The organism is Ureibacillus suwonensis, from assembly GCF_042655065.1.
Lineage (GTDB): Bacteria > Bacillota > Bacilli > Bacillales_A > Planococcaceae > Ureibacillus > Ureibacillus suwonensis.
This window is the reverse complement of record NZ_JBHSNQ010000195.1, coordinates 1-57,671: the sequence shown is the minus strand read 5'-3', so window position 1 is coordinate 57,671 and position 57,671 is coordinate 1. Positions and strand designations below refer to the sequence as shown.

The window sequence follows — 57,671 nt, the reverse complement described above, 5'->3', positions numbered from 1 at the left end:
AGTATTCATCGTTGTCATTTTGTTTGGTATCGGTACGGATTACAATATTCTTCTTTACAATCGGTTCAAAGAAGAGGTCAGCAAAGGCGGCCATATATTAAAAGCGATTACCGAAACTTACCGCACTGCGGGAAAGACGGTCATTTACAGCGGCATTGCCGTGTTTATCGGGTTTATGGCTTTATATTTGGCGGAGTTCCAATTGTATCGGGCGACTTCCGCTGTGGCCATCGGGGTGGCCGTGCTTTTGCTGGTGCTCATTACTTTGAATCCATTTTTCATGGCAGTGCTCGGTTTCAAAATGTTCTGGCCAGCCAAACAGGTAAATGGCCATCCAGAGAACAAACTATGGAAAGTTTTATCGAAATTCTCATTGTACAGACCGCTTTCCGCTATTGCAATTATTGCGGTAATCTGCATACCGTTCATTATCTCCAATTCTGGGGAGCTGAACTATAACGATTTAGTGGAAATTAATGATAAATATGAATCGAAGCAAGCAATTAAAGTCATAGAGGACCATTTCCCAGCCGGTTTTTCGGCTCCCTCCTATTTGATGATTCATTCCGATGAACCTCTTGCGACACAAAAAGCTTTGCAGGATATTGATGAATTGACAGAAGCCATTTCCAAGGTGGAAGGGGTATCGGAAGTATATTCGGTCACACGCCCTGCCGGAGAAAAAATTAAAGAATTATATGTACGGGATCAAGTGAATACATTAACAGAGGGACTTGGTACAGCAGAAGAAGGGATTTCTAAAATTCACGGAGGATTATCCGAAGCGGACCAGGAATTAGGCAAAGTGGACAAAAGCAAATTTGACAGCGTGCAACAGCTGATCGACGGCACGGAAGAAATGGAACAAGGCGTCGGCCAGCTGAATATCGCCTTGAGCCGGGTTTCCCAAGGATTGAAGGATGGGGCGCAAGGAGCGGAGGAAATCAGCAATGGTTTATCCGCTTTAATAGATAATATTCGGGAGTTGCGCCAAGGGGCAACGATGCTAAAAAATAGCTATGAAGAATTGGAGAAAGGATTCGGTTCCTTTGCGGACGTATTTTCAACGATTTCAAAGGCCGTTGAACAAAGTTATAGCAGCTTTTCTGCCATCCAACAATCACTGAAGGCGGCGGTGGCAACAAATCCCGGGCTGAATTCAGACGAAAATATCAAGCAGGCCATCACAATGGCAGAACAAGGAAAAGCCCAGACAGAAGCGTTGTTGGGCCAGCTTAAATCCATTACCCCGAAATATGATCAAGCATTGAAATCTTTCCAGGCAGCCAATGCTTCCATGGCTCAAATTACAAACGGGTTGAAAAAAATGGAAGAAGGCGTTGCGCAATTGCAATCCGGCGCTTCTACCCTTGCCGATGGATTACAATCCGGCGCAAAAGGGACATCCGCGATTGTTGAGAACACAAATCAACTGCAATCCGGCTTGAAGGCTGTAAACGAAGGACAGCGGCAATTGCAGCAAGGATTGACGGCATTACAGGATAAAATGGGCGATTTGCAATCCGGTTTATCCCAAAGTGCGGAAGGTTTATCACAAATCAAAAATGGCCTTGTGGATGCCCAGGATTATTTATCAGAATTGACATCCGCATCCGATGAAGTCTTCTATATCCCTCAAGAAGTGTTGGAGGGGGAAGAATTCCAGCAAAGCTTGGATCTGTATATGTCGGATGATCGCCAAACAACAAAAATCAATATTATTTTGGATGTCAATCCGTACTCAAAAGAAGCGATGTCCATTTTGAAAGATATTGACGAACAAGTAAAAGCGACTGTCAAAGGGTTGAGTTTCAGTGATGCGAAAGTGGCGTTGGGCGGAAAATCCGCTCAAAACGTGGATTTGCAAAATGTCTCAACAGGAGACTTTGCGAGAACCATCACCATCATGTTAATCGGTATTGCTTTTGTATTATTAATCATCACAAGATCTTTCTGGCAGACATTATTGATTATCGCATCCCTTGTCATTGCATATTTCACCGCTTTGGGAGCATCCGAATTCATCAGTGAACATGTGATAGGACAAGACACTTTCAGCTGGAATGTGCCGTTCTTCAGCTTTATCATGATTGTTACCCTTGGGGTCGACTACAGTATTTTCTTGATGATGCGATACTTTGAAAATGCGGATAAAGGTTATGAAGCGATAATTGACGCAGAGAAACAAATTGGAGGGGTTGTCCTATCGGCAGCCATCATTTTAGGCGGCACATTTGCGGCATTGCTTCCTTCAGGCATCGTCACGTTAATCCAAGTGGCGGTCATTGTGATTGTTGGATTGGTAATGTTAAGTTTGGTGATGCTTCCATCATTTATGCCGGCTGTCATGGGATTGACCCATAAAGTGAAGACATTGGCCGTACGGAAAAGGGAGTAAAAATAAAAGGTTATCCAGTTCAAAGGTTGAATCTGGATAACCTTTTTTATTCGGTCGATGGGGTTTGCTTTTTCCAAAATATTGCAATGGTGATGCTGACAACCAGGATAATGGTTGCAAAATAGAAAGGGAAATTAAAATTCATATCAAATAAAATACCGCCGATAATCGGCCCGAAAATATTTCCGATGCTTGTAAACATGGAGTTCATGCCGCCAACAAACCCTTGTTCATCTCCCGCAATTTTTGAAAGGTATGATGTAATTCCGGGACGAATCAAATCAAATCCGACGAAAACAATCCAGCAGGTTAACATGACAGACCAGTAAGAATCGACGATGGTCATCACAAAAACGAGTAATGCGGACAATATTAAGCTTAGACGGACGACCATGATTTCCCCCAATCGTCTCGTCAATTTATCAAACAAAAGAATTTGTGCAACTGCTCCCACTATTCCGCCCCCTGTCACGATGATGGCGATATCCCGAGGGGTAAATCCAAATTTGTGATCGACAAAGAGACTGAATAATGATTCAAAGGAAGACAAACTGAAAGTCGAAAGGAAAATGATGTTGAAAGAGATGAAATACACTGGCATGAAAACACGTTTCCAGCCGACCTTTTGCCCTTTCATAATGTCCGGTTGCTCCCTGCGTTCCGGTTCTTTCAACAGGAAGATGGAAGCAATGGCGACAACCGCTCCTAAAACACCGGCGGCAAAGAATGGAACACGAATGCCGAATTCCGCCAAAAATCCCCCGATACCGGGTCCTATGATAAATCCTGTATTAATGGCGGCAGACATAAAACCAAGGGCTTTTGGGCGTTCGTTCTCTGAAGTGATGTCCGCAATAAATGCCGTAATGGCAGGCATGATGCAAGCGCCGCTGATTCCTCCCAATATCCGAGAAAGGAAAAGGATTTCAAGGGTCTTCCCGATACCAAATAAAAACTCGGAAAAACTAAATAAAAAAAGACCGACTATTATCATGATCTTCCGTCCATACTTATCGGTCCATTTGCCTGTTATAGGAGAGGCTATCAATTGTGCCAACGCAAAGGCGGCAACCATATTTCCCACCACGGTACCGCTTATGGATAATTCGTTCATCAGTGATGGCAGGACAGGGATGACGAGGCCGATGCCGACAAAGGTGATGAATATATTGCTGAGGACCAATGCCAATGCTATTTTTTGTGATTTTGAATTCATAAATATCCCCTTTAGAGTAAATTCTATCGATTTCTTGCAAGATGCTTATATATCAAGGTTTGGCGAAGAGAGTTGAAAAAGGGCTATTCCTATTTAAACCTTAACTAGGGGAAACAGTCAAGAAATTATAAATTCTTTGCATAAAATAGAACTTTCAATAAAAAAACTCAAAAAAAAAGGATGGCGGTTCACCATCCTGACATGATATGGAGTTTGTGGAAGAAAATTTTTCATACGGACCATTCGTCGTCGAAAGGGGTGTTTCAATATTATGGGAATGCGAATTCGGAGAGACTATCCTATTTACAATGGAGGAAACAACATTGAATTTCAAAAAATCAACCATCAGCCAACGATAAGAAGTAACAGTTGAGGATACATTCGCGTCCAGACCATTCCGATTGTGAGGGGGCAGATATGAAACAAATACAGGCTCTTTCAATTGCATGATGAAAAGTGATGTTGACTTATTATCAAAGGCTGTATTTGCTCATATTCACAATGTCGGAAATGGGTATCCTTCTTTGATATTTAAAAGATGTTATTCATATCTGATTTTTTCTGAGAGATTACCGTACAATCTTATACTGATATTTTGTTTTCACCTCCTTTCATTTACATCATATTCACTTAATAGTTTTTTGAAGGGGCAATCAGCCAGATTTTTAATAATTAAAGAAAATTTTTACTAGATTGTTGAGAGATAAAAGTCTATAATTACTAAAATATGAGGGGAAAATGAAAGTGCTAAAGTTACATAAAAAAATACCATTTTTCTAAAATAGAAAAATGGTCGTTTACATTTTATCCGTCACTTCTTTAAATTCGCCTGTGATAATGAGCCTGTATTTATTTGAGTAAATTGGGTGACAAGTAATGAGTGTTACTAAAGATTGATCTTCCACTGGCAATATGACTTCAACGGCTGTAGGTTTCACAATTTGGCTGTTGATGACGTTAAAGGTATATTTTTTTGTTTTAGTCTCAATAATGAATTCATCACCTTTTTCAAGTTCGTCCAAACGGTTGAAGAACTTTCCAAATGTGGCGGTACGATGTCCGGCAATTGCGAAGTTGCTGTTTTTATCTCCCAATGAAGATAACGGGCTGCTATTAGTCAAATGACCGACAGCACTCTCCATATTTTTTTGGCTGGCTCCTTCGACGATGGGGGTTGTCAAGTCGATTTTTGGAATCGTAAGCTTTCCAATCATATCCCCATCATTGAAAGAAGTTGGCTCCGTATTGCCCAAATCATCTTCGGAAGTGGCGAACTCGATCGATGAGAATTCTTTCTCGAGCTTGTGCTGTTCATAATATATTTTTATTTTCGTAAAAGCGACAAATGCAAGAATGGCAAGACCAATCAATAACAATAGGTTTCCGATTTTTCTTTTCATGTTCTCATTCCTTTTTAATTGTAAAAAAGAAGAGGGCGGGGCACCCTCTCAAATTAGATTATTTCGTTGAAACGTTTTCTTAAAGCCAACCCCGATAAGATTAATAGCATTGAAGCGAATAGTAATACTGTTGAGTCAATAGCTGAACCAGTTACTGGTAATGTAGCTGTGTTGTTTGTACCGCCTTTTCCAGAAGGTGTGTTGCCGCCAGTTTTTCCGTTGCCAGATGGAGTAGTTTGGTTTTTATCGTTATTAGATCCACCGCCGTTGTTTCCGCCGTTATTATTGTTGCCGCCGTTGTTATTATTGTTGTTATTGTTGTTGTTATTGTTGTTATTGTTGTTATTGTTGTCTCCGCCGTTGTTATTGTTGTTGTTATTATTGTTGTTATTGTTGTCTCCGCCGTTGTTATTATTGTTGTTACCTTGTTGGTTTTTACTTACGTATTTTTCATCTTCTGCAACGCCTAAATGAACGTCTCCAAGAAGCGGAGTGTTTTTAGTGTCAACAATAACTAAACCGCTGTGAGTATAAATGTATTTATCTGTTTCAACTTCTTCTTTTTCAATTACACCAACGTGTGCATCGCCAAGAGGCGTATTTTTTAGGTTTACATTGGCAACGCCGTTGTAATTGTATTTGTAATCTTTATCAGTTACTTGTTTTGATTGAAGTACGCCGGCATCAATATTTCCAAGGATTGGATTGGAAACTTCGGCTAACACTAATCCGGAATTTTGAGTAGTATTAGTTCCTGATTTAGTTGTTGTGGATTCACCAACTCCAACGTGTGCATTACCTAATAATTTGGAATCTTTAATATCCACTTTTGCAATGCCAGAACTTGTGTAAGATCCGTCTTTGCTTTGCTCGGAACCTAGCACGTCAACTTTCACTTCACCTAACAATCCACCTAACAGATTTCCGCCAAGTCTAACTTTTACAAGCGCATTACTGTCGTCTGTGTCTTGAAGTTTTGTAGGATCTTTTGTCACTGTAGGTGGTAAGTTAGTGTTATTACCTCCTGTGCTGTTATTGTCGCCTTGTTGATTATTTTGTGTTGTATTTGTAGTTGTGTTTGTGTTTGCAGCTGTGTTTGTGTTGGATTTTGTATCTGTATTATTTGCTGTAAGAGAATTAGTTAAAGTTTTAACTAAATCTGTAGCAGTATTTGTAAGAGATCCAACTAAATCATTATTTTTTGTTGCTGTTTGATCTCCCGCTGTTGTTTCTTCAGCGTGAACATTATCAGAGAAAACTACGAAACTTAAAGTCAACACTAAGGCAAACAATGCAGCTCTTAGCGATTTAACAACGATATTGTTTTCCATTCATCATTCTCCTTCTTTTTTATTTTTTTAGATTGAAAAGAAGGAGATTTGAATTGGAGGTTTATCTAACGGTGGTTTCAGCCATTGATCCGATAAGGCTATTTCAAGAGATTTTAATCTTGATCTATCAGCTATTGACTTTAATATATCTTGTGAGATATATCCAACAATTTGAGATTGGCCATCAAATCCATTGGAAGATGAACCGGAGGAATTGCTATTGGAATTCGAATGACTTTGAGTTGGTGCAATTTCTTTTGGTGATGAAAGATTTCCTATTCTCTCTCTTACTTCTCTTTGTGTTTCTGTTGCTCTTTCAATCGCTTGAATGAAATTGCTTGCACCACTAATGATCATTTGTTTTCCGTTATTTAACAACTCATTCAATAGTTGACCAACTGTAGGGTTTGAATTGTCTACAATTTTGTTGTCAACATTAGCGGATGGTTCATTTGCTGTTACGCCATCTTTGTTTGTTGAATCGTTTCCAGGCGTATTTGCAGAACCGTTTCCATCATTAGGGTTCGGAATGTTTCCTGTAGAGTTGCCGGAATCTTTTCCGGAATTTCCTCCAGAATTATTGTTTCCTGGATTGTTAGAAGAATCGTTGTTCCCTCCGTTGGATTGTCCGTCTTTTCCACCTTTTCCATCCTTGCCGGAAGGCGGTTGGATTGTTTTTTGATATTCTCCGATACCAATGTGGGTTTCATCTAATAAGTCGATGCTGACAATCCCACCTGATATGGATTTTGAGTTTTCTGTTTCGGTAATTGTTGTTCCTAGAACATCGAGACGGTTGTTTCCGAGTAATGAGTGAGTGAGATTAGCCGTAACAAGTACGGATTCGGTTTTTGTGAGAGTAGGTGATTGATACTGATTTACTTCCCCAACGCCAAGATGAAGGTCTCCCACGACATTGGATGAATGGTCGACTGCAACAATCCCGGATTGGGAAACCGTTACGTCTCCTTTTGTTTGTTTATTCGTTTCAAGGAGACCAACGTGATTGCTACCTAAAAGATTATTGTTCAAGTCTAATTGAAGAACACCTTTAGATAGCGACGATTCTCCTACCTTCTCTTCACTCTTACTAGAAACAACTCCTACACCTAAATCACCAAGCAGCATAGAGTCTTTCAAGCCTAAACTTAATAATCCTTGGCTGGATTTTTTCGTTTCTCCCTCTTGACTCTCGCTACCTGAAAGAAGACCTAAATTAACGTCTCCGGTGATCGGTTTCAATAACATGGAGTTTTGAATACCGACATTAAGAACGCCACCGGACTTCTGTTGTGCGTCGTTTTTTGCTGAAAGCAGCTTGACGTTTGCATTTCCTAATAATTTTGTATTTAATCCGAGGTCTAATACGCTTCCATCAGTCAATTTTCCTTCTGGTGTCGACTGGCCAGAAAGAAGACCGACTTCCAATAAATCGGATACTCCCAAGGAAAGCAAACCGCTTTTGCCACCCTCAGTCGAAATGCTGATTAGTGAGTTACTGTTCCCGATACTAATGTTTATACCTAACAGATTGACACTAAGCAGCGGTTTATTTGATTTCACTTTCACAACAGAATCGACGCTGTTTTGGTCAGCTTTTATTTGGCTATCAGCTTGGATGCTCGCTTCTTTTTGGCTTGTGGCACTTAAGTTTTCTTTTTCAACGGCAACGGCATTATTTGCATCTACTGTATTTTCGGCGGTTTTAATTTGTTCTTCAACTTTAGTGCCTAAGTCATTTAGAAGCCCTGCATCAGCAGCTGTTTTTTCCTGAGTTGATTCCAGTCCTGAATGGGTATTTACCGAATTATCACTGTTCCCCACATCAGTGTAGGCATATTCAGCAAGTCCTCCGTCAACATTCACTTCGTTTGACGAAACGCTCAATGTATTTGATCCCGCACTCTCATTGTCGGAAATCTCAAGATCTTTTGCAAATGAAATAGAAGGCGATCCTAACACGAGAACAACGGCTGCTATGATTACCGATATTCTTTTCATTTTCTCACCTCCTTTCATAACACAAGTATTACCATAAAAAATCATAATTTCAATACAAAATTTACAAGTTCATAATTTAGAAAAGATTACATTAGTATAGTCCGAAGGGTGTTGTTGGACATTTTTCTTATTTTTATAGTAAAAAATACCCTTTACAACGATATATAAACAATAATTAAAAATGATATATAATATTTTTTAATTGTAAGTGAAAAAACAGAGAAATGTAATTAGGAATATTGGAGTTTTTTTAAATTGGCCGTTTTATGATAAATGTAGTATAAAGCGGGTATTTCATTTCAACGAATTTATAACGATAGAAACATATGTTTATAAAAAAGGGGCAAAACAACGATGAAAATTAATAAAATTATTGTTCGTCACTTGAAAATGCCGATGAAACATCCATTTACAACAAGTTTTGGCACAATCAATGATAAATCATTTTTGTTATTGGAGGTCCATACGGAAGAAGGAATCGTCGGTTTTGGGGAATGCGTCGCTTTTGAGGCGCCCTGGTATACAGAGGAAACCGTAAAAACCTGCTGGCATATGCTGGAGGACTTCCTTATTCCAATTATTTTGCAGAAGGACATCAGCCATCCCAACGATGTAACAAAACTGTTTGAAAGCATCCGGAAAAACAAAATGGCGAAAGCATCAATCGAGGGGGCGGTGTGGGACATTTATGCGATCGCATCCAATCAACCCCTTGCAAAAGTTCTTGGCGGAACCAAAGAAAAAATAGATGTGGGCATCAGCCTGGGGATTCAACCGACGATTGAAAAGCAAATAGAAGTCGTTGGTAAATATATTGCCGAAGGATATAAAAGAATAAAAGTGAAAATAAAACCGGGGTGGGATGTGGAAGTCATCAAAAAACTCCGTGAAACATTTCCGGATGTTCCGATGATGGCAGACGCCAATTCCGCATATACTTTAAAGGACATTGATATATTAAAACAATTGGATGAATTCAATTTAATGATGATTGAACAGCCGTTAGCCTATGATGATATCGTCGATCATGCGACATTGCAAAAACAGTTGCAAACACCCATTTGTTTGGATGAAAGTATATTATCTTTGGAAGATGCACGGAAAGCTATTGAACTGGGCAGCTGTGGCATCATAAACATCAAAATCGGACGGGTTGGGGGGATCTCGGAAGCAATCAAAATCCATGACTATTGCAAATCCAAGGGCATACCGGTATGGTGCGGGGGGATGCTGGAGGCTGGGATCGGCCGGGCACACAACATCGCTTTAACCTCCCTGTCCAACTTTGTTTTGCCCGGAGATACTGCCGGGTCAAGCCACTATTTTGAAGAGGATATCATCCAGCCGGAAGTGGTTGTCGAGGATGGGACAATTCGGGAGGCCCAAACAGTTGGCATCGGTTATGAGCCAAATCGAAAAGCGATTGAAAAATATACGGTCTCTTCAAAAACCTATAATTATATATGAAAGTTTTCCATCTGTTTGAAAAGAAATGGGGGAAATGGTGAGAAATAGTATAAAAATTGGGGGAGCCTTTGTCGGATTAATGATAGGGGGAGGGTTTGCCTCAGGACAAGAAATCATGTATTATTTTCTCTCCCATGGTTGGCACGGACTTTTCGGTGTTGCTGTTGCGAGCGCATTATTTGCATTTTTGGGGATGAGCATTGCAATGCTGGGCCATTCTTTAAAAACCGCATCCCATAAAGAAGTTGTACTTTTTATCGCTGGTCCAACGATTGGATCCATCATCGATTGCCTCATCACAGTGTTTTCGTTTTGCATCACTGTTGCCATGTTTGCGGGGGCGGCAAGCGCTTTTGACGTGCTGTTTGGAATGAATGGTGTCATTGGCGGTCTGCTGATGATGGGGTTTTCAGTAATTACGCTGATGTTCAACGTGGAAAAAATTATTGCTATCCTCGCAATTACTGTACCGTATTTAATCGTCATTATCGCCATCATTGCAATTGCGTCCATTGGTTCCATGGACAGCGGTTTTACAGAACAGATGCAAATGGCGCAATCACCGTCCACAGGGCATTGGTTGATTGGAGCTTTGTTATACGTTTCATACAATTTGGCGGTCGGGCTGCCCATGCTTGCGGTAATGGGCAGCACGGTAAAAAGCAAGAGAGAGGCGGGGATGGGCGGAATCATTGGAGGCTTTTTGCTTGGTGTCCTCATTCTATTAGTTTTTGTTGCATTGCTTTCAAAAATGGATGCAATGATAGGGAAGCCGATGCCGATGCTATGGATTGCGATGGATGTTCATCCCGTCTTTGGCATATTGATGGCCATCACTTTAATAGTAATGATTTATAGCACAGCAGTGGGGGTACTTTATTCTTTTGTTGTGCGCTTTGTGTCTCCAAAATCCAAAAACTATAAACTGTTCGTCATTTTTTCCGCATTGGCCGCATATTTTGCGAGCTTTATAGGATTTACAACCATTGTAGGAACGGTATATTCCATCATGGGCTATTTGGGATTGATCATCATAGCGGTTATTTTATGGACATGGGTGAAAAGAAAAGGGATGTTGCCTGAGTGAAAACTCAAGCTTTTTTCAATAGAAGAACCAATTTGCCGGTATGTACATAACAATAAGTAATGGCATTTTACCTTTTAGGAGGAACAACTATGTTTCCATATCGGCAATATCAGTGGGAAAGCGGCATGTTACAACCTATTCCGCCCGCCTCCCAAACAAATGGCCCCTTTGTTGTCGCTTATCAATTCAGTGATGTAACAGGTGATGGAATTGCTGATGGGATTTTTTTGATAGCCACCAAACTGAATGACAGCCCTTTACTGAACAACATGAGCCTTGTTGTGCAAAATGGTTTTACCCATGAAATATCAGTCTATCATTTAAAAGAAGTGGCGGGTTATAATCCGACTATTTGGACGGGTGATTTGACAGGCGATCGGGTGGACGATATTTTGGTGACCGTTCAATCGGGAGGAAGCGGAGCGATTGTCTATGCTTATGTATTTTCATTTATCAGCGGTAAGTTAGGGAAAATTTTTGATTCAATAAAATTTCATGAAGATCGCCAATATGAAGTGAAGTATGGAAACTTTGCCGAAGTCGTTGTGACAAGCAGAAACCCAAATATGCGGTATATATTAAATATTCAATATAAAGGAAAAGAATATTTAGATGAAATTTACAACGGGAATGGAAAGCTGAAAGAACCGATTGAAGGGTGGGTAGATCCGATCAGCGGAATTTATCCGATTGATTTGGCCGGCGACGGGAAATATTCATTGTTGACGATGGAACAGATTGCAGGAAGATACCATGCGGACAGTTTAGGATTTGTTGAAAATGTATTGAATTGGAACGGTTTGGCATTTGAATCGGTGAGACAACAGGTTGCAATAAACGGAGCAAGTTTTTAAGGTATTTTTGGTTAATCAGTACTTAGGGATATAGTCAATAAAATGATAAAAGGCCGCTTCTCAATGGAGACGGCTTTTTTTGTGTTAAATAAAGTACTGCCAGGTAATCTGTTTTATTTTAAAATGGTAGTAAGCAAAGAATCATTCCTTATAATAACGGCGATAAAGAATAGCTTCTCCCCTGGTTGCAGCCCGGATGAAGAATCAAAGGTTAGGAAGTGGCGCTATGGAACAATTGAAGAGTTACAAAGAACTATTTCCTTTTTTTGAGGGTATCAGTGCAAATGAAATGAAAATAAATTATGTGAAGAAAAAGTTTCCGAAGGGCGAAACGATTTTTCATGAAGGGGACAGTTGTGCAGGTGTCCCATTTGTAACGAAAGGTTGCATAAGGGTTTCGAAGTTTGGAAAAAACGGGAAAGAAATGAGCGTTTATCGGGTAAATGCAGGAGAAACTTGTATTTTAACGGTCTCAAGCATTCTTTCCAATGAACCCTATCCTTTGACAGCCACTGTGGAGAAAGATGCGGAAGCCATCATCCTTCCCTATCAGGATTTCAAATTATTAATGGAAGTAAACCCGCATTTTCAAGAATATATCTATAAAACGATAAGCCTCAGGTTCCTGGAAGTGATAAAAATAATAGATGAAGTGATTTTTCAAAGCATTGATGAGCGACTGGTAAAGCATTTATTAAGATATACAAAAAATGACGGCGATTTGATTGAAACGACCCATGATAAAATTGCGACGGAGATCGGTACAGTGCGGGAAGTGGTCAGCCGTCTATTAAAAGAAATGGAGAGAAAAGGGTGGATCCAACTCTCAAGGGGGAAAGTGACCGTTGTTGAAAGAAGTAAACTGGAAGAGTTGATGAAAGATAAAAAATTGTAAATTTCGTGAAATCGTGATTTTGTCACTGAGAAATCGGCCCCTGTTATTTACTATGAATAAAAATGGAAAAAGGGGGCTATCACATGGGTTCAAATGTTGGTACTGCCGATCGGGTCATCCGTATTATTCTTGGCCTGGCCATCCTGTCGTTACTGTTTATATTGGAGGGAAATCTTAAATATCTCGGATTAATCGGATTGATTCCTCTGATTACGGGACTGGTGAAGTATTGTCCGTTATATTCGCTATTTAAAATTAATACGTGTCAAAAAAAATAAAAGTGGCTGTGAAAGGCCACTTTTTGTATGGCTAAACAACAGGAAGGGAGCGCAATGCTTCCTCTGCACTTGGAAATGAAGGCTTCATCAAAAGCAAACGTTCAATATAGTTTTTCACTTCTTCAGGCAATTGCAATTCTTCTTGCCAGCATCTTTCTCTGCTTTCTGTCGGAGTATAGTCGGAGTATAGTAAAAAGAGCAGGAAATGGCCGAGGAGATATAGGTCACTGCAATGGTTTTCCGCCTTTTTCGGATTCTTGACCATATCGATGGTTTCATTCGGATTCAGATAAGTGGCCAACCCAAAATCAATGATGGAGAGTTTTCCTTGGTGTATTAAGACATTGGGAATCCTTAAATCACGGTGTACGATTCCTTTATTGTGAATTTGGACAACCATTTGAAGAAGCAGTTTTAATATGTGTATGGATTCAGGAAGGGAGTAGACATTGCCTTCCTCGAAAATCGTTTGTTCAAAGGTGCGGCCTTCCATATAATCCATCACGAAGAAAGGGATATTTTCAAGTTCACCAACCACAATCACGGAGGGGACAAAGGGCAAATCCAATTCTTTAAGAATTTGAATTTCCTTTTGAAATCGATGGCGCATTTTTTTGGAATTGCGATGTTTTGTTTTTAAACGTTTCAGGACATATTTTTTTCCGGTATGTTCTTCGATTAATAGATAGGTTATTCCGTAAGCGCCACAACCGAGTACCTTTGAAAAAGAATAATTTGTGTGGTCACTTATATATGTTTGGAACAAACGGTGGTACTTGTTTTCAAGAAAATCCCGAATCATCGTTTAACTGCTGAAGAAACCTCTTGAACTGAAGAAGCTACCGGAACGGAAAAAACCGCTGCTTTTATGTCCCCGTTTATAATAATGATGTCCATAATAATTATGCTTTTTTGTGTATCTTCTATAGTTGGAAGAGGAGTTGCGTTTTTCACTGAAGGATTTGAAAAATTTTTCGATCATGCTCGGCTTCCTCCTTAACACGAACCTTTTATTAATATGTACGAATTAATTGAAAATAAGTTTCGCCATAAGTATGGATTCAAATAAGTTTCAACAATTTTCAAAATGGTTTGCAAAACGCCGAAAAAGCAACCTTTATAAACGGGTATTTTTTTGATATAATACCAATTAAACATATTAATAAACTAGGTATAAACGGTCGGTGTAGGAAATAGGTAATTTTGCATATTTTACAAGATCCATCTTTAAGCAAAATGTGATTTCGAAAAAAGGTTTTTAAAACGGAAAAGCCCCCAATTTTCCATGGACCAGCATAGTTGCCCATGCAGTGATGGTTGTATGGCATACATTGAAAATAGTTTGAAGTAGAGGGGGAAAAAAATGTATCCATACAACAATGATGACTATAATGGGAATTTTTTTAATCAATTTCAAGATGACAATGTAAGTCGTCGAGGTTTTCAGGGAGGGCGACCAGGTGCTCCTGGAGGATCAGGCGGTTTCCCAGGCACACCCGGTGGGTTTCCTGGAATACCAGGCGGATTTCCAGGGGGGCCAGGCGGATTTCCGGGGACACCTGGTGGCTTCCCAGGGACACCAGGAGGGTTTCCGGGAGGTCCAGGCGGATTTCCAGGCACACCCGGTGGATTCCCGGGAACACCAGGCGGATTTCCAGGTTCACCAGGTATGCCGCCTTTTGGAGGTCAAATGACTCCTCCAACAGCCCCGCCACCAAGTTTTACACCTCAATTAAGCTCTTTCCAAGGAACTGCGGAATTTAGTCGCCGAAGCGGTGGCAGAGGAATAGGAAGATGCTTTTTCCGCAATACATTTATTTGGTTGACGAATGGCAATAGTTTCTGGTTTTATCCGGTGTTTGCTTTAGGAAACTCCATTTTCGGTTTCCGTTGGAGAGGAAACCGGGGCTGGGTATACGATGTTCTAAATCGCCAACGCATCGCATTCTTCCAATGCTATTAATCCATAAAAAGGAACCTATGTTTAAAGGGGAAGATTTTATGAATCCCTTTAAACATAGGGAACCCTTCATCATTATTCTACATAGTTCATTTTTTTGACGAATTAATGGGTTCTTTTTTTTATTCTCAAAGAATAATCATTAAAAAGAATGGAGGAGGGAAGACATGATTGAAAAAATACAGAAAGCCCGTGAAAAAGTTTTGAATAGTGTTCGCCACTTGTCTGACGAGCAGTTAAATGAGAAGCCCGGAAAAGGGAAATGGTCCATTGCCCAAGTTTTGGAACATCTGTATCTAATGGAAATGAATACAGTGGACGGAATCATGGAAACGCTATCAAAAAATGAATATAATCCTACCGAAGAAAAACCCATTCATCAAATGCTGGATCGCACAATAAAACGGGTGGCACCGGATGATTTGACGCCTTCTGACAAGTTTCAAACGTTGGATGAACTGGAACGAAAATTAAACAATTCAAGGGAAGCGTTGATAAAGAGCATTGAAGGGGTCAGCGAAGAAGATTTGGAGAATAAGTCCTTTATCCATAGAAGATATGGATTATTGTCCATACGTCAATGGGTTTTGTTAATCGGTTATCATGAAGAGCGGCATTTGCAGCAAATTGAAGAAATTAAAGAAAAATTATTAAAAAAGGTAAATTAAAATAACACCTTCGATTATCACAAGGAATAATCGAAGGTGTTTTGTTGGGCGGTTCTCACATACCGGCAAGGAATTCTCTGATAAGTTCAATAATCCCTGCAGCTTTTCCTTCATTAAGGTATAAGAGAAGATCTTGAACAAATTGCAAAATGTTATCCATCTTTAGACCCCCCATTTCCGAAATATAGTGTCTATTAATTTTTCTACAAGACTAAATTACTACTACTTTCGGATGGAAGTCAAAAGTTATTTTAGTAAAATTTTTGTGAACAAATAAAGTAACTAATAAAAGAAGATGAAATTCGCTTTTTGATCTGTAGAGAAAAAAGGCAGATTCCCCATCTGCGGCATTCATTTCCTCCGCTGTTTGACGTCCTTTTTCCCATGGTAGTCAGCAACAGCCGCTTTTGCCATTGCGAGCAAAAGGTTTTGCTGTTGCCCCCCTGTTATAACCATAATTCTCTAAATTGCGATGGTAAACCAACTCGTTTCAAGTTGATCCTTTCATTGATAGAAAATGAAACTATAGAAGATAGTGTAAATTGATTACATGAACTATTTTTAGCCCAATCCGCCTGAATAGCGATTCTTAAATTCGACTTCCTAAAACGAATCTCACAAACTTGCAAAATTTCGAATAATTTTTCATTGAATTCAATATATATACTATAAAGTTGTGTCTATTTTGTTGCGAAGCAGGTAATTTTTTTTTACAGAACGAATAAGGGGGGGATTGGGGTGGCCATGGCTGCCATTGCTTTGACCGTTTTTGTTATGTTCATTCTCTCGCAGATGGTTTTATATATTCAAATAAAGAGAATGGAGAAAGCAAAAGAATATAAAGAAATAACCCAAGACTATATATTGCCTTATTTAAATGAAATTTTTTTATTTCTGGAGCTGAAATTGGATGTGCGGAAAGAAACGGGTGTCCCGATAATCGATATCAATCCGGAAGAAATTGTAACGAAATTGCAGGAAAAGATCCGTTACGGAAATGCCAGGATTTTGAATGCGCTTTACCGCTATTTCAATTCGGCGGCGTATTTTGAAGGGCGGGGAGAGGCGAAAAACCTGGCAACCTATGATGTGTTTTATCATTTTTTGGATCACGCTTATCACATCATTGAAAAAAGCGGATTCAAAGATGAAGAATTATTGGGTAATATAGAAAAATGGCAAAAAATCTATGGCATGGCATTTGTTTTAACTTCGATATTGGGCAACGATGAAGCGATAAAAATCCTTTCCTTTCGATGGCTATGGAGTCCTGATTTTTTAAATAAAATCCCCTTCCATTTACTGGATGACTTAATCGATAATTATAACCATTCCACTATGGAAGAACATAAGCTGTTGGAGTTTTTGGCAATCCTTAAGAAAGATTTTCAAAAGTCGCCTGAAATTGATCGATTCCAAGAATTGAAGAATTATTTGGAAGAAGCGTTCATGATTGTGGAAAAAAGATGGCTGAATTATAGTAGCTGACTTTGGCTGCTTTTTTATTGTTGAAACTTCTATTTTTGAGAGGTTATTTATATATAATATTATAGGAAATTTTCGGACCAGTATTATTTAGTAGAAAGTAAGGTGAAACGATGAAAGCTTATATCTTAAAACTATCGTTTGAAGGGATAACACCAGAAGTTTGGCGACGGATTATCATACCCGCTGGAGCTACATTCAATCGACTGCATGAAACAATCCAATATGTAACGAATTTTAAAAGCCGCATGGAACCTTACCATGATTTTAGTTTTCCTATGGAGGACGTCATCATCACAAATAATGCGGAACTTATTGAACAGAAAGAAACGGATGGAAAGAAGGTCAAGCAGCCAACTCGCATTAAAATTGATCCATATATTGAGAAATACGGAAAACTGCTTTATCAATACGATTTCGGAGACCAATGGGAAATTTCGGTTATTTTGGAGGACACAGTGGACGATTATTACTTTGGCTACCCGACTTTGTTGGATGGGGGAGGCATGGCGCCGCCTGAAGACGTCGGGGGAGCGGCTGGATATATGGAATTTCTGAAAATTATTCATGATCCCACTCATCCAAAATATACAATAAGCCGTGAATGGGCGGAGAGGGTCGGATATAAGCCGTTAAATATAGAAAGTATCAATCATTCCTTAAAACACGTGAAATTTAAAAAGACCGAATGGGAACAGATTCATCATGAAAATTACGTGGTGTTATCCGATAAATATCGTGGTTCGGAAGTGGTCGATGCGGAAAAAGTGGCAAATAAAGACTTGATTTTAGATTACATTGTCAGTTGCACGAATCTGTATGGCATTATTCCAAATTATAAAGTGATACACATTTACAATTTGCACAACAAGCCGAAAATTACAAGCAAAGATTTGCAAGCCATTACAACAGATGCACATTATAAAAAACTGCTCGAGGAATCCAATGTCGTTGTAAAAATGGATCGGTTTATCCATAAAATCCTTGAAGAAAATAATATTACGGAAAAATTGGAGCAGGTTGTAGTTGGCAAGCCTTATTACATTCCGGATAAGGAGGAATTGCTTTGCTATAAAAATGAACTCTATTATGAAGAAACAAAATATCACCGGGAATTGGGAAATTGGCTTGAAAGGGCGGAAAGCCGGGAAAGCAAATCCGTTCAGGAAATTTTGCGTGAACTCAGTTGGAAAATGAAAGCCATGAATTATAAATTCAACATCACCATGAGGGAATTTTTAAATCAATTTGTGTTTGCAAATATCAATGAAGTGAACGAAGTGACAAGAATGTTATTTTCCGTGGCGAATGTAACAAGAACTTGGGACAATCGGGGATTTACCCCAAAAGAATTGTCGGAGCTTTCCAAACCTAAACCAACAAAAGTGGCAGTGGGCGCGAAAATCGGCCGGAATGATCCTTGCCATTGCGGAAGCGGGAAAAAGTATAAAAAGTGTTGCGGACGATAATAGAAAACCAAGGTGGCCTTACAAGTTCAAGTCTTCCTATGGACTTGCAGGCACCTTGGTTTTTTGATGTCATTTTATTTCGATGGTACCGCTGGATACATCCAAATCGATCCGGTATTTACCGGAACCGTATGTTCCCCGCAAACGGTTATTTCCGCTTTCCTCATTTTTCAGAGGGAAACGATTTTTGATTGTACCGCTTGATATTTCACCATTTAACGTAAAATCGCTATCTTCCGGTAAATCGAGGACGATGCGTCCCGAACTTACTTCCGTTTCGATATTACCGACCAACTTATCCATTTGGACGGATACATTTCCGGATGCGACATCAATATCCAGTTCTCCGGTAAAATGTTTCATATCTATATTCCCTGAAGCCACTTCCAACGAGGCGTTTCCCGCTTTTAATGATTCGATGTCAATATTTCCGGAACCGACTTCCAATTCCAATGATTGCAGTACAGTATCATCCGACAACTTAAAATCAATGTTTCCGGATCCCACTTCCACTTTTAAATCACGGTCGTAGTTTTCAGGAATCGTAACCGTCAATTTTGTTTTTCTTCCAAAATTCAGCAATGAAAACCACTGGCGATGATATTCTATTTCAATTGTATCACCTTTTTTGTTAAGGTTGACATTCCCTTTTCCTTTTAATTCCGCCTCCACATAGTCCTGATTTTTGGAAATGATGGTTGTATCCACACCTTTGATATCCAGCTCGATGGAATCGATTTTGTTTGTTACTTCCGCCCGGTGTTCCTGGGATAAGAACCAATTAGGGACATTGAAAGCCAAACTGATGAGCAGCAATAAAATGACGATGGCTAAAATGATTTTCTTCACAGGAGTTCTCCCTCCTAAATATTGGTTTATGTTTATATTAGACAAAAAAGGGAGGGACAACAACACCCTGCGGCTTTATTTCGCTCTAGGTCTTGAGATGTAGTTTTGTTAAGAGGGGGAACCAAATTTTGAAACTATTGAATAAGAAAAGGATCAGTCATGTTGCTGAACCGGGTGTGTATCTTCTATGACTTTGATCGGGCGCATCATGTCGTGGTCTTCATGTTCAAGCAAGTGACAGTGCCAAATATAGTTGCCTGTATGTTCTTTCCAATGCATGATGACTCTTGTCACCATACCGCTGGGAGCTTTTACTGTATCTTTCCAGCCTTTTTCAAAATCTCGTGGCGGCTCCGGGTCACCGGTAAACTCCAGAATTTTTCCATTGCTTTCTTGGTATAGTTCCAAATTAAATGGCTGACGATCGAGAATCTTGAATTGAACCAAATGAATATGCATTGGATGGGCAATAGGCGTCGCATTAATAAATTCCCAAATTTCGATGCTGTCCATGGACGGTTTTTCTGTACATGGATCGTGGTACATTTTGTTATCCAGCATCATCATGATTCGGCCGTATTTGTCACTGCCGACAGATAGGGGCAATTTTCGGATGACATGGGCATGATGATCATGTAATTCCATCATTTCTGCAAGTTTCGCCGGAATTTCACTCGTATCCTTTCCTTTTAATGGCTTCGTCACACGGAATTGCATAATATCTCTTTTCGGTTGGTCTTCATCAAATAAAGTATTGATCAATTTGATTTTTTCCCCTTTGAATCGGGAGAAATCGACAATGACATCGACCCGTTCTGCCGGCATCAATTCGATGAATGTGACTTCAACCGGCGTTTCCAAGAATCCTCCATCCGTACCGATAAGATACAAAGGCGCCTCGTTTTCGAGCTGAATATTATAAGTGGAGCTGTTGGAGCCATTCAAAATACGGAATCGATATTTTCGGGGTTCCACATCCAAATAAGGCCAAACTTTTCCGTTTACAACCATCAAGTCTCCGTTGAAAAATGGCACTATGGTTGGGATAAATGGAGTCGGAATAGGGAAGGGTGCATCTTCCGGCGGTCTGTCTGGATAAAACAGCGAACCATCTTCATTGAAAGACTTGTCTTGGAGAAGAAGGGGGTATTCATAATCACCCTTTGGCAAATTTAAACGGTCTTCCAATGAATCACGGATGATATAAAAACCGGTCAAACCCGCATATACATTCAATCTTGTCATGGCCATTGTGTGATCGTGATACCAAAGGGTGGTTGCCGGCTGGTGGTTTGTATATTCATGAACTTTTCTTTTGAACTTCGGTCCGGTATATTCATAATTTTGTGTATACCAAGCTTCCGGATGGCCGTCGCTTTCCCAATTAACATTGGCTCCATGGAGATGGACAACGGAACGGACTTCCGGAGAGTCTCCCACGCCGTGCAGTGAGCGGTCGACAGGAAGGAAATGCTTTTTTGGAAGTTTGTTCAAATACTTCACGTAAAGTTTTTTGTCTTTTCTTGCCTCGATTGTGGGGCCTGGGTAGAGCCCGTTATATCCCCAGACTTTTGTTAAAGGGAAATCCCGATGAAATCGATGATATGCTTCCCTCATTGTGATCTCAACATAGGAATTGGCCGGATAGTCAGGATGAGGTGTTGGTTTGGCGACAGGTGGTTTGTGCAAAGGTGTCACAAATTTTGGAACCGTTGCAGGATCTTTCGGATTTACTTTCCTTTTTGACAATTTTCCACACCCTTTAGTCATATTTTATTAACTATCGTATTCATAGGCGGGAGTGAATGTTTCTGGGAAAATCAAAGACGGGTAAGAAAAATCATCAAAAGTTTATAATTCCAATTAATTTTATAGAAATATAAAAATATAGTTGACAATGTGAAGCCTTTTATTTATGATAAATATCAAATTCAATAATAATAATAATAAGCCAACTAAACCAATTAGAGGCTCCTTTATCAATGTGTTGATAAGGGAGCTTTTTGTTTTGATTCGGAGGTGGGGATCATTGAGTGATCAATGCAGTATGGAGTGTTTCATGATCTAGACGAAGATGAAAAGTGAATTACTGGAAATTTTGAATTATAAACAGAGTAAATTGATTGGGATAATTTGTTTTTGGTGGTTGTAAAACGGAAAAGTGCCAACACTTGTACTTATAAAGTTATTATTCTATTTTGGCAAGTCTACTGTTGGGGCTTTTTCTTCAAAAGGAAAATAGCCGGGGATTGGTATACAAATGGATACAATCCTCATAAAAATATCGCATTAAATACAACTAAATTAATAGGAGTGATTAGATATGACAAAAAGACAATTGGCATTAGGCGCATTCGTTAATTTGCCAGGCCATCATGTGGCAAGTTGGAGAGATCCGAAAACAGAGGTAAGAAAAATCACAGATTTATCCTATTTGACGGAAATTGCCCAAATTGCTGAACAAGGCAAGTTTGATAACTTATTTTTTGCGGATGTTTTTGGGCAACCGATTTTGGAGAATGCCCACTCCGGTTTAAAGTTGGACCCCGTTGTGATCATTTCTGCGTTGGCGGCGGTGACGAAACATATCGGTTTAACGGCCACATTGACAACGTCTTATAATGATCCATTCCACGTAGCCCGTAAATTTGCGGCGATTGATCATTTATCAAACGGTCGTGCGGCTTGGAATGTGGTGACATCCGCAAATGAACGGGAAGCATTGTTATTTGGCCGCGATGAGCATTATGCCCATGCAGAGCGTTATGAACGGGCCAATGAATTTGTGGAAGTGGTGAAAAAGCTATGGTTCTCCATTGATCAAGAGGCACTCATTATCGATAAGGAAAGTGGCCGCTATTATGACTTGGATAAAGTGACGGAAGTGAACCATGAAGGAAAATTCTTTAAAGTGAAAGGTACATTGGATGCACCTTCTACACCGCAAGGACATCCGGTCATTGTGCAAGCAGGTTCGTCGGAGGCGGGAAAAGAATTGGCCGCAAAAACGGCGGAAGTAATTTTCACCGCATGGCAGACACTGGAGGATGCGCAAAAGTTTTATCGTGATGTCAAAGGCCGGTTGGCAAAATACGGCCGCGATCCGGAAGACTTAAAAATTATGCCGGGTGCTTTTATTATAGTAGCGAAAACAGAAGAAGAAGCGAAAGCAAAACATGAACAATTGAACAACTATATTACGCCGGATGTAGGATTAGCATATTTATCCAATTATGTTGGATTTGATTTATCGGATTATGACTTTGATGGACCAATTCCGGATTTCGAAGGTCAACAACGTGATCGTACAAATCCAAACATTCGGACGAATATCGTCAAGGGCATTGTCGAAAGAAAAGGGCTAAAAACGTTGCGTGAATTATATAACAATATTGCAGGCGCCCGCGGTCATCGTGAAATTGTGGGGACACCGGAGCAAGTGGCGGATCAATTGCAAGAATGGTTTGAAAACGAAGCGGCGGACGGCTTTAATATCATGCCGCCAACATTCCCGGAAGGCTTTAAAGATATCGTTGAGCTTGTCATTCCGGAATTGCAGCGCCGGGGCATCTTCAAAACGGAATATAAAGGCACAACATTGCGAGAAAATCTTGGCTTGAAACGACCTGTCAATCCGTTTATCCGATCAAAAATTACACAATAGTAACCCCCTCTGAATTCATTGGAGGCTCCTTTATCTTAGGTGATGGGTAGTGGAGCCTTCGGTTTAAAAAAATGTTTATCCTAAATGGTCCAGGTTGCCTTTCGTTGAGGGCATCATTCAACTGCAAATTAATTTGCTGGAAGAACCAAGTAGTCCCTCTTAAGAAACATACAGATCAGTCGATTATGGAGGGACGACCCAGCATTATGCACTATAAATATAGTGAATATATTGATAAATGTTTTTTAAGGAGGTAAGCAATGGATAAAATCAGATTCGAAAAGGTCACGAAAACCTTTTTAATTCGGGATGAAAAGAAAAAAGGCGCACAACGGGAATTTACCGCCATTCGGGATATCGACTTTTCCGTAAAAGAAGGGGAGTTCATAACATTAGTGGGTCCGAGCGGATGCGGGAAGTCCACGTTGCTTGATTTGTTGACTGGTTTAACCCGGCCTACGAAAGGGCGCCTTTTGATTGATGGCCGTGAAATCACGGGTCCAGGGTTGGATAGAGGAATTGTGTTTCAACAATATGCGTTGTTTCCTTGGAAAACCGCGCGGGGCAATATAGAGTTCGGGTTGGAGGCAAAAGGGATTCCAAGAAGTGAATGGAAAGAGCGGTCGGAATATTATTTGGATTTGGTAGGATTAAAAAAGTTTGCCGACCGATATCCCCATGAACTCTCCGGTGGGATGAAACAGCGGATAGCCATTGCACGGAGTTTGGCATTTGACCCGGATGTGCTTTTAATGGATGAACCGTTTGCCGCACTGGATGCCCAAACCCGGGAAACATTGCAAAGTGAGTTGCTGCGGATTTGGCAAAAAACAGGAAAAACAATTATATTTGTTACCCATGGAATTGATGAAGCGGTTTATTTAGGGGAAAGGGTGGTTGTACTGACAGCGAACCCGGGCACGGTGAAAAAGATCGTGGATATTCCGCTAAAACATCGTTTGGAGGATGCGGATATTAAGTCGAATCCGGTATTTGTGGAGAAACGGCATGAGGTATGGAATCTGTTGCATGAGCCGGAATTTATAGGGGCACATATTTAAAAGAAAGGGGTTATGTAAATGGTATCATTTGACAAACCGGTGCAACTGGATGGGAAAGGGAAAATACAAAAGGCGTCAGCCCATTCAACATCATTTTTGGGAAAAGCCTTTAAAAAATCCATTGTACTCATATTATTTGTCTTGTTATGGGAAATTGCGCCGCAGTACGGACTTGTCGAAAAAACATTTTTACCGCCATTTTCGGAGGTGGTACGTGCCTGGTGGGACTTGCTGGTGACGGGAGAATTGTGGAGACACTTTGAAGCAAGCATTTTGCGTTCATTATTCGGTTTTATCCTGCATTAGCAATGGCCATTCCTTTGGGATTATTGATCGGTTGGTATCCGTTGGCGCGGGATTTATTCACACCGATTTTGGAATTGTTCCGCAATACAGCGGCATTGGCATTACTGCCGGTATTTATTTTAATTTTAGGAATCGGTGAAGTGTCCAAAATTGCCATTGTCTTATTTGCTTGTACATGGCCGGTATTATTAAATACGATTTCTGCCGTGAAAAATGTGGATCCATTATTAATTAAATCAGCACGTTCGATGAATATCTCATCTTTTAAATTGTTTTATAAGGTGATTTTACCCGCATCTGTACCGACAATTTTTACAGGAATCCGCATGGCGGGTACAGGAGCGATTTTAGTGTTGATTGCGGCCGAAATGGTGGGTGCAAAAGCTGGACTGGGTTATTTTATTACGTATGCCCAGTACAACTTCCTAATCGCGGAAATGTATGCCGGTATTTTGACAATCTCCTTGTTGGGATTATTAATTAACTATGGACTTTCAAGTGCGGAGCGATATTTTTCCCGTTGGAAACAATAAATTTAATACCAATTAAATTTGTAAATTTAGTTGTGAATAGCGCCATAACTGGAATAGAAAGGTGAGTAAAAGAATGAAAAAGCTTTTGTTATTATTACTGGCTTTAGGATTATCATTAACGATTTTAACAGCATGTGGCAGTGATTCGGAAAAAACAGCGGGAGCAAGCGGTGATGATAAAGGATCAAACGGCCAAGATAAAGTCTTGCAATATACGGGATCACCTGGCACTGTATCATATCCGGAATTGGCGGAAGCATTAGGATATTTAGGGGATCTTAAATTAGACAGGGTCAGTGACTCGACAGGAGGCCCTGAAAACATTCAGTTAACTGCAACGGGTGAAATCGACTTTGGTTCAGCATTTAACGGAGCGATCATTAAGTCTTATGCCCAAGGTGTAAAAATTAAATCTGTCATTGGTTCGTACGGAAGTGATGAAAATACCTTCATGGGTTTTTATACTTTGGAAGATAGTGACATTAAAACAGCAAAAGATTTAATTGGAAAAAAGATTGGCGTTAATACGTTAGGGGCCCATGCGGAATTTGCAATCAAACAGTTTTTGCGTGATAACGGATTAACGGAAGATGAAATCAAAAAAGTTGAATTGGTTGTTGTCCCAATGGCAAGTGCGGAACAAATTTTACGGGCTGGCCAAATTGACGTTGTGCAACTTAGTGGCATTTCAAAAGATAAGGCGCTGGAAAATGGCGGTATTCGCCCTGTTTTAAAAGATATTGATCTATTTGGCGAATTTACAGCAGGAGCTTATTTCTTTACAGAAAAATATATTGAAGAAAATCCGGACACAGTGAAAACTTTTGTGGAAGGTGTGGCAAAGGCGATTGAATGGGCAAGAACAACTCCACAGGAGGAAGTCGTTGCGAAATTGGAAGAAATCGTTTCATCCCGTGAAGGCAATGAACCGACAGAAAATCTGAAATATTGGAAAAGCACAGGGATAGCGGAAAAAGGCGGAGTAATTGCGGAGAAAGAATTCCAAATTTGGATTGATTGGTTAGTGCAAAACGGAGAGTTGAAAGAAGGGCAAGTGAAATTAGAGGATTTATACACAAATGAGTTCAATCCTTTTGCGAAACAATAGAATGAAATATGTACCGGAAAAGAAGAACATGAGAAGTTCGCGATAATCTTTTATCTTTACACTAGATATGAATTTTTCCGATAAACCCCCATTCCAATGTGGGGGTTATTGGAAAAGGGAGTGCGGAAAGTTGGATCAAAAGCTTTGGACAAAGGAATTTATCATTATTTCCTTAGTCAATTTTCTATTGACCATGATGTATTTTTTATTGATGGTCACAATGTCAAATTACGCAGTCGAAACATACGGTGCAAAGGTCAGCACCGCTGGACTGGTAGCAAGTATTTTTGTCCTTGGGTGTCTGGTAGGAAGGTTGGCATTGGGAAAGCTGGTAGAGCGGTTCGGCTTGCTGCAAGTACTCATTTTCGGGTTGCTTGGAATCGTGTTAGTATCGTTGGGCTACTTTCTTGCGTATAGTGTTGCGACATTATTGCTTATCCGTATTTTGCATGGTTTTACAGTGGGAGTTGTCAGTACAACGGCAAGCACCATTTGCGTTCGGATTGTACCTGCCGCCAGGAAGGGAGAAGGAATCAGCTACTTTAGCTTAAGCCATGTTCTCAGTTCAGCGATCGGTCCATTTGTTGGGATGATGTTAAACCATTTAAATAATGGATTTCAATGGATGTTTGCTTTAAATATAGTGACCGTATTGATTTGCATGTTCATTATCAAACTGGCGGGATTACAAGTGCCAAATATGGAGAAAGCGGCAGTGGACGGAAAGCCGAAAATCTGGAATATCTCCAATTACATCGATAAACAGGCAATTCCAATTTCTTTGTTAATCATGATGTTCGGTTTTTGTTTTTCCAGTGTGACTTCCTATTTAATGTTATACGGAAAAGAAACGGGATTAATTAAGGCAGCCAGTTATTTCTTCCTCATCCATTCCTTATGTATCCTTTGTTCAAGACCATTTACAGGAAAAATCATGGACGCACGGGGAACGAATATTGTTGTATACCCCTGTATGTTACTGTTTGCGACCGGGATGTTTATTTACAGCCAATCAACAGCCGATTGGATGATTCTAATAGCGGCTGCTTGTATGGGATTAGGTTTTGGCAACATCAATTCGGCCGCGCAGTTGATTGCAGTGAAAAATGCGGATCCTGACCGTTTGGGTCTGGCGACAGCAACGTACTTTATATTTATGGATTTAGGTTTCGGTTTAGGCCCCTATCTTTTAGGCCATATAATAGAAGGCATCGGCTTCCGGATGTTATATACCATGGCGTCCTGCATTGGACTAATTTGTATACCGATTTACTATAAGATTTATGGAAACAAAGAAATCATTCCTATATTGGAAGATAAATAAAAAAGGTAAAAATAGCCGCATTCAAAGGAGCAGATGCGGTTACATCCCGTGTAAACGGTATGTCACATCAATTAAGGTGTTTTCACCGCCTTAGTTATTGCTTTCATTTTACACCAGCTTACTAGTTAACTAGAGGCTACTATTCCTTCGTAAAAAAGGAATGGTAGCCTTTTAAAATAAATAAAAAAAGGAGAGATTGGAATGAGCAAAAGACAATTAAAATTAGGAGCATTCTTTAATGTACCAGGCCATCATTTCGCAAGCTGGCGTCATCCTTCAACGCAGCCGGAACGTACACTGGATTTGGATTATTTCGTGGAACTGGCGAAAATCGCTGAGCGTGGCAAGTTTGACACCATTTTCTTTGCGGACGGTTTTGGTCAGGAGTTGGAGGAATATTCACCATCAGGCATTAAATTGGATCCAATTATCATCCAATCCGCCTTGGCTGCTGTGACAAAGAAAATCGGTTTAGTGGCGACGGTCACAACATCGTATAATGAGCCATTCCAATTAGCGCGGAAATTTATCGGCTTGGATCATTTGTCAAAAGGGCGCGCTGCATGGAATGTGGTTACATCTAACAGTGAAAGGGAAGCCCCACTTTTCGGAAGAGATAAACATTTGGCTCATGCAGAGCGTTATGAACGTGCGGAAGAGTTCGTAGATGTGGTGAAAAAGCTGTGGTTATCCATTGATAAAGATGCGCTTGTCATTGACAAGGAATCAGGAAGATATCTTGATTTATCGAAAGTTCAACCTGTAAATCACGAAGGCAAGTGGTTCAAAGTGCGGGGAACGCTGGATGCACCGACATCTCCACAAGGGCACCCGGTCATCGTCCAGGCGGGTTCCTCCGAAGCGGGGAAAGAGTTGGCAGCCCGTACAGCGGATGTCGTTTTTACAGCGTGGCAAACGTTAGAAGAAGCACAGGCTTTTTACCGTGATCTGAAAGGACGTCTGGCAAAATACGGACGAAATCCGGAAGAATTGCTAATTATGCCGGGTGTCTATATTACGGTAGCAAAAACGGAAGAAGAAGCGGTTGCAAAACGGAAAGAATTGGATCAATATATTCATCCAAAGGCCGGGTTAAAGTATTTATCCCATTTCTTCGGAGCGGATTTAACACGTTATCATATCGATGATCCACTTCCGGAACATTTCGATGGGGAGGATAAGACAAATCCGCGCATCCGTGCGAACATTGTGCGAAATATCGCCAAACGTGAAAATTTAAAAACCATTCGTGAGCTATACGAATTTATCGCAGGGGCCCGCGGACATCGTGAAATTGTTGGTACACCGGAGCAAATTGCCGATCAATTGCAAGAATGGTTTGAGCAGGGAGCCGCAGATGGATTCAATGTGATGGCGCCGACTTTCCCGGATGGACTTAACGATATTGTTGACTTGGTTATTCCGGAATTGCAACGCAGAGGCTTATTCCGGACTGAATATGAAGGAACAACTTTACGCGAGAATTTAGGATTAAAAAATCCTGCACGTACGGTAATTGAAAACGTGAAAGGTTAATGGATGATTTTCCCTACTAAATGGCTCACTAGGAAACTGGAGGCCATTTTTTTATTGAATGGGGTTTTCTTATTGTTGAAAAATGGGAAGGGAATTTCCTGATTGCCGGATTTGCGGTTTGCATAGTGGATGTGCAATAACAATTATGAATGAGGTTCAGTGACGCTTATGGTATATAAGAAAAAATATCCCACAGAAAGCCATATATTGCTATTCCGTGGGATTGGTTATGTAAAACCTTAAAGAGGTAACCCATCAATAAAGTTTTCAATTTCCTCTTGCGTTTTTCTGTCCCGGCTAACGAAACGGCCAATTTCTTCCCCTTTATTGTAGGCAATGAAACTTGGAATTCCAAAAACGTCCAGTTCGCCGCATAAATCAATAAATTCATCCCGATCTACTTTTACAAAAGTATATTGAGCATATTTTTCTTCGATGGCAGGAAGAAACGGTTTAATAAATACGCAGTCTTTGCACCAATCTGCAGAAAACACAAATATGATGCGCTCTTCGTTTTTCAGTTCATGAAATTGCTCTACGGATTGCAATGATTGCATTTATGACTCCCCCAAATATAAATAGTATGATAAATGGTATCATATCATAATATTTACTACAAAACAAACAGATTTACTCTGAATATATAGGTGGGGAATTCCATTATGCTTAACATGAGTTGTTAAGCGTTTTTTATGTAAAAAAATCTTTGCATTTAATAAAAATTTTTCATCCCATAAAGGACTCATGGTTTGAAAAAAACGGGATATTCTAAGGGGGAAAGGAGGATTGATTTTGGTCCGAAAAATAATTCTCTCCTTGGTTCTTGTGCTTGCATGTTTAACGGCCTTTTCCTCTTTTGCAAACGCGAGCGAACATAAGGAAGATGTGTACAATGAGCGGATGAATTTGTATAAAAGCTATGAAACGCCATTTGTTCCCTGGTATCGTTTGGCGGCTGTCGACCAATATGAACGGAATATTCAGGAAGTGCGAAAGGATATTCCAAAGCGGGAAAGCGCCATCGCCATTCATTTTTCCCATGAATTCTGGGCAGGTGAACTGAATCCTGACACAGATGACACTACGCCGTTTACCATTCAGTATTTTGGCGGCAAGGGCCTTGATGGGAACGGCGATGGCAAAGCCGACCGGAATGATGACCAAGATATTTTATTTACGATGGCCACCTATTTAGGGAAATTTGGCCCATCGGAGGAAGATTTTAAAACGGCTTTATGGGAATATTACAAAGATGAAAAAATCATCAATCAAATTATAACCATTCAAACGCTTTATAAACATTTCAATACAATTCAGCTGGACAAGCATATTTTTCCCCTCCCGGTCCGTGGATACAATTATAGTTATAAAGGGACTTGGGGTGCCAGCAGGGGATGGGGCGGAAGACGAATCCATGAAGGAACGGATATTTTTGCCGGTTATGGCACACCGGTTTTATCTACGTCTTATGGCGTTGTTGAAGTAATGGGTTGGAACCAATTTGGCGGTTGGCGGGTCGGCATCCGGGATCATCATAATACTTATCATTATTATGCTCATTTGGCGTATTTCAATAAAGAGTTGAAGGTGGGCGACATCGTGGAGCCTGGAACCATTCTTGGCGGTGTTGGAAGTTCGGGATATGGGAAGGAAGGAACGAGCGGCAAATTCCCTCCGCATTTGCATTATGGCATGTATAAATTCAACGGGCGGACTGAATGGGCTTTTGACCCGTATCCGCATCTTTTGCAATGGGAAAAGCAGACGAAGCAGGAACGCAAATAATAAGGTTGCTTTAGCGTGCCATTCGCTAGGGCAACTTTTTTGTTGCGAGAACATTTTGATAAAAGCCGCAAGGGATCTGTTGAAAATGCAAGTCCTCCAGCATCTCCTTGGATTTATCCAAAGTCGCAAAGTCTTGAAAAAAATTCCAAATAAATTATCCATTTTATCCTATTGAAATATTTTCTTGCCCATGTCACAATGATTGTAATTTCATAGTGCATTATCCAATCACTAGGGGTGCTAGTTTTAGCTGAGAGAGGCATTGCCTCAACCCTTTGAACCTGCACTAGGTAATGCTAGCGAAGGGAAGTGGTTGCTGGGACTCGTATTGTCTTTTTATGTTTTTTTACAGTTTGCCGATTTCGGGTTTTCAAGCCACTTCTTTCAGGAAGTGGCTTTTTTTCATGAACAAAAAAAGATGGGGGATAGGAATGCAATTCACAGATCGACTTTTTGAAAAGTATCATACCGTTTGGAGAAAAAATCATGAACATCCTTTTGTGAAAGAGTTGGGAGCAGGAACACTGGATCCTGACAAGTTCCGTTTTTACATGATACAAGATTATTTATACTTAATCGATTATTCCAAATTGTTTGCATTAGGTGCTGTGAAAGCGCCAAATCTCGAAGTGATGACGGTGTTTGCCAACCTGCTTTATTACACGATGAATGAGGAAATGGCGTTGCACAGAAAATATGCCAGCCGTTTTGGAATCACGGAAAAAGAGTTGGAAGAGGCAAAACCTTCCCCGGTAACCCTTGCTTACACCCACTACATGTTGGCGGTTGCCCAAAACGGCTCCATCGCCGAATTGGCGGCTGCCCATTTGGCTTGTGCATGGAGCTATTGGGAGATTGGATGTGAATTGGCTGAAATCCCGGGGGCAAAAAATCATGAATTATACGGCGATTGGGTAAAAACGTACAGTTCAGAAGAGTTTGGCCAGTCTGCGCAATGGAATCTCGATTTGCTCAATCAATTGGCGGAAGGGAAGCCGGAATCCGAACTTCAGCGGCTGGAAGAAATCTTTTTAAATACGACCCGATTTGAATACATGTTCTGGGATATGGCTTATCATCAACAAATGTGGCCGATGGATGAACAGGTGACTGCATAATTTTTTGCGAAGGGAAGTCGTTTGGTTGGAACTGCACATAATCACCGATGGGAAAAAGACAAATGAAGAGTTGAAGGAAATCATTACATCGGTTTCTGCTGTTGTGGATTACATTCATATACGCGAAAAAAATAAATCGCCCCATGAGATTGTTGCTCTAGTAGAGGAGTTACTAAAGGCAGGGGTGCCGAAAGAAAAGCTTGTCATCAATGACCGGCTGGATATTGCTCTTGTGACTGGAATTCCGAATGTGCATCTGCCAGGGAAGGGGCTTCCGGTAGAAAAGGTCAAAACGGCATTTCCACATATGAAAGTGGGGGTCAGCATCCATTCCCTTGAAGAAGCGGAAAGAGCGGAAGAAGCAGGAGCTGATTACTGTTTATTCGGCCATGTTTTTGAAACGGACAGCAAAAAGGGATTAATGGGAAGAGGAACGGGTGCCCTTGGTGTAATTGTTGAACATGTAAAGATTCCAGTGATTGCCATCGGCGGAATTACTCCTGAGAATGCCGGAAAAGTGCTGGAGAAAAAAGTGCGCGGCATTGCAGTGATGTCTTACATTTTCTCATCGAAACACCCAAAAGAAGCGGCAACCCGTTTAAAACAAGTGTCAAAGGGGAAGGGGGATGACGTTGCAACTTTATATCAATGGACAGAAGACGGAAGTGGATAACAATGTGAAAAATGTGGCAGATTTGCTGAAGTCTTTTCAATTGCAAGGACGGATTGTCGTTGTTGAACAGAATGGAAAAATTATACTGAAAGAGCAATATGACAAACAGCCGGTAAATGATGGCGACAAAATCGAAATCGTCCATTTTGTTGGAGGGGGATAAACATGTTAAAAATTGCAGATAAAGTATTCCAATCAAGATTATTGCTAGGTACAGGGAAGTTCCCGAATTTTGAGGTCCAAAAGGAAGCGGTGGAAGCATCCGGAGCGGAAATTTTGACTTTTGCCGTAAGAAGAATGAATATTTATGAACCGTCACAGCCGAATTTTCTGGAAATGCTCGATCTTTCAAAATACACCCTCCTGCCGAATACTGCCGGGGCAAAAACGGCGGAAGAAGCGGTGAGGATTGCAAGACTCGCCAAAGCATCAGGACTGTGCGACATGGTGAAAGTGGAAGTCATTGGGGATGATAAAACCCTTCTTCCGGATCCGGTTGAAACACTAAAAGCTTCAGAAATGTTATTGGAAGAAGGTTTCATTGTCCTTCCTTATACTTCCGATGATGTAGTCTTAGCGAAGAGACTCGAAGAATTGGGGGTGCATGCCATCATGCCGGGCGCTTCACCCATTGGTTCAGGGCAAGGGATTGTGAATCCGCTGAATCTCTCCCTCATCATTGAGCAGGCGGGTATTCCGGTCATAGTGGATGCGGGAATCGGCTCGCCTGCGGATTGTGCCATTGCGATGGAGTTGGGGGCAGATGGCATCTTATTGAATTCAGCGGTGTCCGGGGCAAAAGATCCGGTGAAAATGGCAAAGGCCATGAAGCTGGCCATCGAAGCGGGAAGACTTGGATATGAAGCTGGCAGAATTCCGAAAAAACGGTATGCTGTTGCCTCCAGTCCAATAGAAGGGATGCTTCTTTCCTAATGGAACGGTATTCCCGGCAACGGTTGTTTTCCCCTATTGGTGAGGAAGGACAGAAGAAATTATTGGAAAGCCATGTGCTAATTGTCGGGGCAGGAGCGTTAGGTTGTGCCAATGCGGAGATGTTGGCACGGGCGGGCATCGGGAAAATCACCATTATCGACCGGGATTACGTTGATTGGACGAATCTCGGTCGGCAGCAACTTTATACGGAAGAGGATGCAAAACGGAACATCCCAAAGGCCATTGCGGCACAAAACCATTTACAAGTAATCAATTCAACGATTGATATTAAAGGGATTGTTGGAGACTTCTATATTGATTCAGAAGAAATAGTGAAAGATGCCGATCTCATCATGGATGGGACAGATAATTTTGAAACGAGATTTGTCATCAATGATATGGCAATGAAACATGGCATTCCCTGGATTCACGGGGCAGTGGTAAGAAGTTATGGAATGACCGTTTCCATTGTGCCAAAACAAACACCATGTTATCATTGTTTGCTCCAAACGCTTCCTTCCGAGGGTTTAACTTGCGATACCGTCGGGGTGATCAGTCCGGCAGTGCAAATGGTTGCATCCTATCAAACGGCAGAGGCTTTGAAATATCTGGTGAGCGGAGAAGTGTCCAAAGAATTGGTTTCCTTTGATATATGGAAAAGGGAACACTCGATCATCGATGTATCATCATTAAAGAGGGCGGATTGCCCTTCGTGCGGGGAAAATCCCTCATTCCCATATTTGAGGAAGGGGACGGGTTTGAAAACAGCGGTGTTGTGCGGCAGAAATACGGTGCAGATTCGTCCGCAGCAAACGCAGCAATTTTCATTAGAAAGGATTTCAAAAAGGCTCCATACAATCGTTAAAAACTTAAAAGTGACCCCTTACTTAATGTCCTTCCAGGTGGAAGATGTCCAAATGGTTCTTTTTCAAGATGGCAGGGCATTGATCCATGGAACGAAAGAGGAAGAAAAGGCGAAAAGGATTTATCAACGGTATGTGGGGGCATGAAAGACCGTTGAATGCCAAAATAAAAAAGCTCTCCTGAACAGAGAGCTTTTTTACAAACCATTGTTTTACCAATGTTTGCAGTGAAAGCCGCCTTGCCGTAATATTAATAGAAAGTTTTAAAACCACGACTCCACCAGGTGGGTGTTCGCAGAAGATTTCCTGTCTATCGTCATTCACCGCAGTGTGACGCCCGCCATTCCATCTTCGATCTAAAACTCCCTTTTACAGTTCAAAGGTTAAAACTTAATATGTGTACGTACAACGCAGCTTTAATGTAATAGTAATGGAATATGTAGCTTGCCGCAAGTAAGTATCTTTTAATAAAAAAGTCAATTATTTAATATAAAAAGCGTTGGAGGTATTTTTTGCAAGCAAAAATAAAAGCCTCATTCGATTTAACCAAATTAATCCTGAGGCTTTATTTTGTCCAATATTTCATTGGTCAATTTGGCGACGTCAATTTGCGTATCTTCTTTCATGACGTCCTTCAAAATTTCATTCCTGAAATAACGGACACTTACTTTCAAAGGCATTTGAAGAAGTTTCGTTAATGCTTGTTGATACATAATGATAAATTCTTTATCTGTATTGCCCCGCTTCAGCTCGGCAAAGGATTCATAAAATTGATCGAGCTTATCCGCAAATTCCAGCAGACGGCCTTCCAATGTCCCATCTTTTCCTTCCTTCATCCGCTCGAAGAAAATTTCTTGAAATTCAGCTGGAATCTCTTCTTTTATAAATTTTTCCATCATTTTTTCTTCCACATGGGCAAGCATCTGTTTCAATTCTTCACTGGCATGTTTGACCGGTGTTTTAATATCTCCAATGAACACTTCGGCAAAGTCGTGATTGATGGTTTTTTCATAAAGGGACTTCCAATTGACTTTTGCCCCGTGCATTTCTTCCAAAGTTCCAAAAAACAAAGCGTATTGGGAAACTTTCCATGAATGGGCGGCCACATTATGTTCTTCGAATTTAAAACGTCCCGGCGCCCGAAAAATACGTTCCAAATCATTTAAACTTGTAAAAAATCTATGAATTCCGATTGTCAACACTCCTATCATGTATTGATGAAATATACACTATTTTATCCAAAGAGTTTTCTTTTAAACAAATGAATTGTCACGAAATCTCAAATAAAAAGTATTTTAAATACATGTTATACTAAGAGTAGCATAAAGGAATGGAAGTGATGAACTTGTTGCATACCGTTTTTTTATATATCCATATTTTAAGCGCAGTGATTTCGATAGGACCTTTAGTAACTTTAATTCCCATCACAAAGAAAATGGAAACAGCTGATGAAAAAGAGATGGTCGGATTTGTGAAGTCGTTTCAACTTGCGATTACGGTGGTAAAACATGCTGGCCACATTCTTGTACTCTCCGGAGCGATTCTTGTGATGATTTCCGGATGGACATGGAAGGATTCGTGGATTGTGCTTACTTTGGCTATTATGTTTTTATCGATTGTGTTTTTGGCGAGAGCTTTTAAACCGACTTTAAATACTTTTGGAACAAATGCGTTTAAAAAAGAAGAATTTATTTCAAAATTGCGGAAAGCTACATGGAAATATATTTTTCTATTGCTCATTATGCTATGGTTAATGGTTTCAAAGCCGATGTTCTGGTAGGCGAATCAAAAGATTGTAATATTATACATATGATAAACTACAAAAAACGGTACTATTTATAGTATGATAAAGGTGTGTACTGACGAAGGGCAATATATGAAAAAAGCGAATGGAGAAAACGCACTGTTTTCCCGTTCGCTTTTTTATTGTTTATACCGAAACATCAATAATATTTCCTTTATATGGATGATTTGCTTCAGGCTGAGGTTGTTCCAACATCTCTACTACACCCGCGGCTCCTAAATTGAGCGCTCTGTCTAAAATACTCAATTGGACTGTTTGTTGTAGTGAGGCAAGTTGGCTTGACATGATTGAATTGATATCCATAAAAAAATCCCTCCTTTCGAATAATATCGGAAAGTTTTTCAAGTTTCCCACCGGTTTTTGAATATTTATCCAATCCCTTGTCGAAACTTTTTTCGAAGGAGGGAAGCTATGTGAAAAAAATGATTTGTTATAGTTTACCATTCAACCTGCTTCTTTTAGGGGGCTGCGGTTTTTTGGGAGCAACAAATGACAATTCTGAACAAATATCAACAAACGCACAAGCCGCTTTAACTGCACAAGCAACAATGATTGATACAGAAGGTAAGGAATTGGGGATTGTGAAATTTACCGAATCAAAAGAAGGTGTTCGAATCCATGTGAAATTGGAAAATGTGCCGGAAGGGGAACATGGTTTCCATATCCATGAAGTTGGAAAGTGTGAAAAGCCGACGTTTGAATCTGCTGGAGCCCATTTTAATCCTGGAGGAAAAGAGCATGGTTTTGAAAATCCAAAGGGCTTCCATGCAGGAGATTTGCCTAATGTTAAGGCGGACGAAAGCGGCGTTGTCGATGTGGAATTTATAGCCAAGCATATTACTTTAGAAAAAGGAAAAGAACATTCATTGTTTGATGAAGATGGCAGTGCTGTCATTTTGCATGAAGTTTCGGATGATTACAAAACCGATCCATCTGGCAATTCCGGCGTGCGTATTGCTTGCGGAGTTATAGAATCAAAATAATTTTATTTTTTAACGGGCTGTCTATAAGGGAAACTTTTTAGTTTTTAGGCAGCCTGTTTTTTGGTTCAAGAGTAACATTTTATTTTTTAAATATAATTTAGAAAAATAATATTATTTAGAAAATTAAAACTTTATTTTGTACTATAACAACGGTTTGATCGCTAAAAACGTTGATACGAAAGCTATAAATTCTATTTTGATATTAATATATACTTTTTTAAACTCTATTATTCTATAAAAAGGATTTGACACAGGCAAATAGTAATAGTTACAATTGAACTGTGCTATTACACATTTGATAGAAGCAAAGAGGAGGGGTTATGTTTGAAAAGTAAAAAGTTTTTATTTTTAACGGTGCTAAGCATTATGCTGGTGATGCTTTTAGCTGCATGTGGTGGAAAAGAAGACGATTCCAGCACAAAAGATAGTTCAACAGAGGGGGATAACAATACATCATCATCAGACATCAAATTCTTAAGTATGGTAACAGGCGGTACACAAGGTACTTACTATGCTTTAGGCGGTACATTTGCAGAGTTGATTACAAAAGAAACAGGTATTAAAACAACTGCGGAAGTGTCGCAAGCATCTGCTGCAAACGTTAATGCTTTAAAAGCAGGAGACGCTGAAATTGCTTTTGTGCAAACAGATATTGCATATTATGCGAAAAATGGTCTTTTAATGTTTGATGGAGAACCAATGGATGATTTAGTGGCAATTGGCGCCCTTTATCCAGAAACAGTTCACTTAGTAACAACAGCGAAATCAGGCATTAAATCATTTGATGATTTAAAAGGTAAAAAAGTTTCTGTTGGTGCTCCTGGTTCCGGTACTTATGCAAACGCTGAACAATTGTTAGAAATACATGGTTTAACAATGAATGACATCCAACCACAAAACCTAGACTTTGGTGAATCTGTAGACGGTTTACAAGCAGGACAAATTGATGCAGCCTTCATTACTGCCGGTTATCCAACTGCTGCTGTGGAATCTTTAAGTGCACAAGAGGATGTAGTAATTGTTCCAGTAGATCCTGAAAAAGCAAAAGCGTTAATTGAAAAATACCCTTATTACAAAGAAGATGTGATTCCAGCAGGTACATATGGCTTAGCGGAAGATGTACCAACTGTATCCGTACTTGCAATGCTTGCAGTGAAAAAAGACTTGCCTGAAGATGTAGCATACGGCATTGCAAAAGCAATCTACGACAATACAGACAAAATTGGACATGCTAAAGCGGAATACATTAAGAAAGAAAGTGCTTTAGACGGCATCGGTATTGATGTGCATCCTGGTGCGAAAAAATATTTTGAAGAATAATGGTTGTTTAACAAAGTGAAGGGCTTGAAGGCTAATGCTTCTTCAGGCCCTTTCTACATGGAGCGGTAATATGAAAAAAAACATGTTTGGCATCGTCATAGTTGCTGTTTTTATTATATTTTTCTTTACCCCTCTTTTTCCTGTTATTTCCTTTTCAGAAGCAAAGGCCGATGAGCCACAAATGTATTTTATAGACATTGATCAGAATACTACATTTCAAATTCGATTTACTCATTCTATTCATCGTACGGATGTTTTGGAAACTTATGAAATAGAAGATCACAAAATTAAACTAGTTTCAATGGAATATGAGGATGTATCTATTGGAATGCCAGCTTATGCAGAAGAGGGACAAATGCTCCTCTACGAAGATGGGAAATATAAACTTTATTCAAATCGGGTTTTGGAAAATTTTGTCCTATATGTTGGGGATATTAATATGGATTTGTTTTTTTATTACGGTGGTAAAGCATATGATTTAAAAAAGAACTTGCAAAGGGGAAATTCCTACACCGTTGAGATAAAAAGCGTCTCCCTTTATGACAAAATGAAAGGAGTACGAATGAAACATGGGAACTGAAATAAAACAGCCGGAGGAATTGAATCAAGAACAGTTGGCGCAAGAATTGTTAGAAAAGTTTGACGCTGAATCAAATTTAAGACAATTAGGTGGAATAGTGAAATGGGTTGTTTACGGTATCCTTATTGCCTTTTCGTTATTCCAATTATATACAGCTATTTTTGGTGCATTTACTGCTTATATACAGCGTAGTATTCACCTTGGATTTGCATTAACCATCATTTTTCTTCTTTTTCCGCCTAGAAAAAAGGGCTTTAAAACGAAAATTGCTTTCTATGACTATTTATTAGCTATTGTTGCAGCTATTTGTGGCATTTATTGGACATTGAATTATGAGAGGCTTGTTACAAGTTTAGGGACGATTAACCAAACAGATTTAATTATTGGGGGTCTCGTCATTCTATTAGTCTTGGAAGCTGCTAGAAGAACGGTAGGATTGCCGATTGTGGTGATTGCGATACTATTTTTGCTATATGCCTTTTTTGGACCATATATGCCGAACTTTTTGGCTCACCGTGGTCAATCGTTGGAACAGATTGTCAATTTGATGTACTTTTCAACTGACGGTATTTTAGGTACACCGATTAGTGTATCAGCCACATACATTTTTGCTTTCCTATTATTTGGCTCCTTTTTAGTGAAAACAGGTGTAGGGGAGTACTTTAATGATTTGGCGATTACCGTTGCCGGAAAACTGGTAGGGGGACCGGCGAAAGTTGCTGTATTCTCTTCTGCCTTACAGGGGACAATTTCCGGAAGTTCCGTTGCCAATGTAGTTACTTCTGGTGTTTATACAATCCCGATGATGAAAAGGCTCGGTTATAAAAGGGAATTTGCCGGGGCAGTTGAAGCGGCTTCTTCTACTGGCGGACAAATCATGCCGCCAATCATGGGGGCAGCAGCTTTCTTAATGGTGGAATTTATCGGACGCGGTGTAACGTATTGGGATATTGCAAAATCCGCAGCTATTCCTGCGATATTGTATTTTGCAGGTATATGGATTATGACTCACTTTGAAGCGAAAAAACTAGGTCTTCGCGGTTTAACGGATGAAGAATTGCCAGATCGTAAGGAAGTATTTAAGAAATTATATTTGCTAACGCCGCTTATTTTAATCATCATTATTATGATGATGGGAGTTCCGGTAATCCACGCAGCGTTATATGGAATTATTGCGTGTATTGTCGTTGGTTTCTTAAATAGAGACATAAAATTTGGTGTGAAAGAAATAATTGATGCTTTAGCTGATGGAGCAAGAACAGCGTTAGGCGTAGCTGCTGCAACAGCCTGCGCAGGTATTATTGTAGGGGTTGTGGTGAAAACAGGTCTTGGGTTAAGCTTGGCAAGCGGATTAGTGGAACTGGCTGGAGGAAATATTTTATTAACATTATTCCTAGTTATGATTGCTTCTTTAATCTTAGGAATGGGTGCTCCGACAACGGCAAACTATATTATTACTTCAACTATTGCAGCTCCGGCAATCGTTACATTGCTTGCACCTGATGTTCCGTACGCAGCTGTGCCTGTTGTAACACTTTTATCTGCCCATTTCTTTGTATTCTATTTTGGAATTATAGCGGATATCACGCCACCTGTTGCATTGGCTGCTTTTTCAGCTACGGCTATTTCTGGCGGGGATCCAATTAAGACGGGAGTTCATTCATCTAAATTGGCGATTGCAGCTTTCATTATTCCGTATATGATTATTTTCTCACCACAATTGCTTATGATTGATGTGTCAGTTTTAGAAGTCATTTGGGTTCTAATTACAGCAATTATGGGGATGATTGCCATTGGTGCAGGGGTCATCGGGTTCTGGTACCGACGCATTATATGGATTGAAAGAATCATCCTAATCGTTGCTGGATTGCTCATGATCTATCCAGAATCACTGTCTGATGTGATTGGATTAATCATCTTTGGCATCATGTTTGCCATTCAAATGTTTACAAAAAGTAAAGGGAACAATAAAATAAAAACAACTTTGGGTTAATGGTTTATATCCGTCTCTATGGGAGGCGGATTTTTTTTAAAATCTAAAAAGGAAGAGACGATGATATAGGTAAAGAAATGTGAAAACCTTTGAATGATTATTGCATGTGTGGAGTATTTGTTAAGGTGTGGGCAAAAGCAATTAATAAATATGGTGACTTTATGTATAATAGAGTAAGCAAAAGTATCGAGGTGCGAAAAAATGGGTCATGTTAAAACCTATGAAGAGGTCATCTTTAGTTGGTTTGATCTTTTTCATAGTTGTCCAGAAGTAAGTTGGAAAGAGTATCAAACGACAAATAAAATTGCCGCTATACTAGATGAGTTAAAAGTTCCGTACAAGCGTTTTACGGATATGACAGGGCTTGTGGCGGAAATAGGCCAAGGGGAAGAAGTGGTCGCTGTAAGAGCCGATATTGATGCTCTCTGGCAAGAAGTGGACGGGGAAATGAGAGCGAATCATTCCTGCGGACACGATGCCAATATATCCATGGTGTTAGGCGCTTTATTAAGAATTAAAGACTACCCTTTAAAGAAACGCGTCCGGTTCATCTTCCAACCCGCTGAAGAAGTTGGGGGAGGAGCCATTGAGATGGTGAAACGGGGGATCATCGATGATGTGTCCTACCTCTTTGGCATTCATTTAAGACCGATTGAAGAACTGCCGTTTGGCAAAGTTTCTCCTGCGGTCCAACACGGTGCGGCATTGTTCCTGCAAGGTGAGGTGCGGGGGGTTGATGCCCACGGAGCAAGACCGCATCAAGGAAAAAATGCCATCGATGTGATTTTTGCCATCCAACAAATGTTGAAAAATATTTATTTAAATCCTTTTGAAGTGCATAGCGTGAAGTTGACAAAAGTGGTGGCGGATGGCGGCAGTGTCAATATCATTCCAGGTAATGCTACCTTTTCAATAGACATTCGGGCGCAAAAAAATCGCGTGATCGATGCGATACAATTCCATGTAGAACATGGACTTCGGAATATCAGCAAAATGTTTGAAACGGAAATAGTTTGGGATTGGTATGACAAAACACCAGGCGCAGAAGTGTCTGAAGAAGCGAAAAAAATTGCGGAAACAGCCATTATGGATACGGTCGGAGAAGGATTTTTGGCAGAGCCGGTTCAAACGCCGGGCAGCGATGATTTCCATTTTTATACGGTTTCCAAACCTGAATTGAAAGCGACGATGATTGGCATTGGTGCAGATCTGAAACCGGGCCTTCATCACCCGCATATGACCTTTAATAAAGATGCGCTCATTATCGGCGCAAAAGTATTGGCAAAAACATTATTTAATGCAACTGAGTATAAATAGAAGGAAGTAGGATTCAATGAACATCAAGAAAATAGAGATTTTTGCGGTAGATTTCCCACTAATAAAACCGTTTATTGTAAGTTACGGCACTTTTCCGACGATGCCGTCAATCATTATAAAACTTACAACGGATGATGGTTACATCGGCTGGGGGGAAAGTGTACCGGATGAACATGTAACTGGGGAAACATTTGAATCCACTTTTCATGTTCTAAAACATTCCTTGGCACCTGCAATGTTGAATGAGGACCCATGTCATTTTGAAAAAATCCATGACAAAATGGATCGTATCGTAAAAGGAGTGCCCAGTGCGAAGGCGGCCATTGATATCGCTTGTTTTGACGCAGTGGGGAAAAAGCTTGGGGTTCCGGTTTATCAGTTAATTGGCGGAAGATTTCATAAAAAATTCCCAATCACCCATGTGTTAAGCATTGATGAACCTGATAAAATGGCAGAAGAAGCGGAACAAAAAGTACAAGAAGGATACCGCTCCTTTAAGATGAAAGTTGGCACAGATGTGGAACGGGATGTAGAAAGGATTAAAGCGGTAAGAAAACGTGTTGGAGAACAAATCGCCATTCGAGTCGATGTCAACCAGGGCTGGGTGAACAGTTCAAATACGCTAAAAGCCATGCGATCTTTGGAATCCCTTGGCATCGATTGGTTGGAACAGCCGGTTCTTGCGGATGATATTGATGCAATGGTGGAAGTGAAGTCCAAATCCAACATTCCGCTCATGATTGACGAAGGTCTTTGCAATATTTTCGATATGCGGGAAATCATTGCAAAAAGGGCGGCAGATAAAATCAACATAAAACTGATGAAATGCGGGGGTATCTACCCTGCGGCGAAACTTGCCACAATGGCGGAAATGGCGGGCATTGATTGCCAAATCGGTTCGATGGTTGAATCTTCCATTGCTTCGGCAGCCGGTTTTCATGTAGCCTTTTCGAAAAAAAACATCAAGAGTGTGGAACTGACAGGCCCTCTTAAATTTAAAACGGATATCGGCGATTTGAAGAAAAGTTATAAAATTCCGTTTATCGAGCTGGGTGACAAGCCGGGGCTAGGCGTGGAAATTGACGAAGAAGTTTTATCCCGATTAACGGTTTATTCTTGCACAGTTAAATCATGAAGTAAGGTGGCTATTATGTGTGAAGTGATCGAAGAAGGCGTTTTAAAAGATATTCCTTATCATGTGAAAAAGTTGAAGGTTGATCATATACCCCAAATTTTGGATCTCCAACAAGCTGTCGTTGATTCGCTCCCCGATAAACAAACATTAGAACCCCTCTCTGATGAGGAATTCCGGTTTATTTTAGAGGGCAATGGATTGATGATCGGAGTATTTATTGAAGATCGCCTCATCGCATTTCGTGCGCTTTTGATTCCGGAAATGGACGACCAGGGTCTGGGGAAAGATATCGGGTTGACGGAAGAAGAGGATTTGAAGCGGGTACTTTACCAGGAAATTTCAAATGTACATCCCGATTTCCGCGGATATGGGCTGCAAAAGAAAATGGCCCAAATTATTATGAAACATATCGATATGTCCAATTTTGACTATGTGTTGGCGACAGTGATGCCTTATAATATCCCGAGCATTAAAGATAAACTGCATCAGGGGATGTATATCGCCGCGTTGAAAGAAAAATACGGCGGAAAATTACGGTATATTTTCTTCAAACCGCTGCACAAAAAACCAAAATTAAAAAAAGAATCCGTCTTCATATCCATGGGGGATATTGAAGGGCAAAAGAACCTGTTACATAATGGGTACATTGGGGTCGCCATCAAAGAGCAAGGCGACGACTGGTTTGTCGAATATAAAAAAGTTTTGGATGAAGGCTTGGTGTAGACCAAGTCTTTTTATTATTTTAGGCACTTTAAGTGTTGAAAATAATATTGTAAAAAAATAAAAAACAACAAAGCCGAAAGACTTGTTGCTTTTTTAAGTTGATTAGTGGATATTTCTTTTCTTGAAATTTCCGCCCCGGACTTCTGCAATTTCGTCAAAGGTAACGAAAGCATCCGGATCTTTTTGTTTGACAATGGATCTTAATTTACTTTCTTCCATTCGGTTGATGACACAATAAATAATTTCGACCGGTTCATTCGTATATCCGCCAACACCATTGATATAAGTCACGCTACGGCCGAGACGGTTGATGATGGCTTGACCGATTTCCCTTGAATTTTTGCTGATAATGGTAACGGATTTCGCATCTTCCAGACCTGTTTCAATGATGCTGATGACTTTTGAAGCGATATAGTAGGCGATTGCCGAAGAAAGGGCTCCTTCAATGCCGAATACAAAGCCGACAAAAATGAAGATGAATACATTGATGACTAAGATGATTTCACCTGTTGAAAAGGGTACTTTTCTGCTGATTAATACGGCCAGCATATCCGTGCCATCCAAGGCGCCGCCGTTACGTAAAGCTAAGCCCATACCTATACCAAGCAAAATACCGCCTGAAATGGTAACTAATAGTGAATCGCCATTGATAATCGTTGGTATATGATGCATCAAGGAAGTGGCGATGGATAATGTGGCAATTCCAATGATGGAGTTGATCGCAAAGGTTTTTCCGACCATTTTGTAACCTAGAAATATAAAAGGGATATTTAAAATCGCTAAGAAAAGACCCAATGGAAGAGGGGTGAGTGTGGACAGCATAATGGAAATACCGGTGATTCCACCGTCAGAAACGCTGTTTGGAATTAGCACAGCTTCCAATCCGTAAGCGGCGATAAATGCTCCGATGACAATAAAGATGATGCTTGTTATTCTGCTCAATAAAGCGGGTTCATGATTTTCATGCATTGCATTTGCGTTCATTTGATTCACTTCATTCATATGTATGGAATCCAATCCTTTCTCCACAGAGTGCTTTTTTATTTTAACAAAAAATAAAATCTCTTGCACTTGTGAACATTAACAAATTTTTGATGAATTTAGAAGATTGTGTGCAAAAAAAAAGAAAAAGATTTCCAATGCTCAAATGAAGTGATCATAAACCAATATCCGTTCACACTTCATAGGCAGGAAATCTTGAAAGTTACTTCATTGGACAAAAGGTGCAAGCTTCAAGTCCCGGAATATCCTTCGAGAAGCAGCAGCTTTTTCTTACCGATTTGTTGATGAGATCCAACGGGCTTTTTCCGTTTGTGTATTGATAGAACCATGATTTGTTGGAGAAACGTTGCCATACTTTGGTGTCTTCCAGTATTTCTATGTCTTCAAAAGCCCGGTCTGCAAGCAACGGATTTTGAAGCAGTTCGTAATAATTCCACAACATATAGCCGAAAATGTTTTCCCAAAGAGTCAAAGGGGAAATGGTCGTCGTTTCGCGAAGCTGCATAATGATTTGATGGGCCTGATAAAGAATTTTGGAAATCACATATTCCCTTTCCTTTTCTTCCACATAACGATAGTCCGTCGGGGTAATGTAAGTGCCGAGCGTATCGATTCCGTATTCATGGACATGGAAGTAACGGACGTCTTCCAATTTGCCGTCCCAAATTTCATCATAGGCAGCAAGAAAATAAAATTGGGCCGCGACAAACATCCCGTAGCGCCGGCCGAAGTGGGAGATGGCAGCGGCTTCTGTTCCTGCTTGGGTAATTTCCATCATGAGCTTCAAAAAATCGGGCAGAAAGAATTCCTTATGTAAATTTTCCAAAGTGAATAAAGGAGTTCTTGGTTCCTCTGTTATGATGCCGTATGAATTCAAAAAAGCAAGCTGTTCATAGGTCAAGGCTGGCATAGACATATCACCTCGAATCAATTATAACATGGGATTGGAATGGCTATTATTTTTGCGAAGTTTCCCATACCCTTTCTCTGCCAAACAAGAAATGAAGGACTGCCCGAAAAGACTTTTCTTTCCAGGCAGCCCATAAAATCATTTCTCTTCCGCTTCAAAGAGTTTGACGATTTCAACGATGACTTTTGCAGCGAGTTCCATCGTTTCGGCGGATACAAATTCAAATTTGCCGTGCATGTTTTCGCCACCGGCAAAAATATTCGGTGTCGGCAGACCCATGTAGGACAATTGGGAGCCGTCCGTTCCGCCCCGAACCGGCTCAATGATTGGCGAAATGTTTAGATTTTCCATGGCGCGTTTGGCGATGTCGACAATTTCTTTCACCGGTTCAATTTTTTCTCTCATGTTGTAATATTGGTCTTCCAACTCAACAGTGATGGCGTCCTCGCCAAATTCTTCCTTGATGCGTTGCTCCACTACGCGGAAGTATTCTTTTTTCGCCTCGAATTTCTCCCGGTCGTGGTCGCGGATGATGTAAGAAAGGGTTGCTTCTTCTATGGAACCGTTGAAACTCATCAGATGGATGAACCCTTCGTAGCCTTCCGTTTTTTCCGGAACGGCTTCTTGAGGCATAAAGTTATGGAACTTGATGGCCATCGTGATGGCATTGACCATTTTCCCTTTGGCAGAGCCGGGATGAACACTGATTCCGTGTGTTGTCACTTTTGCAGCGGCTGCGTTGAAGCTTTCGTACTGCAATTCGCCAAGAGGCCCGCCGTCCATCGTGTAGGCAAAGTCCGCCCCAAAAGCTGCTACGTCAAATTTATGTGGTCCTCGTCCGATTTCTTCGTCAGGGGTAAAAGCCACCCGGATTTTCCCGTGCTTAATTTCAGGATGTTCCACCAGATATTCCATGGCGGTCATGATTTCCGCAATGCCCGCTTTATCATCCGCTCCAAGCAGCGTTGTGCCGTCGGTCGTGATCAATGTTTGTCCGACATAATTTTTCAGATTTGGGAATTGGTTCGGGGATAAAACGATTCCATCATTCAGTTGGATATCCCCGCCATCATAATTGTCGATCCGTTTCGGTTGGACATTCGCGCCTGAAAAATCAGGGGAAGTGTCGACATGGGCCAAAAATCCGATTGTTGGCACTTCTTTGTCTGTATTGGATGGCAATGTGGCGAATAAATACCCGTTTTCATCCAGAGAGATTTCTGTCAGCCCGATTTCGGCAAGTTCATCTTTTAAAATATTCAACAAGTCCCATTGCTTTTTGGTGGAAGGGGTTGAGGAACTTTCCGGATCCGATTGGGTGTCAATTTGGGCGTATCGAATCAATCGTTCAATCACTTTTTCTTTCATGACGTTGCCTCCTTCAACTTTTCTGCCCCCATTGTATCATTTTTCCTTTTTTCTGATGAGAAATATGCTGCGGGAATCGGCAAATAATTGAAACTATTTCTTCATCTCTTCCGTAGAAAAGTACAAGGAAGGTGAAAAGGATGACTCAACTGATCTTAACGACCCTAATTTTTTCAATCATTACAACGGTTCTCATTGTTCCGGTTACGAGGAAATTGCCGAAGGGCGATGTATTGCCGTTCAAACAATTGTTGCAGACTTTCGTTTTTGTTTTTATTACAAGCTGGATCCTGTATTTCCTAATTGTTTATTTGACGAAGATTGATGTGCAGTGGACGGTTGCCCTATACGCAATGCCGGTGATTTTGCTGTTCGGCGTTCTTGCATCCGGTGGAGCGGAACGGGCGCTAAAAGGGCTCCTGTTTTTTGCCAGCTTAATTGGACTCATTTATTTGTTGATTGTTCCGATTTTTAATGCGGATGAAAAGTACGAATCTGCAAAAATGGAACAAGAAGTGGAAATTGAACCCTTTGATGAAACAAAAACCCCGGCCAGCGTCCCTCCTCAATTTGCGGAAAACAAAATGAAGAAAGCCTTTGGGCAAGTGCCGAATACGAGTTATTATGAGCTTGGCAACTTGCAGATCCAGAAGGTGAATGGGGAGTTCGTTTATATTGCCCCTGTTGAGTTTTCCGGGTTTTTCAAATGGCTGAATGGAGATACGACGCCCGGCTATTTCAAAATGAGCGCAACGGATTCCAATGATAATCCTGTATTTGTTGCCAAGGAAATGGTCTATGTGCCGTCTGCATTCTTTAATAAAAATTTGGAACGCCATATCCGTCTGCAGTATCCAACGCTCATTTTCTACGGCGATCCGCAACTTGAGGTGGATGATGACGGAACCCCTTATTACATCCGTTCTTACGGTGAATTTATTTCAGCCCGGAATGGGTTTGATGTGAAAGGGATTGTCATGGTGGATGCATATTCTGGTGAAACAAAGAAAATTCCTTTGGAAGAAGTGCCGGAATTCATTGACGGGGCGGTTTCTCCGGAAGCGGTGAGCCTTCAGAACAGCTATTTTGGAAAATATGTTCATGGCTTCTGGAACAGCATCTTTGGCAAAAAAGACGTGAAATTGCCTTCCGATGAAGGGACGGAAGCGAATGTGAGCCCGGTCTTTAATCAGGATGGGGAAATGTATTACTTTACGGATTTTACAAGCCCGAAAGAAGGCGTAGATTCCATGCTCGGCTATTCCTTGACCCATGCGCGGACAGGGAAAGCGGTGTATTATACGGGGAATATGGAAGAATCTTATATGGATTCCCAAGGGGCTTTGGACATCATTGAGAAGAAATTTATCGAAAAAGAATGGCATGGGGCTATGCCAATCCTTTACAATTTCTACGGAGAAGCGAGCTGGCTTGCACCGGTTCTTGACACCAACGGATTCTTGCAAAATTACTTTATTGTATCCGCGGTGAACCCGGAAATATCCGTATACGGTTCAACGCCTAATGAAGCGTTGAGACAGTATAAAACGGCTTTAACACGGGGGGCAAGTTCGGTGGATGGTTCAAGTAATGCAGAAGAAAAAACGATTACCGGAACGGTCCTTCGCGTTTACAAAGAACAGGTAGGGGATTATACGCTTGTTTCCTTCTTGCTGAATAATGGGCAAAATTTTGTGGTAAGTTCCCAAAACGAACCGCTGTCCATCTACTTGCGGGAAGGGGATCAAGTGGTCATCCGTTATTTTGAGACCGGTGAAACGTTCCTGCCGGTAAAAGCGTTGCAAATTGAAGGAGTCGTTAATATCGGCCAATCATAATGAAGATGAAAAAACCCGAAGCATCATTTGGCTTCGGGTTTTTCATGTTCAGAAGCGGATGGTTCGGAGCGATTTTTTATATAATCAAGCATCTCCTGTTTTCTTGATTGTATTTGTTCCGCTTTATAGGGATTGACTGTAAAAAAGCGCTCCTTCTGCTCTTCAAGCAGCTTGCGTTCCGTAGCAAAGCGATTCTCCGGTTCATGTTCAAAAATGTAATCCAAATGGAAAATCTGAAGGAGGGCCACTTCAGGGTTTTCCAAATTATAGACAAATTTAATATTCCAGACGTTTGTGTAGGAAATATATTGATTGACGTATTCCGTTGCATACCGGTATTTTTGTTTATCAATTCGTGGTTGGATGCTGCGGTGGATATTCCCTAAACACATGTTGATGTCCGCCAATGTTTTATAGTAACTTTTTACATATTTCAGATGTTGACGTTCAAGGGATAAAGCAACTTGTTTATGTTGTTTCATCTTCCTCTTCCCTTCGTGGTCATCATTATCCAATTGAGGAAATCTTTTCATTAATTTTAATCTATTTGAAATGTCAAAAAAAAGAAGTATACGACAAAATAGGAATTTTCCATCAGGGTAATTGTTGAATCTATGAGAAAAGATTCGATTTTTGTTATCCGATATTAAGATAATAGTCCTTTTCCCCGTACTGTTTCCAATCTATGTTGGAGTGGACGAAACGCCATTGCATTCATCCAAAATAAAAATCCCTATTAGGAGATAATTTTTTCAATGATCAGCCTAATAGGGATTTCATTTATTCAGGTAGTATGATTATTTCCAAGTGAATCCTTTGGAAGCTAAAAATTCCTTAATATGAGGACGGCGTTGATCGATTAGGAAATCAGCCATTTGTTTCGTCCAATTGGACACTTTTTGATTGGAGCTTCTGGATGCATAATATCTTTCCATAATGGCATCATATTCATCCAGAATTTCGTCGTACTTATCCACGTCGTATCCATTTTCGTGCAATACGGCTTCAACAGGAAGTCTCGGTTTTGTTTCATTTTTCTTTGTCGGTTTTCCAACGGTCATCGCGAAGAGCGGGAATACATGTTCAGGCAAGTTGAATAATTCGCTGATCGCTTCAGGATTGTTTCTGGCACCTCCGATATAGCAGATACCATAGCCTTCCGATTCTGCGGCAATGACAAAATTTTGCGCAAAAATCGCCACATCAACGACACCTACTAAGACATTTTCCGCTGTATCCACCGTAATATCGACACCGTGCTTTCTTCCTGCCACTTCCAATCGTTTGAAATCGACACAGAATAACAAAGCGGCTCCGGCCGTTTGGAATTGGAATTCATTGTTGGAAAGTTCCCCAAGCTTTTGTTTCTTTTCCTCATCCGTCACCAAAATGACGCTATAAGCTTGTACAAAGTGGGAAGAAGCGGCCATCTGGGCTGTCTGAATCAAGTCGATGATTTTTTCTTTCGGTATTTCTTCTCCTGTATATTTACGAACAGAAGTATGACTGCGCAATAATTCTTTTACACTCAATCTTTACACCCCTTTTATGTACTAATTGGTTGGAATATCGCTTCATCAAGCGATGTTTCTCTTCTTAAAGGTATCATATTATACTTTTTTGCCAATGGCAAAAATTTGAATTATTCAAACCACCGTCCCCAAAATACAAAGCTGAACATTGCAAGGGAGGAAGGCGGTGGCAGGAGGGGATCACCGTGAGAGGATTGTGCCGCTTGTGGGCATATTAAGAGGGTCGGGCACAGCGCCCAAAAAGCAAAAAGGAATCCATTGATTTGCAGGGATAAAGTTGTTTCAAGGGCAAAGGATTGATGATTATAAAATAGCGGTATGTATTGTTGAAAAACGAATACCCTAAATTGAAACAGTTCTCCCGCAAAGCGAGGTCGTATAAATGAAAAAATTGCTTTTCATTGTACTGCTCTTGCTATGTTTGATAGCCGTCCCTTACAAGGGGATCGGAGCTGAAGAGATAGTCCAAGCGGATTTGGTGATTGAATATGTCCGCGTATTTACGATGGATAAAGCCAATGAAGAGGCGGAAGCGGTTGCAGTGAAAAACGGAAAATTTGTTTATGTAGGAGACCGGGAAGGGGTGCAAGCCTATAAGGGCCCTCAAACAAGAGTGATGTATATGGACAACCGATTGATGTTGCCGGGGTTTATTGACGGCCACAATGCCGCTTATTTAAAAGCGGAGAAGATGTTTTGGTTGGATTTGAGTTCCTTTTCCACCTTCGAAGAATATGAAAAAGCCATATTTTCGTACCGTGCACAGCATCCGCAATTAAAACAGCTGTGCGCAGTTGGATGGAATCAAAAAGTGACGGAAGAAGCATGGGGGAAAAGCGGAAAAACGCCAAGAGACCTTATTGACCAACTTGTGCATGATATCCCATTTGTCGCATTTTCCGCTCACCGAGACGAGCTATGGGTCAATTCCAAAACATTGGAAATATCCGGGTTAGATCATATTGAGCATGGCCTAACGGAAACTGGAGAAGCGTCCGGAATCATTCCGGGACAATTCACTGATATGGTCGTACAAGCGCTGCCGCAGCCGGACTTTTCCGTGGAACAATATAAAAAGGCGCTGATTAAATATCAAGAAGATGCAGCCAGATACGGTATTACGGCCGCATTTGTTCCCCTGGGAAACCATTCGGAAAATGTGCTGAAAGCCTTTGATGAACTGGATCGGAAAAATCTATTGACCATGACCTATGAGTTGGGAATCTACGTGGATCCCCTCAAGGATTTGGATCAGATCGAACTTTTTAAAGAGTGGAGGGAGATTTACCAAGGGAAAAATTACAGCGTCCAAACGGCAAAAATGAATTATACAGAAAATGCGGTTTGGGAGAAGGAGAAATTTCTTGATATGTTGGATTTGCTGGATCGGGAAGGTTTTCGGATTCATGTGGAAGCAGAAAAAGAGTTGCACATGATTTTTGAAGGATTTGAATATGCGCGGGTACGAAATGGAAAAAAGAATTTTAAACATGTCATTTCCCATATGCCGATCGTAACGAATGATGATTTGACAAACTTCCGGAAGTTTCGGATTATTCCATCCGTCCAGCCGGCCATCTTTCATCAATCCATAGATGCCGGCAAGGAAGACGAACTTAAAAACTGGCATCGAATGAAAAGCTACTTTGAAAAGGGATTGCCGGTCTCATCTTTCAGCAACTTTCCTGATGGTGAGTTGAACCCGCTTTATGGAATTGAGACAGGAATGACAAGACTTCACTGGAATGATGAAAAAAGTCAAAAGCCTTTGTGGCCGAAAGAAAGCGCCACATTGAAGCAGATGCTCCGAAGCTACACCATTTATGCGGCGAGGCAAATAGGCAGGGAAGCACAATTGGGAAAAATCCGGGTAGGCATGCAGGCGGACTTTATTATATTGGATAAAAATATTTTCAGGGTTCCGCCAGGTGAAATCAGCGAAGCAAAAGTCATACTTACTTATTTTAAAGGAAAAGAAACATACCGGGATGAATCGGAAATCGGCGGACAATAAAAAAGTATCTTCCGTAGCCAAGTGTGTTCAACGAATAACCCCTTTACGGAAGATACTATTTTTATACGGATGGGCCTTTCTTCTTTTTTAAGGCGGAACGAATCGTCGGTTCTGTGCCGCGCTTCATCCGTTTTATGTTTTCTAAATGCAAAATGATTGCGACCAAAAGAAGGAACAGAACAATGATAAAAGGCCAGAGGGATGGCTCATAAAGCAAAGCGCTGATTGCAAATGCAAAATAAAAGAAAAACACGCCCAGAATCAAATAATTGGTCAATAAAGAGACAACGATAAGACCGACTACGGCAAGAAGACCCATTTTCCAATTGATCGCAACGAAAATGCCGATCAGGGAAGCGGTTCCTTTTCCTCCCCGAAAATTCATATGGATAGGAAAATTATGGCCAAAAATGACCGCCGCGCCTATCAAATAAAGGAATATGGAAATTTGCTCCGCATCCAATGAAGTGAAGTGATTTAAGAAATATTTTGCCAAGATTATGGCAAGGACGCCTTTTCCGATATCAATGAGGCCTACGAGTATGCCGTATTTCCAGCCAAGGGTCAAGGTGGCATTGGAAGCCCCCGCATTTCCATGGCCCGCTTCTTTCAGATTCACCCCGGAAAGGTATTGGGCCACATTTGATCCATGGATGCAACCGATAAAATATCCCGCAATAAGTGAAATAATCAGCTCTATCAACATAATATTTGCTCCTTTTATAGAAAAAAACGCTTTAATCTATTATACTCAATAAAATAAAAAAAGATTTAAAAATTTCAAAAAAATAGTTGACAGAGTGGGTTACTATGTTTTATAGTTAATCCAACGATGGAAAATTAATCATTACTCTTATCAAGAGTGGCGGAGGGAATAGGCCCAAAGATGCCCGGCAACCGGCAAGAATTTGCAAAGGTGCTAAATCCTACAGACGTTTGTCTGAAAGATAAGAGGAGGAAATGTACGTGTACAAAGCCCTCTTCTTATATGAAGAGGGTTTTTGTTTTATCTTCCATGCCTTCTCGAAACCTTCCATCAAATTTATTGTTTAGGAGGAAATATCATGTCCGAATTCAAACCAGAAACGCTATTACTTCACGGTGGTCAACAACCTGATCCAGTAACAGGTGCAATTGCCGTTCCGATTTATCGCACGACGGCTTATGCCTTCAAAAACACAGAACATGCACGAAAATTATTTGCCCTTGAAGAAGTCGGAAACATTTATTCCCGCATCATGAACCCGACAGTCGATGTGTTTGAAAAGCGTGTTGCCTTGCTAGAAGGTGGCTCTGCAGCTGTTGCTCTATCTTCCGGTCAGGCGGCAGTTGCCTTCTCCATTTTAAATATCGCCAATGCGGGAGATGAAATTGTCTCTGCTGGATCATTGTATGGCGGAACATATAACTTATTTGCTAACACATTACCTCGTTGGGGCATTACAACAACATTTGTAGATGAAAGAGATCCGGAAAACTTCCGCAAAGCAATTACGGACAAAACAAAAGCAATCTATGCAGAAGTAGTAGGAAATCCTAGCTTAAATATTTTAGATATTGAAGCAGTAGCAGCAATTGCCCATGAACATGGCATTCCATTAATCATCGACAATACGTTCCCATCACCATATGGATGCAATCCAATTGATTTTGGAGCAGATGTTGTTATCCATTCAGCAACAAAATGGATTGGCGGCCACGGTACAACAATCGGTGGCGTTGTGGTAGATGCAGGAAAATTCGACTGGACACAAGGTCGATTCCCTGGTTTCACAGAGCCTGACCACACTTATCACGGCATCCGTTACGGCATCGATACAGCAGGCGCAGCTTTTGCAACAAAATTGCGCGTTCAATTATTGCGCGACTTAGGCCCAACTTTAGGTCCGGATGCGGCTTTCAGTTTCCTTCAAGGATTGGAAACTCTTCACCTCCGCTATCCAAGACATAGTGAAAATGCGGAAAAAGTAGTGGCGTTTTTGAAAAACCACCCATACGTGGAATACGTGAATTATCCAGGAGATGAATCATTCGAATCTCACCATTTAGCGAAAAAATACTTGAAAAACGGTTATGGTTCTATGGTGACATTCGGCATTAAAGGTGGCCGTGAAGCAGGCAGTGTCGTTATTGACAACGTGAAATTGTTCTCTCATGTTGCAAACGTTGGAGATGCAAGATCATTGATTATTCATCCGGCTTCAACAACTCACCAACAATTATCTCCTGAAGAATTGAAAATTGCCGGTGTTGGAGAAGAGCTCATCCGCCTATCCATCGGCTTGGAAAACGCAGATGATATTATTGCGGATTTAGATCAGGCTTTAGCCAAAGCAGCAGCTGAATTTGGTGTAAAGAACGCTTAAGTTGATCATTTATAAAAGCCCCTCTATTTGCATATAAAAGAAAGAACGGTCATTTGATACCGGAAAATCCCAATTCGGCTCTCATTTGAGCTGAAGAACCCAGTGTCAGCGGATCAAAGCATGTAAATCCGGCACTGGCTATATGGATTCAAAGCTGCTCATTCGCAGCAGTTGCAAAATCCAAAAACAAATGCTGCCCATCCGTAGCAAAATAAAACGCTGCCCATTTGCAGCGGGTAAAAATCCAAAGCTCGTTACTAAAAAATGCTTACTCAGCGGTTTGAAGCAATAAATATGGTCGATTCCTATAAAAGCTGCCCATTCGCAGCCATGAAGACGCCCCTTTACAGAAAAAGTTCGCCAAACATCAAGTTGTTACTTTTGATGTGAATTGTATTCCCATTCGAATGCAATTCACATCCTAATTAAAATTGCTGACCCGTCATTTAGCAGGTATAGTTGTTCGTTATAACCCCTATCCCCTTTTGTTGAAATAAAACCTAGTAAATTAATTAGGATACTTGAAATTTTAAATTGGATCGTATATATTAGTTATAAGAGAATGATTAGATTCCATCGTATCTGATCCCCCCTAAAATAAAAACGGAAAGCCTTTAATGGCTTTCCCCCTTAACTTATAAAGGAGCTGGTCCGATGAGTAAGGTTTATAGCGCCCAAAATTTTGCGGCTTATATCATATATGAATTAAATGAAACGAATACCTTTGTGAATGCAAAAGCGTTGCAGCATTTGCTTGAAATCGTCGATAGACGCTGGGAAAGTGTTTTTGGGTACAGACCATATAAAGAACAGACATATTCCTTGCTAACCCATGATTATGTCGTCAAAGAAGTATATGATGAATACAAAGAATTTGGTGAGCAACATATTTCAGAGCCGGCAAAAGAATGGTATTTAAAATATGGAGATTTCCAATTGATTCGAAGACCTTACGGAGTTCCAGACTTTACAGCGGAAGAAGAAGAGCTGATGAGAAAAATTTTGGTCCAATACCGAAATGTTTTGTTGGCAAATGCATCGTGAACAGGTGAATGACAGGTCAGTACAATGTTTGTACTGGCTTTTTTTATTTTAAAAGTGAGCAAGTTTGCTATATTATAATAGTTGTATGCCCTTTCGTAGAAAACAAATGTCCATCTTGGGTAGAATTCCCTTGAGTTCCTTTCAAATATACGTTAAAATTTCTGTATGTTTCAAAAAATATTGAATTTTATTATTTTTTATATCTGCAAATAAAGAGTGTTTGTATAGTATAGAATTTCAGCACTCGTTGTTCAACAATGAAATTTCAATTCGAAAGAAAAGATGGAGGCGAAAAGGAAAATGGCAACAATCAAGGCGGCCATCTTAGGATTTGGCACAGTTGGCCAAGGCATTTATCATATATTGAACGAAAAACGGGAAGATTTGCGCAAAAAACTGGGTGTCGAGTTAGAGGTTGCAAAAATATTGGTTCGGGACACAACAAAAGAGAGAGTTCCAGGAACACGGCATTTGTTGACAGATAACATTGATGACTGCTTAAACGTTAAAGGTTTGCAAGTGGTATTCGAAGCGATTGTAGGCGAGGAGCCTGCATACACATATTTAAAGAAAGCGGTAATGAAAAAGTGCCACGTCATTACGGCAAATAAGGTGATGTTTGCAAAATACGGGCTTGAACTGCAAGAACTTGCAAAGCAAAACGGTGTATTTGTAGGCTATGAAGCGACGGTTGCAGGCGGGGTGCCTGTCATCAAGACAATGAAAAACATTTTGCTCGTCAACGATGTGACAAGAATTCAGGGAATTTTAAACGGCACTTCCAATTACATTTTGACAAAAATGCGCGCTGAAGGCTGGTCTTTTGATGAAGCGTTGAAAGAAGCGCAAGCCCTTGGATATGCAGAAGCGGATCCGTATATGGATATTTCCGGCCAAGATGCATTTAAAAAGCTTATGGTTTTATCGGCATTGGCCTTTGGTGAGCAGCCAAACTGGGCGGATGTAAAAGTTGTTGGAATCGACGGCATTACGCCGGAACAAGTGAAAGAAGCAAAAGAAAAAGGTCTCAGGTATCGTCACGTGGCAGAGGTGGAAAAGTTGCCTGATGGCACAATTTTTGCTCAAGTGGGGCCAATGCTTGTAAGCAAGGAGCATCCTCTATATCCGATTGATGATGTATTCAATGCGGTAACAATGGAAACAAACTACATTGGCACATTAACGCTTATTGGACCGGGTGCGGGGATGTATCCGACTGCCAGCGTGATGGTGGAAGATTATGCGGAAATTATCGGCAAACGTGCCGGTTTTGTAGTGACAATTTAAAAAGGGTGCTTCTTGGATGCTTCTCGGGGAGCTTTTTTCAAGAAGCATTTTTTCTTGATGTGCAACAAAAAGAGGCTGGGACAAAACCCCCTCTAAAATGGAAACAGCCCATGAAATTTTGGAATGAAATTTCATGGGCTGTTTTTCATTTTTTCAATAAAAAATAAGGACCTCTTCTGTTAAAATTAAGTTA

Annotated in this window: 52 protein-coding genes, 1 other RNA gene, 1 pseudogene and 2 riboswitches (1 of these 56 running past the window's edge); of the genes and pseudogenes, 35 read left to right on the top strand and 19 right to left on the bottom strand. The window is 40.6% G+C overall.

The genetic code is table 11. The features are described 5' to 3' along the window. Positions 1–2,398, top strand: partial view of an MMPL family transporter gene (locus tag ACFPOH_RS17050; RefSeq protein WP_465270750.1) — the 3' portion only. The gene continues 749 nt to the left of window position 1, outside the view; the window shows 2,398 of its 3,147 coding nt (coding positions 750–3,147); the start codon falls outside the window, past its left edge; the stop codon is at positions 2,396–2,398. 46 nt (positions 2,399–2,444) lie between these two features. On the opposite strand, the gene ACFPOH_RS17045 is transcribed toward ACFPOH_RS17050, so the two are convergent. The 4 genes from ACFPOH_RS17045 to ACFPOH_RS17030 all read right to left on the bottom strand — a co-directional run bounded on the left by ACFPOH_RS17045 (position 2,445) and on the right by ACFPOH_RS17030 (position 8,346). Beyond that, positions 2,445–3,614, bottom strand: coding sequence for an MFS transporter (locus ACFPOH_RS17045; RefSeq protein WP_390310768.1), 1,170 nt, complete (start codon positions 3,612–3,614; stop codon positions 2,445–2,447). A 797-nt stretch (positions 3,615–4,411) separates the two neighbouring features. After that, positions 4,412–5,014 (bottom strand): class D sortase, encoded by a 603-nt coding sequence (locus ACFPOH_RS17040; protein ID WP_342470631.1) that lies wholly within the window; start codon positions 5,012–5,014, stop codon positions 4,412–4,414. A gap of 53 nt (positions 5,015–5,067) precedes the next feature. After that, positions 5,068–6,345 (bottom strand): hypothetical protein, encoded by a 1,278-nt coding sequence (locus ACFPOH_RS17035; RefSeq protein WP_390310766.1) that lies wholly within the window; start codon positions 6,343–6,345, stop codon positions 5,068–5,070. A gap of 27 nt (positions 6,346–6,372) precedes the next feature. Continuing rightward, positions 6,373–8,346 carry a hypothetical protein gene (locus tag ACFPOH_RS17030; RefSeq protein ID WP_342580739.1) on the bottom strand — a complete coding sequence of 658 codons (1,974 nt, stop codon included), beginning with the start codon at positions 8,344–8,346 and terminating at the stop codon, positions 6,373–6,375. A 354-nt stretch (positions 8,347–8,700) separates the two neighbouring features. On the opposite strand from ACFPOH_RS17030, the gene menC reads away from it, so the two are divergent. From menC to ACFPOH_RS17005, 5 genes are all read left to right on the top strand, one after another. Further along, a complete protein-coding gene (gene menC / locus ACFPOH_RS17025) occupies positions 8,701–9,813 on the top strand; it encodes an o-succinylbenzoate synthase (RefSeq protein ID WP_390310764.1) in 1,113 nt (370 codons plus the stop codon). A gap of 37 nt (positions 9,814–9,850) precedes the next feature. Beyond that, on the top strand, positions 9,851–10,900 hold the full coding sequence (locus tag ACFPOH_RS17020) for a YkvI family membrane protein (RefSeq protein WP_342470627.1): 1,050 nt from the start codon (positions 9,851–9,853) through the stop codon (positions 10,898–10,900). 89 nt (positions 10,901–10,989) lie between these two features. After that, a complete protein-coding gene (locus tag ACFPOH_RS17015) occupies positions 10,990–11,754 on the top strand; it encodes a VCBS repeat-containing protein (protein ID WP_390310761.1) in 765 nt (254 codons plus the stop codon). A gap of 226 nt (positions 11,755–11,980) precedes the next feature. Further along, positions 11,981–12,649: a Crp/Fnr family transcriptional regulator gene (locus ACFPOH_RS17010; RefSeq protein ID WP_342580742.1), complete on the top strand. Its 669-nt coding sequence runs from the start codon at positions 11,981–11,983 to the stop codon at positions 12,647–12,649. Positions 12,650–12,732: 83 nt separating this feature from the next. Further along, positions 12,733–12,927: a YgaP family membrane protein gene (locus ACFPOH_RS17005; RefSeq protein WP_342470624.1), complete on the top strand. Its 195-nt coding sequence runs from the start codon at positions 12,733–12,735 to the stop codon at positions 12,925–12,927. Between the two features lie 31 nt (positions 12,928–12,958). Here the strand turns inward: ACFPOH_RS17005 and ACFPOH_RS17000 are convergent, their stop codons facing one another. The 3 genes from ACFPOH_RS17000 to ACFPOH_RS16990 form a co-directional block, all read right to left on the bottom strand. Continuing rightward, on the bottom strand, positions 12,959–13,729 hold the full coding sequence (locus ACFPOH_RS17000) for a serine/threonine protein kinase (protein ID WP_342470623.1): 771 nt from the start codon (positions 13,727–13,729) through the stop codon (positions 12,959–12,961). A gap of 3 nt (positions 13,730–13,732) precedes the next feature. Then, positions 13,733–13,909, bottom strand: a complete 177-nt coding sequence (locus ACFPOH_RS16995) for a hypothetical protein (RefSeq protein ID WP_342470621.1) — start codon at positions 13,907–13,909, stop codon at positions 13,733–13,735. Between the two features lie 421 nt (positions 13,910–14,330). After that, the gene (locus tag ACFPOH_RS16990; protein ID WP_390310758.1) at positions 14,331–14,591 is read right to left on the bottom strand and encodes a BTB/POZ domain-containing protein; all 261 of its coding nucleotides are present in this window, start codon (positions 14,589–14,591) and stop codon (positions 14,331–14,333) included. A 26-nt stretch (positions 14,592–14,617) separates the two neighbouring features. Here ACFPOH_RS16990 and ACFPOH_RS16985 point away from each other — a divergent pair, with 26 nt between their 5' ends. The 4 genes from ACFPOH_RS16985 (at position 14,618) to ACFPOH_RS16970 (ending at position 18,509) form a co-directional block, all read left to right on the top strand. Then, on the top strand, positions 14,618–14,890 hold the full coding sequence (locus tag ACFPOH_RS16985; protein ID WP_390310756.1) for a transporter: 273 nt from the start codon (positions 14,618–14,620) through the stop codon (positions 14,888–14,890). A 164-nt stretch (positions 14,891–15,054) separates the two neighbouring features. After that, positions 15,055–15,555: a DinB family protein gene (locus tag ACFPOH_RS16980; protein WP_342470619.1), complete on the top strand. Its 501-nt coding sequence runs from the start codon at positions 15,055–15,057 to the stop codon at positions 15,553–15,555. Positions 15,556–16,293: 738 nt separating this feature from the next. Beyond that, complete coding sequence (locus tag ACFPOH_RS16975; protein WP_390310755.1) at positions 16,294–17,043, top strand: hypothetical protein; 750 nt, start codon at positions 16,294–16,296, stop codon at positions 17,041–17,043. 110 nt (positions 17,044–17,153) lie between these two features. Beyond that, entirely contained in the window at positions 17,154–18,509 is a 1,356-nt protein-coding gene (locus ACFPOH_RS16970; RefSeq protein WP_390310753.1) for an IS1096 element passenger TnpR family protein, read from the top strand. A gap of 69 nt (positions 18,510–18,578) precedes the next feature. Here ACFPOH_RS16970 and ACFPOH_RS16965 read toward each other — a convergent pair whose 3' ends face one another. Together ACFPOH_RS16965 and ACFPOH_RS16960 are read right to left on the bottom strand one after the other, a co-directional pair. Next, positions 18,579–19,358 carry a DUF4097 family beta strand repeat-containing protein gene (locus ACFPOH_RS16965; RefSeq protein ID WP_342580745.1) on the bottom strand — a complete coding sequence of 260 codons (780 nt, stop codon included), beginning with the start codon at positions 19,356–19,358 and terminating at the stop codon, positions 18,579–18,581. Positions 19,359–19,511: 153 nt separating this feature from the next. Beyond that, complete coding sequence (locus ACFPOH_RS16960; protein WP_342580746.1) at positions 19,512–21,128, bottom strand: multicopper oxidase family protein; 1,617 nt, start codon at positions 21,126–21,128, stop codon at positions 19,512–19,514. 553 nt (positions 21,129–21,681) lie between these two features. On the opposite strand from ACFPOH_RS16960, the gene ACFPOH_RS16955 reads away from it, so the two are divergent. The 6 genes and pseudogenes from ACFPOH_RS16955 (at position 21,682) to ACFPOH_RS16930 (ending at position 28,890) form a co-directional block, all read left to right on the top strand. Next, a complete protein-coding gene (locus ACFPOH_RS16955; RefSeq protein WP_342580747.1) occupies positions 21,682–23,022 on the top strand; it encodes an LLM class flavin-dependent oxidoreductase in 1,341 nt (446 codons plus the stop codon). Between the two features lie 260 nt (positions 23,023–23,282). Then, positions 23,283–24,083, top strand: a complete 801-nt coding sequence (locus ACFPOH_RS16950) for an ABC transporter ATP-binding protein (protein ID WP_342580748.1) — start codon at positions 23,283–23,285, stop codon at positions 24,081–24,083. An 18-nt stretch (positions 24,084–24,101) separates the two neighbouring features. Beyond that, a pseudogene (locus ACFPOH_RS16945) lies at positions 24,102–24,922 on the top strand (ABC transporter permease). 73 nt (positions 24,923–24,995) lie between these two features. Then, positions 24,996–26,030, top strand: a complete 1,035-nt coding sequence (locus ACFPOH_RS16940; RefSeq protein ID WP_390310750.1) for an ABC transporter substrate-binding protein — start codon at positions 24,996–24,998, stop codon at positions 26,028–26,030. A 130-nt stretch (positions 26,031–26,160) separates the two neighbouring features. Next, positions 26,161–27,354: an MFS transporter gene (locus tag ACFPOH_RS16935; RefSeq protein WP_390310748.1), complete on the top strand. Its 1,194-nt coding sequence runs from the start codon at positions 26,161–26,163 to the stop codon at positions 27,352–27,354. A 201-nt stretch (positions 27,355–27,555) separates the two neighbouring features. Further along, the gene (locus ACFPOH_RS16930) at positions 27,556–28,890 is read left to right on the top strand and encodes an LLM class flavin-dependent oxidoreductase (RefSeq protein ID WP_390310746.1); all 1,335 of its coding nucleotides are present in this window, start codon (positions 27,556–27,558) and stop codon (positions 28,888–28,890) included. Between the two features lie 239 nt (positions 28,891–29,129). On the opposite strand, the gene ACFPOH_RS16925 is transcribed toward ACFPOH_RS16930, so the two are convergent. Beyond that, a complete protein-coding gene (locus ACFPOH_RS16925) occupies positions 29,130–29,447 on the bottom strand; it encodes a thioredoxin family protein (RefSeq protein WP_342470608.1) in 318 nt (105 codons plus the stop codon). A 235-nt stretch (positions 29,448–29,682) separates the two neighbouring features. Here ACFPOH_RS16925 and ACFPOH_RS16920 point away from each other — a divergent pair, with 235 nt between their 5' ends. The 6 genes from ACFPOH_RS16920 to ACFPOH_RS16895 all read left to right on the top strand — a co-directional run bounded on the left by ACFPOH_RS16920 (position 29,683) and on the right by ACFPOH_RS16895 (position 34,409). After that, the gene (locus ACFPOH_RS16920; RefSeq protein ID WP_390310744.1) at positions 29,683–30,675 is read left to right on the top strand and encodes a M23 family metallopeptidase; all 993 of its coding nucleotides are present in this window, start codon (positions 29,683–29,685) and stop codon (positions 30,673–30,675) included. A gap of 223 nt (positions 30,676–30,898) precedes the next feature. Then, a riboswitch (TPP riboswitch) is annotated at positions 30,899–31,000 on the top strand. Between the two features lie 106 nt (positions 31,001–31,106). Beyond that, positions 31,107–31,793 (top strand): thiaminase II, encoded by a 687-nt coding sequence (gene tenA, locus ACFPOH_RS16915; protein ID WP_390310742.1) that lies wholly within the window; start codon positions 31,107–31,109, stop codon positions 31,791–31,793. A 25-nt stretch (positions 31,794–31,818) separates the two neighbouring features. Beyond that, positions 31,819–32,466, top strand: coding sequence for a thiazole tautomerase TenI (gene tenI, locus ACFPOH_RS16910; RefSeq protein WP_342580755.1), 648 nt, complete (start codon positions 31,819–31,821; stop codon positions 32,464–32,466). Next, the gene (thiS, locus tag ACFPOH_RS16905) at positions 32,426–32,629 is read left to right on the top strand and encodes a sulfur carrier protein ThiS (protein WP_342471199.1); all 204 of its coding nucleotides are present in this window, start codon (positions 32,426–32,428) and stop codon (positions 32,627–32,629) included. The genes tenI and thiS overlap by 41 nt, the downstream gene beginning before the upstream one ends. Positions 32,630–32,631: 2 nt before the next feature. Next, on the top strand, positions 32,632–33,399 hold the full coding sequence (locus tag ACFPOH_RS16900) for a thiazole synthase (protein WP_342470605.1): 768 nt from the start codon (positions 32,632–32,634) through the stop codon (positions 33,397–33,399). Continuing rightward, positions 33,399–34,409 (top strand): ThiF family adenylyltransferase, encoded by a 1,011-nt coding sequence (locus tag ACFPOH_RS16895; protein ID WP_390310740.1) that lies wholly within the window; start codon positions 33,399–33,401, stop codon positions 34,407–34,409. The genes ACFPOH_RS16900 and ACFPOH_RS16895 overlap by 1 nt, the downstream gene beginning before the upstream one ends. An 80-nt stretch (positions 34,410–34,489) precedes the next feature. Here the strand turns inward: ACFPOH_RS16895 and ssrS are convergent. Continuing rightward, positions 34,490–34,682: non-coding RNA, 6S RNA (gene ssrS, locus ACFPOH_RS16890), on the bottom strand. Between the two features lie 131 nt (positions 34,683–34,813). Next, positions 34,814–35,464 (bottom strand): YfbR-like 5'-deoxynucleotidase, encoded by a 651-nt coding sequence (locus ACFPOH_RS16885; RefSeq protein WP_408063446.1) that lies wholly within the window; start codon positions 35,462–35,464, stop codon positions 34,814–34,816. Between the two features lie 137 nt (positions 35,465–35,601). Here ACFPOH_RS16885 and ACFPOH_RS16880 point away from each other — a divergent pair, with 137 nt between their 5' ends. Beyond that, the gene (locus tag ACFPOH_RS16880; RefSeq protein WP_390310739.1) at positions 35,602–36,042 is read left to right on the top strand and encodes a DUF2269 family protein; all 441 of its coding nucleotides are present in this window, start codon (positions 35,602–35,604) and stop codon (positions 36,040–36,042) included. A gap of 150 nt (positions 36,043–36,192) precedes the next feature. Here ACFPOH_RS16880 and ACFPOH_RS16875 read toward each other — a convergent pair whose 3' ends face one another. Next, complete coding sequence (locus tag ACFPOH_RS16875; RefSeq protein WP_208650952.1) at positions 36,193–36,369, bottom strand: putative motility protein; 177 nt, start codon at positions 36,367–36,369, stop codon at positions 36,193–36,195. A gap of 119 nt (positions 36,370–36,488) precedes the next feature. Here ACFPOH_RS16875 and ACFPOH_RS16870 point away from each other — a divergent pair, with 119 nt between their 5' ends. The 7 genes from ACFPOH_RS16870 to ACFPOH_RS16840 all read left to right on the top strand — a co-directional run bounded on the left by ACFPOH_RS16870 (position 36,489) and on the right by ACFPOH_RS16840 (position 44,117). Then, positions 36,489–37,049 carry a superoxide dismutase family protein gene (locus ACFPOH_RS16870; RefSeq protein WP_390310781.1) on the top strand — a complete coding sequence of 187 codons (561 nt, stop codon included), beginning with the start codon at positions 36,489–36,491 and terminating at the stop codon, positions 37,047–37,049. Positions 37,050–37,373: 324 nt separating this feature from the next. Next, positions 37,374–38,369, top strand: a complete 996-nt coding sequence (locus tag ACFPOH_RS16865) for a TAXI family TRAP transporter solute-binding subunit (RefSeq protein WP_390310737.1) — start codon at positions 37,374–37,376, stop codon at positions 38,367–38,369. 70 nt (positions 38,370–38,439) lie between these two features. After that, entirely contained in the window at positions 38,440–38,949 is a 510-nt protein-coding gene (locus ACFPOH_RS16860) for a DUF1850 domain-containing protein (protein WP_390310735.1), read from the top strand. Further along, on the top strand, positions 38,939–40,942 hold the full coding sequence (locus tag ACFPOH_RS16855; protein ID WP_342470600.1) for a TRAP transporter permease: 2,004 nt from the start codon (positions 38,939–38,941) through the stop codon (positions 40,940–40,942). Before ACFPOH_RS16860 ends, ACFPOH_RS16855 begins: the two co-directional genes overlap by 11 nt. A 201-nt stretch (positions 40,943–41,143) precedes the next feature. After that, entirely contained in the window at positions 41,144–42,259 is a 1,116-nt protein-coding gene (locus ACFPOH_RS16850) for an amidohydrolase (protein WP_390310733.1), read from the top strand. A 16-nt stretch (positions 42,260–42,275) separates the two neighbouring features. Next, the gene (locus tag ACFPOH_RS16845) at positions 42,276–43,394 is read left to right on the top strand and encodes a mandelate racemase/muconate lactonizing enzyme family protein (RefSeq protein WP_342580764.1); all 1,119 of its coding nucleotides are present in this window, start codon (positions 42,276–42,278) and stop codon (positions 43,392–43,394) included. Between the two features lie 15 nt (positions 43,395–43,409). Continuing rightward, the gene (locus ACFPOH_RS16840; RefSeq protein ID WP_390310732.1) at positions 43,410–44,117 is read left to right on the top strand and encodes a GNAT family protein; all 708 of its coding nucleotides are present in this window, start codon (positions 43,410–43,412) and stop codon (positions 44,115–44,117) included. 102 nt (positions 44,118–44,219) lie between these two features. On the opposite strand, the gene ACFPOH_RS16835 is transcribed toward ACFPOH_RS16840, so the two are convergent. From ACFPOH_RS16835 to pepT, 3 genes are all read right to left on the bottom strand, one after another. Further along, positions 44,220–45,086, bottom strand: coding sequence for a YitT family protein (locus ACFPOH_RS16835; protein WP_390310779.1), 867 nt, complete (start codon positions 45,084–45,086; stop codon positions 44,220–44,222). A 235-nt stretch (positions 45,087–45,321) separates the two neighbouring features. After that, complete coding sequence (locus ACFPOH_RS16830; RefSeq protein WP_342470595.1) at positions 45,322–46,029, bottom strand: Fe-S oxidoreductase; 708 nt, start codon at positions 46,027–46,029, stop codon at positions 45,322–45,324. Positions 46,030–46,167: 138 nt separating this feature from the next. Continuing rightward, on the bottom strand, positions 46,168–47,397 hold the full coding sequence (pepT, locus tag ACFPOH_RS16825; RefSeq protein ID WP_342580767.1) for a peptidase T: 1,230 nt from the start codon (positions 47,395–47,397) through the stop codon (positions 46,168–46,170). A gap of 140 nt (positions 47,398–47,537) precedes the next feature. Here pepT and ACFPOH_RS16820 point away from each other — a divergent pair, with 140 nt between their 5' ends. Beyond that, positions 47,538–49,235, top strand: coding sequence for a hypothetical protein (locus ACFPOH_RS16820; RefSeq protein WP_342580768.1), 1,698 nt, complete (start codon positions 47,538–47,540; stop codon positions 49,233–49,235). A 23-nt stretch (positions 49,236–49,258) separates the two neighbouring features. Here ACFPOH_RS16820 and ACFPOH_RS16815 read toward each other — a convergent pair whose 3' ends face one another. Continuing rightward, positions 49,259–49,717: a hypothetical protein gene (locus ACFPOH_RS16815; protein ID WP_342470592.1), complete on the bottom strand. Its 459-nt coding sequence runs from the start codon at positions 49,715–49,717 to the stop codon at positions 49,259–49,261. Positions 49,718–50,032: 315 nt separating this feature from the next. After that, positions 50,033–50,767 (bottom strand): oxygen-insensitive NADPH nitroreductase, encoded by a 735-nt coding sequence (gene nfsA / locus ACFPOH_RS16810; RefSeq protein WP_342580769.1) that lies wholly within the window; start codon positions 50,765–50,767, stop codon positions 50,033–50,035. A gap of 382 nt (positions 50,768–51,149) precedes the next feature. Here nfsA and ACFPOH_RS16805 point away from each other — a divergent pair, with 382 nt between their 5' ends. Then, the gene (locus ACFPOH_RS16805; protein ID WP_342580770.1) at positions 51,150–52,781 is read left to right on the top strand and encodes an amidohydrolase; all 1,632 of its coding nucleotides are present in this window, start codon (positions 51,150–51,152) and stop codon (positions 52,779–52,781) included. A 61-nt stretch (positions 52,782–52,842) separates the two neighbouring features. On the opposite strand, the gene ACFPOH_RS16800 is transcribed toward ACFPOH_RS16805, so the two are convergent. Further along, the gene (locus tag ACFPOH_RS16800; RefSeq protein ID WP_342580771.1) at positions 52,843–53,487 is read right to left on the bottom strand and encodes a glycerol-3-phosphate acyltransferase; all 645 of its coding nucleotides are present in this window, start codon (positions 53,485–53,487) and stop codon (positions 52,843–52,845) included. Between the two features lie 144 nt (positions 53,488–53,631). Then, positions 53,632–53,735: riboswitch (SAM riboswitch) on the top strand. A 110-nt stretch (positions 53,736–53,845) separates the two neighbouring features. Between ACFPOH_RS16800 and ACFPOH_RS16795 the strand changes: the two genes are divergently transcribed. The 3 genes from ACFPOH_RS16795 to ACFPOH_RS16785 all read left to right on the top strand — a co-directional run bounded on the left by ACFPOH_RS16795 (position 53,846) and on the right by ACFPOH_RS16785 (position 57,478). Continuing rightward, entirely contained in the window at positions 53,846–55,147 is a 1,302-nt protein-coding gene (locus tag ACFPOH_RS16795; protein ID WP_342470588.1) for an O-acetylhomoserine aminocarboxypropyltransferase/cysteine synthase family protein, read from the top strand. A 654-nt stretch (positions 55,148–55,801) separates the two neighbouring features. Beyond that, complete coding sequence (locus ACFPOH_RS16790) at positions 55,802–56,191, top strand: hypothetical protein (RefSeq protein ID WP_342470587.1); 390 nt, start codon at positions 55,802–55,804, stop codon at positions 56,189–56,191. Positions 56,192–56,491: 300 nt separating this feature from the next. Next, a complete protein-coding gene (locus ACFPOH_RS16785; RefSeq protein ID WP_342470586.1) occupies positions 56,492–57,478 on the top strand; it encodes a homoserine dehydrogenase in 987 nt (328 codons plus the stop codon). Positions 57,479–57,671 lie beyond the last annotated feature (193 nt).

Coding starts and splice junctions, on each gene's coding strand:
- ACFPOH_RS16835 (WP_390310779.1), bottom strand. CDS start 45,086: ATGCATGAAAATCATGAACCCGCTTTATTGAGCAGAATAACAAGCATC.
- ACFPOH_RS16930 (WP_390310746.1), top strand. CDS start 27,556: ATGAGCAAAAGACAATTAAAATTAGGAGCATTCTTTAATGTACCAGGC.
- pepT (WP_342580767.1), bottom strand. CDS start 47,397: ATGAAAGAAAAAGTGATTGAACGATTGATTCGATACGCCCAAATTGAC.
- ACFPOH_RS16940 (WP_390310750.1), top strand. CDS start 24,996: ATGAAAAAGCTTTTGTTATTATTACTGGCTTTAGGATTATCATTAACG.
- ACFPOH_RS16985 (WP_390310756.1), top strand. CDS start 14,618: ATGACTCCTCCAACAGCCCCGCCACCAAGTTTTACACCTCAATTAAGC.
- ACFPOH_RS16795 (WP_342470588.1), top strand. CDS start 53,846: ATGTCCGAATTCAAACCAGAAACGCTATTACTTCACGGTGGTCAACAA.
- ACFPOH_RS16790 (WP_342470587.1), top strand. CDS start 55,802: ATGAGTAAGGTTTATAGCGCCCAAAATTTTGCGGCTTATATCATATAT.
- ACFPOH_RS16800 (WP_342580771.1), bottom strand. CDS start 53,487: ATGTTGATAGAGCTGATTATTTCACTTATTGCGGGATATTTTATCGGT.
- ACFPOH_RS16980 (WP_342470619.1), top strand. CDS start 15,055: ATGATTGAAAAAATACAGAAAGCCCGTGAAAAAGTTTTGAATAGTGTT.
- ACFPOH_RS16830 (WP_342470595.1), bottom strand. CDS start 46,029: ATGCCAGCCTTGACCTATGAACAGCTTGCTTTTTTGAATTCATACGGC.
- ACFPOH_RS16880 (WP_390310739.1), top strand. CDS start 35,602: ATGAACTTGTTGCATACCGTTTTTTTATATATCCATATTTTAAGCGCA.
- ACFPOH_RS16850 (WP_390310733.1), top strand. CDS start 41,144: ATGGGTCATGTTAAAACCTATGAAGAGGTCATCTTTAGTTGGTTTGAT.
- ACFPOH_RS16895 (WP_390310740.1), top strand. CDS start 33,399: ATGGAACGGTATTCCCGGCAACGGTTGTTTTCCCCTATTGGTGAGGAA.
- ACFPOH_RS16860 (WP_390310735.1), top strand. CDS start 38,440: ATGAAAAAAAACATGTTTGGCATCGTCATAGTTGCTGTTTTTATTATA.
- ACFPOH_RS16950 (WP_342580748.1), top strand. CDS start 23,283: ATGGATAAAATCAGATTCGAAAAGGTCACGAAAACCTTTTTAATTCGG.
- ACFPOH_RS17010 (WP_342580742.1), top strand. CDS start 11,981: ATGGAACAATTGAAGAGTTACAAAGAACTATTTCCTTTTTTTGAGGGT.
- ACFPOH_RS16960 (WP_342580746.1), bottom strand. CDS start 21,128: ATGACTAAAGGGTGTGGAAAATTGTCAAAAAGGAAAGTAAATCCGAAA.
- ACFPOH_RS16875 (WP_208650952.1), bottom strand. CDS start 36,369: ATGGATATCAATTCAATCATGTCAAGCCAACTTGCCTCACTACAACAA.
- ACFPOH_RS17045 (WP_390310768.1), bottom strand. CDS start 3,614: ATGAATTCAAAATCACAAAAAATAGCATTGGCATTGGTCCTCAGCAAT.
- ACFPOH_RS16995 (WP_342470621.1), bottom strand. CDS start 13,909: ATGATCGAAAAATTTTTCAAATCCTTCAGTGAAAAACGCAACTCCTCT.
- ACFPOH_RS16855 (WP_342470600.1), top strand. CDS start 38,939: ATGGGAACTGAAATAAAACAGCCGGAGGAATTGAATCAAGAACAGTTG.
- menC (WP_390310764.1), top strand. CDS start 8,701: ATGAAAATTAATAAAATTATTGTTCGTCACTTGAAAATGCCGATGAAA.
- ACFPOH_RS17035 (WP_390310766.1), bottom strand. CDS start 6,345: ATGGAAAACAATATCGTTGTTAAATCGCTAAGAGCTGCATTGTTTGCC.
- ACFPOH_RS17040 (WP_342470631.1), bottom strand. CDS start 5,014: ATGAAAAGAAAAATCGGAAACCTATTGTTATTGATTGGTCTTGCCATT.
- ACFPOH_RS17015 (WP_390310761.1), top strand. CDS start 10,990: ATGTTTCCATATCGGCAATATCAGTGGGAAAGCGGCATGTTACAACCT.
- ACFPOH_RS16820 (WP_342580768.1), top strand. CDS start 47,538: ATGACTCAACTGATCTTAACGACCCTAATTTTTTCAATCATTACAACG.
- ACFPOH_RS16900 (WP_342470605.1), top strand. CDS start 32,632: ATGTTAAAAATTGCAGATAAAGTATTCCAATCAAGATTATTGCTAGGT.
- ACFPOH_RS16970 (WP_390310753.1), top strand. CDS start 17,154: ATGAAAGCTTATATCTTAAAACTATCGTTTGAAGGGATAACACCAGAA.
- ACFPOH_RS16870 (WP_390310781.1), top strand. CDS start 36,489: ATGATTTGTTATAGTTTACCATTCAACCTGCTTCTTTTAGGGGGCTGC.
- ACFPOH_RS16785 (WP_342470586.1), top strand. CDS start 56,492: ATGGCAACAATCAAGGCGGCCATCTTAGGATTTGGCACAGTTGGCCAA.
- ACFPOH_RS17005 (WP_342470624.1), top strand. CDS start 12,733: ATGGGTTCAAATGTTGGTACTGCCGATCGGGTCATCCGTATTATTCTT.
- ACFPOH_RS16815 (WP_342470592.1), bottom strand. CDS start 49,717: ATGAAACAACATAAACAAGTTGCTTTATCCCTTGAACGTCAACATCTG.
- ACFPOH_RS17000 (WP_342470623.1), bottom strand. CDS start 13,729: ATGATTCGGGATTTTCTTGAAAACAAGTACCACCGTTTGTTCCAAACA.
- ACFPOH_RS16845 (WP_342580764.1), top strand. CDS start 42,276: ATGAACATCAAGAAAATAGAGATTTTTGCGGTAGATTTCCCACTAATA.
- ACFPOH_RS16925 (WP_342470608.1), bottom strand. CDS start 29,447: ATGCAATCATTGCAATCCGTAGAGCAATTTCATGAACTGAAAAACGAA.
- ACFPOH_RS16955 (WP_342580747.1), top strand. CDS start 21,682: ATGACAAAAAGACAATTGGCATTAGGCGCATTCGTTAATTTGCCAGGC.
- ACFPOH_RS16805 (WP_342580770.1), top strand. CDS start 51,150: ATGAAAAAATTGCTTTTCATTGTACTGCTCTTGCTATGTTTGATAGCC.
- ACFPOH_RS17030 (WP_342580739.1), bottom strand. CDS start 8,346: ATGAAAAGAATATCGGTAATCATAGCAGCCGTTGTTCTCGTGTTAGGA.
- tenA (WP_390310742.1), top strand. CDS start 31,107: ATGCAATTCACAGATCGACTTTTTGAAAAGTATCATACCGTTTGGAGA.
- ACFPOH_RS16840 (WP_390310732.1), top strand. CDS start 43,410: ATGTGTGAAGTGATCGAAGAAGGCGTTTTAAAAGATATTCCTTATCAT.